Annotated in this window: 54 protein-coding genes (1 of these 54 only partly in view); 18 read left to right on the plus strand and 36 right to left on the minus strand. The window is 62.4% G+C overall.

Annotation, left to right across the window (positions count from 1 at the left end):
* Positions 1 to 175 precede the first annotated feature (175 nt).
* From pdxY to FF124_RS11120, 3 genes are read right to left on the minus strand one after another with little or no spacing between them, the layout of a single operon-like run.
* The gene (gene pdxY, locus FF124_RS11110) at positions 176 to 1,021 is read right to left on the minus strand and encodes a pyridoxal kinase (RefSeq protein WP_138748567.1); all 846 of its coding nucleotides are present in this window, start codon (positions 1,019 to 1,021) and stop codon (positions 176 to 178) included.
* Positions 1,018 to 1,698 carry an MOSC domain-containing protein gene (locus tag FF124_RS11115; RefSeq protein WP_138748568.1) on the minus strand — a complete coding sequence of 227 codons (681 nt, stop codon included), beginning with the start codon at positions 1,696 to 1,698 and terminating at the stop codon, positions 1,018 to 1,020. The genes pdxY and FF124_RS11115 overlap by 4 nt, the downstream gene beginning before the upstream one ends.
* The gene (locus FF124_RS11120) at positions 1,695 to 2,393 is read right to left on the minus strand and encodes a glutamine amidotransferase (RefSeq protein ID WP_138748569.1); all 699 of its coding nucleotides are present in this window, start codon (positions 2,391 to 2,393) and stop codon (positions 1,695 to 1,697) included. The genes FF124_RS11115 and FF124_RS11120 overlap by 4 nt, the downstream gene beginning before the upstream one ends.
* Positions 2,394 to 2,481: 88 nt before the next feature.
* On the opposite strand from FF124_RS11120, the gene pdxR reads away from it, so the two are divergent.
* Positions 2,482 to 3,897 carry a MocR-like pyridoxine biosynthesis transcription factor PdxR gene (pdxR, locus tag FF124_RS11125; RefSeq protein ID WP_138748570.1) on the plus strand — a complete coding sequence of 472 codons (1,416 nt, stop codon included), beginning with the start codon at positions 2,482 to 2,484 and terminating at the stop codon, positions 3,895 to 3,897.
* A gap of 1 nt (position 3,898) precedes the next feature.
* Here pdxR and bioB read toward each other — a convergent pair whose 3' ends face one another.
* From bioB to FF124_RS11140, 3 genes are all read right to left on the minus strand, one after another.
* The gene (gene bioB, locus FF124_RS11130; protein ID WP_138748571.1) at positions 3,899 to 4,888 is read right to left on the minus strand and encodes a biotin synthase BioB; all 990 of its coding nucleotides are present in this window, start codon (positions 4,886 to 4,888) and stop codon (positions 3,899 to 3,901) included.
* A complete protein-coding gene (locus tag FF124_RS11135) occupies positions 4,885 to 5,442 on the minus strand; it encodes a biotin transporter BioY (protein ID WP_138748572.1) in 558 nt (185 codons plus the stop codon). The genes bioB and FF124_RS11135 overlap by 4 nt, the downstream gene beginning before the upstream one ends.
* A gap of 82 nt (positions 5,443 to 5,524) precedes the next feature.
* Positions 5,525 to 6,193, minus strand: coding sequence for a GntR family transcriptional regulator (locus tag FF124_RS11140; protein WP_138748573.1), 669 nt, complete (start codon positions 6,191 to 6,193; stop codon positions 5,525 to 5,527).
* 500 nt (positions 6,194 to 6,693) lie between these two features.
* Here FF124_RS11140 and FF124_RS11145 point away from each other — a divergent pair, with 500 nt between their 5' ends.
* The gene (locus tag FF124_RS11145; RefSeq protein WP_138748574.1) at positions 6,694 to 7,926 is read left to right on the plus strand and encodes an MFS transporter; all 1,233 of its coding nucleotides are present in this window, start codon (positions 6,694 to 6,696) and stop codon (positions 7,924 to 7,926) included.
* 204 nt (positions 7,927 to 8,130) lie between these two features.
* Complete coding sequence (locus FF124_RS11150; RefSeq protein ID WP_138748575.1) at positions 8,131 to 8,406, plus strand: helix-turn-helix transcriptional regulator; 276 nt, start codon at positions 8,131 to 8,133, stop codon at positions 8,404 to 8,406.
* Here the strand turns inward: FF124_RS11150 and FF124_RS11155 are convergent.
* The 12 genes from FF124_RS11155 to ubiE all read right to left on the minus strand — a co-directional run bounded on the left by FF124_RS11155 (position 8,372) and on the right by ubiE (position 22,294).
* Positions 8,372 to 9,628 (minus strand): tyrosine-type recombinase/integrase, encoded by a 1,257-nt coding sequence (locus FF124_RS11155; RefSeq protein WP_138748576.1) that lies wholly within the window; start codon positions 9,626 to 9,628, stop codon positions 8,372 to 8,374. The genes FF124_RS11150 and FF124_RS11155 overlap by 35 nt on opposite strands.
* Before the next feature lie 294 nt (positions 9,629 to 9,922).
* The gene (guaA, locus tag FF124_RS11160) at positions 9,923 to 11,488 is read right to left on the minus strand and encodes a glutamine-hydrolyzing GMP synthase (RefSeq protein WP_138748577.1); all 1,566 of its coding nucleotides are present in this window, start codon (positions 11,486 to 11,488) and stop codon (positions 9,923 to 9,925) included.
* Between the two features lie 37 nt (positions 11,489 to 11,525).
* Positions 11,526 to 12,155, minus strand: a complete 630-nt coding sequence (locus FF124_RS11165; RefSeq protein ID WP_138748578.1) for a 5'-methylthioadenosine/S-adenosylhomocysteine nucleosidase — start codon at positions 12,153 to 12,155, stop codon at positions 11,526 to 11,528.
* Entirely contained in the window at positions 12,156 to 12,608 is a 453-nt protein-coding gene (locus FF124_RS11170) for a PaaI family thioesterase (protein ID WP_138748579.1), read from the minus strand. It lies immediately after the preceding gene.
* A 61-nt stretch (positions 12,609 to 12,669) separates the two neighbouring features.
* Complete coding sequence (locus FF124_RS11175) at positions 12,670 to 13,125, minus strand: TspO/MBR family protein (RefSeq protein ID WP_138748580.1); 456 nt, start codon at positions 13,123 to 13,125, stop codon at positions 12,670 to 12,672.
* A 43-nt stretch (positions 13,126 to 13,168) separates the two neighbouring features.
* On the minus strand, positions 13,169 to 14,257 hold the full coding sequence (locus tag FF124_RS11180) for a DUF1513 domain-containing protein (RefSeq protein ID WP_138748581.1): 1,089 nt from the start codon (positions 14,255 to 14,257) through the stop codon (positions 13,169 to 13,171).
* Between the two features lie 5 nt (positions 14,258 to 14,262).
* Positions 14,263 to 15,351: an imelysin family protein gene (locus FF124_RS11185; protein WP_246072381.1), complete on the minus strand. Its 1,089-nt coding sequence runs from the start codon at positions 15,349 to 15,351 to the stop codon at positions 14,263 to 14,265.
* A 14-nt stretch (positions 15,352 to 15,365) separates the two neighbouring features.
* On the minus strand, positions 15,366 to 16,895 hold the full coding sequence (locus tag FF124_RS11190) for a di-heme oxidoreductase family protein (RefSeq protein ID WP_138748582.1): 1,530 nt from the start codon (positions 16,893 to 16,895) through the stop codon (positions 15,366 to 15,368).
* A 61-nt stretch (positions 16,896 to 16,956) separates the two neighbouring features.
* Complete coding sequence (locus tag FF124_RS11195; RefSeq protein WP_138748583.1) at positions 16,957 to 18,243, minus strand: imelysin family protein; 1,287 nt, start codon at positions 18,241 to 18,243, stop codon at positions 16,957 to 16,959.
* Between the two features lie 151 nt (positions 18,244 to 18,394).
* On the minus strand, positions 18,395 to 19,690 hold the full coding sequence (locus tag FF124_RS11200) for an RsmB/NOP family class I SAM-dependent RNA methyltransferase (RefSeq protein ID WP_138748584.1): 1,296 nt from the start codon (positions 19,688 to 19,690) through the stop codon (positions 18,395 to 18,397).
* 225 nt (positions 19,691 to 19,915) lie between these two features.
* Positions 19,916 to 21,508 (minus strand): 2-polyprenylphenol 6-hydroxylase, encoded by a 1,593-nt coding sequence (gene ubiB / locus FF124_RS11205; RefSeq protein ID WP_138748585.1) that lies wholly within the window; start codon positions 21,506 to 21,508, stop codon positions 19,916 to 19,918.
* A 9-nt stretch (positions 21,509 to 21,517) separates the two neighbouring features.
* Positions 21,518 to 22,294 carry a bifunctional demethylmenaquinone methyltransferase/2-methoxy-6-polyprenyl-1,4-benzoquinol methylase UbiE gene (gene ubiE / locus FF124_RS11210; protein ID WP_138748586.1) on the minus strand — a complete coding sequence of 259 codons (777 nt, stop codon included), beginning with the start codon at positions 22,292 to 22,294 and terminating at the stop codon, positions 21,518 to 21,520.
* 140 nt (positions 22,295 to 22,434) lie between these two features.
* Between ubiE and mutM the strand changes: the two genes are divergently transcribed.
* Positions 22,435 to 23,325 carry a bifunctional DNA-formamidopyrimidine glycosylase/DNA-(apurinic or apyrimidinic site) lyase gene (gene mutM / locus FF124_RS11215; protein ID WP_138748587.1) on the plus strand — a complete coding sequence of 297 codons (891 nt, stop codon included), beginning with the start codon at positions 22,435 to 22,437 and terminating at the stop codon, positions 23,323 to 23,325.
* A gap of 6 nt (positions 23,326 to 23,331) precedes the next feature.
* Here mutM and FF124_RS11220 read toward each other — a convergent pair whose 3' ends face one another.
* Complete coding sequence (locus FF124_RS11220; RefSeq protein WP_138748588.1) at positions 23,332 to 24,324, minus strand: 2-hydroxyacid dehydrogenase; 993 nt, start codon at positions 24,322 to 24,324, stop codon at positions 23,332 to 23,334.
* Between the two features lie 302 nt (positions 24,325 to 24,626).
* Between FF124_RS11220 and rpsT the strand changes: the two genes are divergently transcribed.
* Together rpsT and dnaA are read left to right on the plus strand one after the other, a co-directional pair.
* Positions 24,627 to 24,893: a 30S ribosomal protein S20 gene (rpsT, locus tag FF124_RS11225; protein ID WP_138748589.1), complete on the plus strand. Its 267-nt coding sequence runs from the start codon at positions 24,627 to 24,629 to the stop codon at positions 24,891 to 24,893.
* An 858-nt stretch (positions 24,894 to 25,751) separates the two neighbouring features.
* Positions 25,752 to 27,242, plus strand: coding sequence for a chromosomal replication initiator protein DnaA (gene dnaA / locus FF124_RS11230; RefSeq protein ID WP_425462531.1), 1,491 nt, complete (start codon positions 25,752 to 25,754; stop codon positions 27,240 to 27,242).
* Positions 27,243 to 27,342: 100 nt separating this feature from the next.
* Here the strand turns inward: dnaA and FF124_RS11235 are convergent, their stop codons facing one another.
* The 3 genes from FF124_RS11235 to FF124_RS11245 are packed head-to-tail and all read right to left on the minus strand — an operon-like array spanning position 27,343 to position 29,241.
* Positions 27,343 to 27,696 carry a hypothetical protein gene (locus tag FF124_RS11235; protein WP_138748591.1) on the minus strand — a complete coding sequence of 118 codons (354 nt, stop codon included), beginning with the start codon at positions 27,694 to 27,696 and terminating at the stop codon, positions 27,343 to 27,345.
* Positions 27,689 to 28,981: a phage head spike fiber domain-containing protein gene (locus tag FF124_RS11240; protein ID WP_138748592.1), complete on the minus strand. Its 1,293-nt coding sequence runs from the start codon at positions 28,979 to 28,981 to the stop codon at positions 27,689 to 27,691. Before FF124_RS11240 ends, FF124_RS11235 begins: the two co-directional genes overlap by 8 nt.
* Positions 28,978 to 29,241 (minus strand): spike base protein, RCAP_Rcc01079 family, encoded by a 264-nt coding sequence (locus FF124_RS11245; RefSeq protein ID WP_138748593.1) that lies wholly within the window; start codon positions 29,239 to 29,241, stop codon positions 28,978 to 28,980. Before FF124_RS11245 ends, FF124_RS11240 begins: the two co-directional genes overlap by 4 nt.
* 111 nt (positions 29,242 to 29,352) lie before the next feature.
* On the opposite strand from FF124_RS11245, the gene xseA reads away from it, so the two are divergent.
* Positions 29,353 to 30,837 (plus strand): exodeoxyribonuclease VII large subunit, encoded by a 1,485-nt coding sequence (gene xseA, locus FF124_RS11250; RefSeq protein ID WP_138748594.1) that lies wholly within the window; start codon positions 29,353 to 29,355, stop codon positions 30,835 to 30,837.
* 70 nt (positions 30,838 to 30,907) lie between these two features.
* Here xseA and FF124_RS11255 read toward each other — a convergent pair whose 3' ends face one another.
* Positions 30,908 to 32,164: an aminopeptidase gene (locus FF124_RS11255; protein WP_138748595.1), complete on the minus strand. Its 1,257-nt coding sequence runs from the start codon at positions 32,162 to 32,164 to the stop codon at positions 30,908 to 30,910.
* 182 nt (positions 32,165 to 32,346) lie between these two features.
* On the opposite strand from FF124_RS11255, the gene FF124_RS11260 reads away from it, so the two are divergent.
* Both FF124_RS11260 and FF124_RS11265 read left to right on the plus strand, forming a co-directional pair.
* Positions 32,347 to 33,135 carry a hypothetical protein gene (locus FF124_RS11260; RefSeq protein WP_138748596.1) on the plus strand — a complete coding sequence of 263 codons (789 nt, stop codon included), beginning with the start codon at positions 32,347 to 32,349 and terminating at the stop codon, positions 33,133 to 33,135.
* A gap of 52 nt (positions 33,136 to 33,187) precedes the next feature.
* Complete coding sequence (locus FF124_RS11265; RefSeq protein WP_138748597.1) at positions 33,188 to 33,964, plus strand: hypothetical protein; 777 nt, start codon at positions 33,188 to 33,190, stop codon at positions 33,962 to 33,964.
* 3 nt (positions 33,965 to 33,967) lie between these two features.
* Here the strand turns inward: FF124_RS11265 and ybaK are convergent, their stop codons facing one another.
* The 3 genes from ybaK to FF124_RS11280 form a co-directional block, all read right to left on the minus strand.
* On the minus strand, positions 33,968 to 34,441 hold the full coding sequence (ybaK, locus tag FF124_RS11270; RefSeq protein WP_138748598.1) for a Cys-tRNA(Pro) deacylase: 474 nt from the start codon (positions 34,439 to 34,441) through the stop codon (positions 33,968 to 33,970).
* 4 nt (positions 34,442 to 34,445) lie between these two features.
* Complete coding sequence (locus FF124_RS11275) at positions 34,446 to 34,799, minus strand: ArsC family reductase (RefSeq protein WP_138748599.1); 354 nt, start codon at positions 34,797 to 34,799, stop codon at positions 34,446 to 34,448.
* 231 nt (positions 34,800 to 35,030) lie between these two features.
* The gene (locus FF124_RS11280; RefSeq protein WP_138748600.1) at positions 35,031 to 36,020 is read right to left on the minus strand and encodes a Gfo/Idh/MocA family protein; all 990 of its coding nucleotides are present in this window, start codon (positions 36,018 to 36,020) and stop codon (positions 35,031 to 35,033) included.
* 170 nt (positions 36,021 to 36,190) lie between these two features.
* Between FF124_RS11280 and FF124_RS11285 the strand changes: the two genes are divergently transcribed.
* On the plus strand, positions 36,191 to 37,141 hold the full coding sequence (locus tag FF124_RS11285; protein ID WP_138748601.1) for an aldo/keto reductase: 951 nt from the start codon (positions 36,191 to 36,193) through the stop codon (positions 37,139 to 37,141).
* Positions 37,138 to 37,590 (plus strand): GNAT family N-acetyltransferase, encoded by a 453-nt coding sequence (locus tag FF124_RS11290; protein ID WP_187326904.1) that lies wholly within the window; start codon positions 37,138 to 37,140, stop codon positions 37,588 to 37,590. The genes FF124_RS11285 and FF124_RS11290 overlap by 4 nt, the downstream gene beginning before the upstream one ends.
* A gap of 235 nt (positions 37,591 to 37,825) precedes the next feature.
* Here FF124_RS11290 and upp read toward each other — a convergent pair whose 3' ends face one another.
* The 3 genes from upp to FF124_RS11305 form a co-directional block, all read right to left on the minus strand.
* Positions 37,826 to 38,455 carry a uracil phosphoribosyltransferase gene (upp, locus tag FF124_RS11295; protein WP_024708973.1) on the minus strand — a complete coding sequence of 210 codons (630 nt, stop codon included), beginning with the start codon at positions 38,453 to 38,455 and terminating at the stop codon, positions 37,826 to 37,828.
* 114 nt (positions 38,456 to 38,569) lie between these two features.
* Positions 38,570 to 39,538 (minus strand): adenosine deaminase, encoded by a 969-nt coding sequence (locus FF124_RS11300; protein WP_138748602.1) that lies wholly within the window; start codon positions 39,536 to 39,538, stop codon positions 38,570 to 38,572.
* The gene (locus FF124_RS11305; protein WP_138748603.1) at positions 39,535 to 40,755 is read right to left on the minus strand and encodes a phosphopentomutase; all 1,221 of its coding nucleotides are present in this window, start codon (positions 40,753 to 40,755) and stop codon (positions 39,535 to 39,537) included. Before FF124_RS11305 ends, FF124_RS11300 begins: the two co-directional genes overlap by 4 nt.
* 151 nt (positions 40,756 to 40,906) lie before the next feature.
* Here FF124_RS11305 and FF124_RS11310 point away from each other — a divergent pair, with 151 nt between their 5' ends.
* Positions 40,907 to 41,086, plus strand: coding sequence for a hypothetical protein (locus tag FF124_RS11310; protein ID WP_138748604.1), 180 nt, complete (start codon positions 40,907 to 40,909; stop codon positions 41,084 to 41,086).
* On the opposite strand, the gene FF124_RS11315 is transcribed toward FF124_RS11310, so the two are convergent.
* The 3 genes from FF124_RS11315 to FF124_RS11325 all read right to left on the minus strand — a co-directional run bounded on the left by FF124_RS11315 (position 41,071) and on the right by FF124_RS11325 (position 43,800).
* Positions 41,071 to 41,841, minus strand: a complete 771-nt coding sequence (locus tag FF124_RS11315) for a Stf0 family sulfotransferase (RefSeq protein ID WP_138748605.1) — start codon at positions 41,839 to 41,841, stop codon at positions 41,071 to 41,073. The two genes, FF124_RS11310 and FF124_RS11315, sit on opposite strands and share 16 nt — an antisense overlap.
* A gap of 85 nt (positions 41,842 to 41,926) precedes the next feature.
* Positions 41,927 to 43,171 (minus strand): Zn-dependent hydrolase, encoded by a 1,245-nt coding sequence (locus FF124_RS11320; RefSeq protein ID WP_138748606.1) that lies wholly within the window; start codon positions 43,169 to 43,171, stop codon positions 41,927 to 41,929.
* Between the two features lie 116 nt (positions 43,172 to 43,287).
* Positions 43,288 to 43,800, minus strand: coding sequence for a DUF4142 domain-containing protein (locus tag FF124_RS11325; protein WP_138748607.1), 513 nt, complete (start codon positions 43,798 to 43,800; stop codon positions 43,288 to 43,290).
* A 273-nt stretch (positions 43,801 to 44,073) separates the two neighbouring features.
* Between FF124_RS11325 and FF124_RS11330 the strand changes: the two genes are divergently transcribed.
* The 6 genes from FF124_RS11330 (at position 44,074) to FF124_RS11355 (ending at position 51,630) form a co-directional block, all read left to right on the plus strand.
* On the plus strand, positions 44,074 to 45,633 hold the full coding sequence (locus FF124_RS11330) for an ABC transporter substrate-binding protein (protein ID WP_138748608.1): 1,560 nt from the start codon (positions 44,074 to 44,076) through the stop codon (positions 45,631 to 45,633).
* 375 nt (positions 45,634 to 46,008) lie between these two features.
* The gene (locus FF124_RS11335; RefSeq protein ID WP_138748609.1) at positions 46,009 to 46,953 is read left to right on the plus strand and encodes an ABC transporter permease; all 945 of its coding nucleotides are present in this window, start codon (positions 46,009 to 46,011) and stop codon (positions 46,951 to 46,953) included.
* The gene (locus FF124_RS11340; RefSeq protein WP_138748610.1) at positions 46,953 to 48,893 is read left to right on the plus strand and encodes a dipeptide/oligopeptide/nickel ABC transporter permease/ATP-binding protein; all 1,941 of its coding nucleotides are present in this window, start codon (positions 46,953 to 46,955) and stop codon (positions 48,891 to 48,893) included. The genes FF124_RS11335 and FF124_RS11340 overlap by 1 nt, the downstream gene beginning before the upstream one ends.
* On the plus strand, positions 48,886 to 49,875 hold the full coding sequence (locus tag FF124_RS11345; protein ID WP_138748611.1) for an ABC transporter ATP-binding protein: 990 nt from the start codon (positions 48,886 to 48,888) through the stop codon (positions 49,873 to 49,875). The genes FF124_RS11340 and FF124_RS11345 overlap by 8 nt, the downstream gene beginning before the upstream one ends.
* Positions 49,872 to 50,672, plus strand: coding sequence for a FadR/GntR family transcriptional regulator (locus FF124_RS11350; protein WP_138748612.1), 801 nt, complete (start codon positions 49,872 to 49,874; stop codon positions 50,670 to 50,672). The genes FF124_RS11345 and FF124_RS11350 overlap by 4 nt, the downstream gene beginning before the upstream one ends.
* Positions 50,673 to 50,685: 13 nt before the next feature.
* Complete coding sequence (locus tag FF124_RS11355; protein ID WP_138748613.1) at positions 50,686 to 51,630, plus strand: acetamidase/formamidase family protein; 945 nt, start codon at positions 50,686 to 50,688, stop codon at positions 51,628 to 51,630.
* A gap of 66 nt (positions 51,631 to 51,696) precedes the next feature.
* Here the strand turns inward: FF124_RS11355 and FF124_RS11360 are convergent, their stop codons facing one another.
* The 4 genes from FF124_RS11360 to FF124_RS11375 form a co-directional block, all read right to left on the minus strand.
* On the minus strand, positions 51,697 to 52,236 hold the full coding sequence (locus FF124_RS11360) for a peroxiredoxin (RefSeq protein ID WP_138748614.1): 540 nt from the start codon (positions 52,234 to 52,236) through the stop codon (positions 51,697 to 51,699).
* A gap of 244 nt (positions 52,237 to 52,480) precedes the next feature.
* The gene (locus tag FF124_RS11365; RefSeq protein WP_138748615.1) at positions 52,481 to 53,089 is read right to left on the minus strand and encodes a LysE family translocator; all 609 of its coding nucleotides are present in this window, start codon (positions 53,087 to 53,089) and stop codon (positions 52,481 to 52,483) included.
* A 61-nt stretch (positions 53,090 to 53,150) separates the two neighbouring features.
* Positions 53,151 to 54,863, minus strand: coding sequence for an urease subunit alpha (gene ureC, locus FF124_RS11370; protein ID WP_138748616.1), 1,713 nt, complete (start codon positions 54,861 to 54,863; stop codon positions 53,151 to 53,153).
* A 105-nt stretch (positions 54,864 to 54,968) separates the two neighbouring features.
* Positions 54,969 to 55,260 carry the 3' portion of an urease subunit beta gene (locus FF124_RS11375; protein ID WP_138748904.1) on the minus strand. 14 nt of this gene lie beyond the right edge of the window, so 292 of the gene's 306 nt are visible here — the last part of the coding sequence; its start codon lies beyond the right edge, outside the window; it ends in the stop codon at positions 54,969 to 54,971.

A 55,260-nucleotide genomic window follows, 5' to 3' on the forward strand; every position in this document is an offset into this window, starting at 1 on the left:
GTCGTCCTCTGTCATCTTCGTGCTCATGTCGACCTCCAATCAGTCGACATCCCATGAATCAGACAACGCTCAGCCGGGGAATCCCATTTCTTCAAACTGCGGCAATCCGTCCACACCGCCTAATTCACCTCAGTGAACACTGAATTCTTCTCAGTTCAGATGAAATAATCCTCATTCAAAAACCGAGCGTCAGAAGTTCGCGACGGAAATCCGGTTCGCTCAACACCACTTCGCCGGCGCCGAGGGCACGGGCGTGGTCCAGCGCGCGCGATGTGAGGCGCTGCGCTGCCTCGACGCTCTGCGTCAGGGGAAATCCGCGCGCGAGCCCCGCGACGATCAGCCCGGCGAACAGATCGCCGGTTCCTGGAAGCGCGACCGGCAGGTGCTCCACCGGATGACGGCTTGCGCCGGCGGCTCCGAGCACGACGCTTTCAATGTGGCCGGCGGGCGTATCTTCGAGCGTGCACCCCGTGGCGATAAGATGGGCTTCCGGCGCGATGCGGAGAAAGGCTCGCGCGGCTTTGAGGTCCGCCATGGTCGCGATCGGCTGCCCGGTCAGCCAGCTCAGTTCGAACGGGTTCGGCGTCGCGATGTCGGCCATCGGCAGCAATCGGTCGCGCATGACGTCGGCAATGGCCTCCGGCACATAGAGGCCGGGGCCTGTGTCGCCCATCACCGGATCGCAGAGATAGACAAGGCGCGGATTGACGGCCTTGGCCTCGGCCACGAAATCCGCGACCATCAGCGCCACGTCGAGCGAGCCGATATAGCCGGTCAGGATGAAATCCGCGCGCTCCGGCAGGCCGCGCTCGCGTGCGCCCTGCAACAGGTCCGAGAAGAATTCCGGCGGCAGCGCCCGGCCACGCAACGTCGGATAGTCGGGCGTGTTGGAGAAGATGACCGTCGGGATCGCCGCCACCTCGAGTCCGGCGGCCTGCATCGGAAACACGGCTGCGGAATTGCCGACATGGCCGAACACGACCTGACTCTGGATCGATATCACGAAGGGAGGAGAGGTCATGGAGCGCCGTCCAGTCTCTTGCGCCAATCTTCCACCCGGCCGCTCTCGAGCCGCCGGACCGCGTATTTCCGCCAGCCTTCGGCCAGCACGTCGAGGGCTGCGATGCCCTTCAGTTCGTTCAGGTTCAGCCGGTCGACATAAAGCGCATGCCAGAGCCGGTGGAGCGTCCAGTCCGGCGCGACGCGGTCCACCAGTTGAAGCCGATCCCCCGTCTTCACGAGTCCGTCTTCCAGCACGCGATAATACCAGCCGGTGCGGCCGCTCTGCTGCACACGTCGGGACATGTCGCGTACCTCGAAGCGATGATTGAGTTTCCAGCAGGGCTGCCGCCCCTGCGAGACCTGCAGGAGTGCCGTACCCAGCCGGAAAACATCTCCCACGGCGACGGTGTTTTCGGTGGGACCGGATGCCGAGATGTTCTCGCCAAATCCGCCGGGATCGGCAAGTACCGGCAGATCGCCGAGTTCTTCTCGCCAGAGCGGATAATGATCCAGCGGATAATGATGCACCGCCTTTTCGACGCCGCCGTGAACCCGTCGGTCCGCCTGCTCGTCGCCTTCGAACCCTTCAGGGCCGAGGCGAAGCGGCCCCGTCACCGGCGCCTTCATGATGCCGCTTTGCGCGTCGCTTCCCGCCAGCGGTCTGGCGCGCCCGGTCAGAAGGGTGATCATGGTCATGCCGGCAAGTCCTGCAGCCATGCCCGCAACATGGATTGGCCGGCATGCCTCAGCGCCGGACCATGCGCGATGGCGTCGCGACGCAGGCTGGCCGGGTCGATGCCGGCCTGAGCCAGTTCCACACTGTGGCCGATGAGCCAGCGCTCGAAGGCGGGCAGTTCGCCTGCTTCGGGGTGGAATTGCAGCCCCAGAACAGTTGGGCCCATGGCAAAGGCCTGCGTCGCGCAGGCTGCAGTTCCTGCGAGACTGTCCGCACCATCCGGGATATCGAAGGCTTCGCCGTGCCAGTGGAGAACGGGCACATCCCGCAGGTGACGAAGCGGGCTGTTGATGCCGGCCTCCGTCAGCGTCAGGGCGGTAAAGCCGATTTCCTTGCGGGGCATCGGGGCGACCTTCGCGCCCAGCGCCGCCGCCATGAGCTGCGCGCCAAGGCAGATGCCGAGCGTCGGGCGGCGGGCGGCCAGACGCGGGGCCAGCCAGTCGCGCTCTGTCTTCACGCAGGGATAGGCTTGCGTGTCATTCACCCCGATCGGGCCGCCGAGCACCACCACGAGATCGGGGCCGAGCGACACCGGCAAGGCATCGATTCCAGCTTCGGCATGGTTGAGCCGGTAGCCTTCTTCCTCAAGCACCGGGCCAAAGCTGCCAAGGTCCTCGAAAGCGAGATGGCGCAGGATCAGGGCGGATTTCGACATGAGGGCCTCTTGCATTTTTCCATGTGTCTCGCGAATATCCGGCCTAAACAAAAGAGCCAGTTTTGAAACTTTAGATAGGCCGGTTGCCATGGCATCGGAACCGCTTGCGCTGGATATCGAGAAGGAGCCCGCGGGCCCGCTGTTTCTGGCGATTGCCGACGCGATCACCCGCGACATCATGCGTGGCCGCCTGAAGCCCGGGGCCCGTCTGCCCGGGACGCGGGCCCTGGCGCGCGAGCTCGGCGTTCACCGCAATACGGTTGACGCCGCCTACCAAGAGCTCATGACGCAGGGCTGGCTCCATGCCGAGCCCGCGCGCGGCACATTCGTCGCCGAGGATCTGCCCGACAGCATGGCGGAGCCGGTTTCGGTGTCCGTGCCCCGAGAGCCCGCAACCGCCCGCCCGCATCTCGCCTTCAGCGACGGCGCTCCCGATCCCAGGCTGGTGCCGGACAAGGCGCTGGCGCGCGCCTTTCGCCGGGCATTGCTGTCTCCGGCCTTCCGCGGCGGCGCGGATTATGGCGATGCCCGGGGCACGCCGGTCCTGCGTCACGCGCTGTCGTCCTACCTCGCCTTGGACCGGGGCGTGGTTGCCGATCCGGCACGGCTGCTGATTACGCGCGGCAGCCAGATGGCGCTGTTCCTGGCGGCCAGGGCGGCAGTGAAGCCCGGTCAGGCGATTGCCGTGGAAGAACCCGGCTACCCGCTGGCCTGGGAGGCCTTCCGGGCCGCGGGCGCTGCCGTGCTTGGCATTCCCGTCGATGCGGGCGGGCTGTCGGTCGCCGCCCTTGAGGTGGCGATTGAAAACGATCCACGCATCGCGGCAGTCTATGTCACGCCCCATCACCAGTATCCGACCACGGTCACCATGGGCGCGGCGCGGCGGCTGCAGCTTCTGGACACCGTCGAGCGTCACGGCATCACGCTGATCGAGGATGACTACGATCACGAGTACCGCTTCGAGGGGCGCCCGATCCTGCCGCTTGCGGCCCGGGCCCCGGCAGGCCTGTCGCTGATCTATGTGGGCTCGCTCTCCAAACTGCTCTCGCCCGGTATTCGTCTTGGCTATGCCATGGCTCCGGAGCCGTTGCTCGGCCGCATGGCGGCCGCCCGTGCGGCCATCGACCGGCAGGGCGACGCGCCGCTTGAAGCCGCGCTGGCGGACCTGATCCGCGACGGCGATCTCGGCCGCCATGCGCGGAAGGCCCGTCGCATTTACCGTGCCCGGCGCGACGTTCTGGCGTCTGCTCTGTCGGCGCATCTGGGCGGGCGGATCTTCTTCGATCGGCCTGCGGGCGGGCTGGCGCTGTGGCTGCACTGCGAGAATGTCTCCGCCGACACCTGGGCGGAGCGGGCCGGTGCGGCCGGGCTTGCGCTGCTGCCCGGAACACGCTTCGCCCTTGATCGCGCCGCACCGCAGGCCCTTCGTCTCGGCTATGCGGCGCTTGACGAGGGGCAGATTGCCCGGGCGGTGAATATCCTTGCCCGAAGCCTGCCCGATTGAACTATTCGGCCGCCATGGCGGAGCCTTGCGGTCTGGCGGGCGCCACATGCATGCCAAGCCGTTGCAACAGGTCGCGGTCCTTCCAAGCCGCGGGGTTCCCGGTCGTCAGCAACTGATCGCCAACGAAAATGGAATTCGCGCCGGCAAGGAAGCAGAGCGCCTGCAACTCATCGCTCATCCCCGTGCGACCGGCGGAGAGCCGCACCACGGAGGCCGGCATCAGGATGCGCGCGCGCGCCACGAGACGGACGAGCGCGAACGGATCGACCGGCCTTGCGGTTTCCTGCACCGGCACGCCCTCGACTGCGTTCCACAGGTTGACCGGCACGCTGTCGGGATGGGTGGGCAGGGTCGCGAGCGTCACCAGCATGGCGATGCGATCCTCTTCCGTCTCGCCCATGCCGACGATGCCGCCGCAACAGACCCTGATGCCGCCCCTGCGGACATGCTCGACCGTCTCAAGCCGGTCCGCCATCGTCCGCGTGGTGGCGATCTCGCGGTAATAGTCCGGCGAGGTATCGATATTGTGGTTATAGAAATCGAGCCCGGCCGCCTTCAGCCGCGCCACCTGATCCGGTTTCAGCATGCCGAGCGTCATGCAGGTTTCGAGCCCGAGTTCCGAGACGCCCTGCACCATGGCGCAGAGCCTGTCCATGTCACGGTCCTTGGGACTGCGCCAGGCAGCGCCCATGCAGAAGCGCTGCGCGCCCGCGTCCCTCGCGCGCCGGGCGGCTTCCAGCACATCGTCGGTCGCCATCAGCTTCGTCGCCTTCACGCCGGTCTTGTGATGGGCCGATTGCGAGCAATAGCCGCAATCCTCGGGGCAGCCGCCGGTCTTGATGCTGAGGAGGCTCGCCGTCTCGATCGCGGTCGGGTCGAAATGGGCGCGATGCACGGTCTGCGCCCGGTGAATCAGGTTCGCAAAGGGCTGGGCGTGGATCGCCCGCGCCTCGTCCATGGTCCAGTCGGTTCTGATCTTTGCGCCGGTCATGCCGCGCGGCCTTTCAGGCGACCGAGGCCGGCGACGAGCGTAACCGCCAGCGCGATCTTGATCAGGTCGCCGAGGATGAACGGCGCAAAGCCGGCTGCGATCAGGCCGGAGGCCGGCACGAACAATGCGAGCCACGCCAGGCCGCAGGCATAGACCACGGCGAGACCGGCGAGCATCGCCAGCGCCAGCCGCATCGGGCCGTTGCCTTCGGCCAGCCTCCCGATCACGAGGGTCGAGAGCAGATAGCCGATGAGATAGCCGCCGGTCGGCCCCGCCATGTAGGCAAGTCCGATCCCGCGCTCCGGCGAGCCGGAAAATACAGGCAGTCCCATTGCTCCCGCGCCAAGATAGGCAGCCATTGCTGCAAAACCGAGCCGGGGACCGAGCGCCGCGGCCAGAAAGAACACCGCGAACGTGTGCAAAGTCATCGGCACGGGCCAGAACGGGATTTGCACCTTGGCGCCGATCGTGATCAGCACAGCGCCGAAGAGCGTGAGGGCAACACCGCGCCAGAGCGATGCCGGGCGGGTCAGGGTGGGGTTGAGCAAAGCCATGAGGCTGGTCTCCGAAGATAGGTTTCGACGCTATCTATAATTCCGGAGATATCTTCATGCGTTCAATACAGATTATAGATAATCATCCAGGAATCTCATAAGTCTCTCTGAGGTCGGCATTTTTTGATGTCGGCTTGCGCTTGCCGATCCAGCCGACATGGCGTGCCAGGGTTGAACAGGCAAACTCGGTCTGGCCCTTCCGCAGGGCATCGAGGATGGCACGGTGGTCGTGGTCTGTGCGCGCCTCCCAGTCGCTGCGCCACGCGGCAAACAGGAAGCGTGCGCTCGCCGCCTGCAGGTCATCGATCGTGCGCAGCAGGCGCGGCATGTGGCACGGCGTGAGGATCAGATGATGAAACCTGCGGTTCGCGGCCTCCCAGTCCCGGACATTGCCGGCGCGATCGCCATGCCGGGTAACCTTTTCCGCCTCATCGAGAATTGCCCGCGTCAGGTTTGGCGCGGCATGACGCAGGGCGAGCGATTCGAGGCTCGCCCGCATTTCGGCGACCTCGCGCAATTCGGCGATATCGAATTCGGTGACGCGGAACCCGCGCCAGGGCTCGCTCTCCGCAAGCCCCTGCTTTTGCAACGCACGAAAGGCCTCGCGCACCGGTACGTGGCTGGCGCTGAACTCCGCCGCGACATGATCCTGCCGCAACCGCGCGCCGGGCCGTATTGCGCCGGATATGATCCGATCCGCGAGAATACGCGCGATCCGGTCGGAAATGGTCTCGTCTGTCTCTTTGGTCATAGATTATAGATAATCGATGTCACGTATGAAGTCGACGTTTGTGGCCGAATTGGACCTGAGGTGTGGTGAGCGGCGAACTGGCTTCCAGTTGTTGACGCGCAAGCATTCGACCGTGATCGTCGGCCGCGCTATCGGGCACCTTGATATGCTATTTCTCAACACCTGCGGCTAACGTCGCCCATTCTGGCGGCAAGCAACCCAAGGAGAGGCCCGGGACCACTGTTTCGACCTCAGCGCGTTGACAGCAGCACTAAGGTCGGCTTATACGAAGACTTGTATCGGAACGCGGACCAGCGTGGGCAGCTAATTTTACCTGCTTTTCGTCGATATACTCACAAACATTTCTGAGCCGATCCAGATAGGATATCGATCTATCTGGCCTTGTCGCGAGATCCCTCTCGCGCCCCCTCCCCCTTCCGTCAATTCATCCCGCCCAAACGCGATCGCGATCGCGAAGACGTATTCATGCCTGAAACAGCTTCAAAGAGAGCAAAAGATCAATGGTAACGACATCAGAAAAGACGTCGGAAAGCTCCAACCAGCATAGACCCTTTCTCGCTATACTAGCCTTGGCGGTTTTTTTCGTCGGCGCAAGCGAGTTCATGCTTTCGGCGATGCTTGGACCGCTAGCTGAGGCATTCCGCACGTCTCCGGCTCGTGCCTCGTGGCTAATCTCCGGCTACGCCTTCACTTACGCTTTGGCGGCTCCTATTCTGGGATATCTCTCAGACCGTATCGACCGTGTTCGCTTCCTACTCCTGGCACTTCTGGCCTTTGCTATCGATGGAATAGGAATTGCATTTTCTCCGACTATCGAAATTGCAATGGTTCTCAGAGTCTTCGGTGGGCTAGCGTCTGCTGTAATCATTCCGACGGCGTTCGCCCTGGTTTCCGAAATCGTCCCCAGGGAAAGGCAGGCTGGTGCGATGGGCCTCGTCATGCTTGGAATGACGTTCGGCATTGCGCTGGGTCCAGCCCTCGCAGGCGTGCTCACCGAATGGGCTGGTTGGCGACTGCCTTTTCTCATGAGCGCAAGCGGATGCGTTTTGGCGTTCATTATCGGTTCCAGAACGGCCCCCGGTAATTATTCACCCTCATTCGCCAGAACTACAGTGCATCTTCATTGGATGAAGAAATGGAATGTAATGCGACCGCTGATAGCCAAGGGCGCCTGGAATGGGACAGGCGTGGCCGCTTTCCTACTCTCGGGGGAGATGCTCAAGCAACGCTACAACTTGAACACAGCAGAGATTGGCGTCACGGTCACCGCGTTTGGTTTCGGTTTAGGCATCGGAAATCTGTCTGCGGGCTGGATACGCCGCATGTGCGGCAGAGAAGAAATGTCACTCATCGCGATAACTGCATTACTTGCGCTGTCGATCGCAGCCTTCACCACAGTCGCTCTCCCTTTCATCGCGGCCGTAACTTGCCTAGTCCTATGGGGATTTGCACTCGGCGCCGGTGCGCCAAGCAGTACAACGATATTGGCAGAGCGATCTGGGCATAGCAAAGGCATGGTACTTGCTTTTGCTGAAACGCTAAATAACGTGACAATTTTCGCAGTGCTCCCCGCAGCAACACGTTCAATCGATCGCGGCGAAAATATTTCCCTCATATTGGTGTTGGGTATGGGGCTTTTTGTTGGAATAACTCTGACGTTGATTGATGGCTTCCTTTCGCGACCGGTCTCGGCCGAGCAATCAAAGCCCCTCGACCTTTCGGGATCGAATTAATTACACATCATACGATCGAGAAGACGGCTGGGAACGTGACAGGCGGGCTGCATAACTGCGGGGACGGTTATGGGAGGCGTTTCTTCAAAGACCAATCCGATTTGCACGACATAGCGCGATATTACCGCACAAGCGCCTGCAAGGACTTTTCACATTCAGCTTCTATCGCTTTCTATGGTTCTCATGATGATCGGAGGACATAGAATGAATACTCCAAATTTTCGTCGAACGATTCGGCGCCAGCAGCTACGTGAAATGGTCCCTCTGGCTGACAGCACCATTTATGAAATGGAGCAGCGTGGCGAGTTTCCCCGCCGGTTTGCACTCTCGCCACGTTGTATCGTTTGGGACTTGGCCGAGGTCGAGGCTTGGCTGATGGCACGGCGGGCTGCGCCAATCCGACGCGCCCAACACCCCGATGTCAACAAGCGTAAAATCCGCCCCGTCAAAGGGCAGGATCAAGCTCCATCAAGGGCATAGCTTGCGGCAAAAGCGTGGGAGCATACTTCCGGCCATCGATCCAGGCATCCACAGTATCTGCCCACTGCTGCATCATATGCCGGCGCTGCACTTCATACTCGGCCTTGTTGTAAACGCCGCGCGATGAGCGCCCGTCCTCGTGCGCCAAGCACTTTTCGATCCAATCGCTGTTAAAGCCCAATTCGTTTAGCAGCGTCGACCCGGTGCGCCGCAGATCGTGCACGGTGAACGGCTCCAGCGGCAACCCCTCCTTCTTGGCCTGTGCGACGACAGCGTAGGTGATACGGTTAAAGGTCGCGCGGGACATGGGAGCATCAGCGTCGTACCGGGACGGCAAAAGATATCGGGAGTTGCCGGAGCAGGTCTTGAGCGCAATCATGATGTCCAACGTTTGTCGGCACAGGTAGACATTGTGCGGCTTCGCCCGCTTCATGCGTTCCTTTGGTATCGTCCAGACAGCGTTGTCGAAATCGATCTCGTCCCACACCGCGTCCTGCAGCTCGCTCTTTCGGACCATGGTCAGGAGGAAGAGCTTCATACCGAGGCGGATCGTTGGCAGCGTCGCGACATGCTCGAGTTGCTTGAACATGATGCGTATCTCGGCAGGCGACAATGCGCGGTCTTTCGGCGTAAAGGTGGCGATTGAGGCCGGACCGACGTCATCGGCCGGATTGACGACCTTCTCGCCGTGCAGAATGGCATAGCTGTAGATCTGCTTCAGGATATCCCGCACATGGATGGCGGTCGCTGGCGCACCTCGTTCGACGATCTTGCCGCAGTGGGCACGCAGGTCATCAGGCGTGATCTCCGTCAGAAGACGATTGCGCCAGACGGGCATCAGTTCGCGCTCGAAGATGGAGCGACGCATCGCACGCGTGCTGTCGGCCATGGTCGCATTGGTCAGCCATTTCTCGCCGAACTGGCCGAAGCTCTTTGCTTCCTTGATCCGGCGCTTCTCCCGCTGCTTCTCGATGGCGGGAGACCGCCCTTCGGCGATCGCACGCCGCGCGTCGATGCATAACTCGCGAGCCCTGGCGAGCGATATCCCGTCACGGGCATACCTACCGAGATAGACGGTCTCTCGCCTGCCGTTCAGCCGATAGTCGAGCCTGAACGAGATGGCACCCGACGGCATGACGCGCACATACATGCCGTCACGATCGGATACCTTGTACATTTTGGCTTTTGGTTTCAAACACTTAAGTGCTGCATCGGTCAACATTTCGGGCCTCCTCGCGGAAAAGTACCGTCGCACGGTTTTTGGAGGCTGTCGGCGTCGAAAACGCTTTTAATTCAGCACCTTATATCAAAAAAAGTACCGTCACGAGCCTCATTTCTCCTGACGGTACTTTCGTTTTTCCGTTTGATCAATGGGGGCGAGGCCCGTCAGCGAGGCTGCCAAACGCGATCTATGCCCACCGATAGATGTCGATAGGCATAGAAGGAATTTATTTTTATTTTCAGTTAGTTAGATCGCATTTCATCGCAAAATCGGCGGCGTTCGGATGGGCCTGAATCATTCCCACTCGATCGTGCCCGGCGGCTTCGACGTCACGTCGTAGACGACGCGGTTGATGCCGCGGACTTCGTTGATGATGCGGGTGGCGGCCTTGCCGAGGAAGTTCATGTCGTAGTGGTAGAAATCGGCAGTCATGCCATCGACCGAGGTCACGGCGCGCAGTGCACAGACATATTCATAGGTGCGGCCATCGCCCATCACGCCGACGGTCTGCACCGGCAGAAGCACGGCGAAGGCCTGCCAGATCACGTCGTAGAGGCCGTTTTTGCGGATTTCGTCGAGATAGATCGCGTCGGCCTCGCGCAGGATGTCGAGCTTCTCCTTGGTCACGCCGCCGGGGCAGCGGATGGCAAGGCCCGGCCCCGGGAAGGGATGGCGGCCAATGAAGGAATCCGGCAGACCGAGTTCCTTGCCGAGCACGCGGACCTCGTCCTTGAACAGTTCGCGCAGCGGCTCGACAAGCTGCATGTTCATGCGCTCGGGCAGGCCGCCGACATTGTGGTGCGACTTGATGGTGACCGAGGGGCCGCCCGAGAAGGACACGCTTTCGATCACATCGGGATAGAGCGTGCCCTGGCCGAGGAAATCCGCGCCGCCGAGCTTCTTCGCCTCGTCCTCGAAGGTCTCGATGAACAGGCGACCGATGATCTTGCGCTTGGTTTCCGGATCGGCGACGCCCTCGAGCTCGCCGACGAAACGGTCGACCGCATCGACATGAATGAGGTGCAGATTGTAGTGCTCGCGGAACATCGCGACCACTTCATTGGCCTCGTTTTTGCGCATCAGCCCGTGGTCAACGAGGATGCAGGTGAGCTGGTCGCCGACCGCCTCGTGGATCAGGAGTGCGGCAACGGATGAGTCGACGCCGCCGGACAGCGCGCAGATCACGCGTTTGTCGCCGACCTGATCGCGGATCTTCTGCACCATTTCGGCGCGGTAGGCCGCCATCGACCAGTCGGATTTCAGGCCGACGATCTTGTGCACGAAATTGGAAAGCAGCCGGCCGCCATCGGGCGTGTGCACCACTTCCGGGTGGAACATGGTGGTGTAGTAGCGCTTTTCTTCGTTGACGCAGATGGCAAAGGGCGCATGCGGCGAGACGCCGATCACCTCGAACCCTTCCGGCGCGCGGGTGACGCGGTCGCCGTGGCTCATCCACACCGGATATTTCCTGCCGACCTCCCAGATGCCCTCGAACAGCGGCGAGGCCTTCAGGATCTCGACATCGGCGCGGCCGAACTCCGCTGCATGGCCGCCCTCCACTGTCCCGCCAAGCTGCAGGCACATCGTCTGCTGGCCGTAGCAGATGGCGAGGATCGGCACGCCGCTGTCGAACACGGCCTGCGGCGCGCGCGGCGAGCCGTCCCGCGTGACGGAATCCGGACCGCCGGAGAAGATCACGCCCTTGGGCTTCAGCCGCTCGAACCCTTCCTCGGCCTTCTGGAACGGCACGATCTCGCAAAACACGCCGGTCTCGCGCACGCGACGCGCGATCAACTGCGTGACCTGGCTGCCGAAATCGATGATCAGGACGGAATCGGGATGAGAGATGTCTGCGGTCATGGGAGGCCTTCCGCTCGATGAAAGCTAAAAGCTGCGTTTAGAGGGGAATCGCGCCCGTTTCAATGGCGCTTTCCAGCCGATCGACGGCATGACTGAGTTTTTCATCGATGATATGGAGATATTGCGTCCAGTCATTGACATGTTTGAGCTCTTCGCGGCCATCGGAAATGCCTCTGAGGCCGACCAGCGGCACGCCGAAGACCTGACAGGCCCGCAAAAGCGCAAAAGTCTCCATGTCGACCATCTCGGCGTCTATGAGATCATAGGCCGCGCCGGAGACGATATTGGCGCCCGTCGAAAGGCGCGCAGACGGCAGGCCGGGAATCGTGAAGGGCAGCGGAACCTCGGCCGGAATATCCAGAAACGGCGTCCGCCCTTTCTCGAAGCCGAGCGGCGAGGCATCCATGTCGCGAAAGGAAACCGAGGCGGCCTGATAGATTTCCGTCTGCTCGAGCGTGGCCGAACCGGCCGAACCGAGCGACACGACGAGCGCCGGCAGCCTGCCCGCCGCGGCAAAGACGGTGAGCGCCTTGGTCAGCGAGATCGCGGCCTCGACCGGGCCGACGCCCGCCATCAGCGGCGAGATCCGCGCCTTCAGCCTTTCGCCATATTCGGCCTCGGCCGCCATGACGAAGAGAACGTCCTTTCCGCCTACCTGATCGAGCATCTAGTCCTGAAACCCTTCCCGGTCGCGCACGACCATGCATGTGCCGGACATGGAGGCAATCAGCTTGGCCGGGCCGTCATCGCCCACGGCATAGCCGCGTCCATCGGTGACGATGATGTTTGTGCCGGGCTTCGTCACCTCGCCGCGAAACAGGAACCGTCCTGCCCGGCCGGGCGACAGGAGGTTGACCTTGAACTCGATGGTGAGCAGCGAGGCGTCGGTGTCGATCATCGTATAGGCGGCATAGGTGCAGGCGGTCTCGAGCCCGGTCGCGATCACGCCCGCATGCAGGATGCCGTGCTGCTGCGTCAGCTTCTGGTCGAATGGCAATTCGATCTCGACCACGCCGTGGCTGATGCGGGTCAGCTCCGCCCCGAGCATCTCCATCGCGCCCTGGCTCGCAAAACTGTTCATGATCCGGGCGTGAAAATCGCCGTGCTCGAAATTCGCCATGCCTCACCTCGTCTTGCGCCGAAGATTGGCACGGTCGCCTATTCCCAACAAGCGGGAAAGATCAATTGAGGTAAACGATCGAGGCGTTAAGCAAGGTCGCGAAGGCGACCCAGGCCGCATAGGGGATGAAGAGCAGAGCCGACGGACGATCCTTGCCCCATGTGCGGGCGATAAACAGAAGGATGCCGGCAAGAAGCGCGACCACGACCACGAGCGCCGCGGCCGGCATTTCCATGCCAAAGAAGAGCGGCGACCAGGCAAGGTTCAAGACCAGAAGCGCGGTCCACAGCGTCAGCGCGCCGGAGGTTTGCGGCCGGGCGATGAAAAGCCGCGCGCCGGCCCAGCCGATCAGCACATAGAGCAGGCTCCAGGCGGGCGCGAACACCCAGTTCGGCGGATTGAAGGACGGCTTGGCGAGCGACTGATACCATTCACCCGGCACATTGACGATACCGACAATGAAACCGGCGATGACGACGCCGACAATGAAGACAGCATGGATGAAGATGTTTTTCATGGCGACAATGATTTAGCGCGCAGAACCCTGTTGTCCAGCCGGTTTATTGCTCATTCAGCCGCTGGATATGCTGATCGAAAGCGACATCATGATGGCGCCCCTTGAACGCCCCGCCATAGGTGCCGACAGCAAAGCCATGGTCTGCAGCAGCAATGCCCGCCGCATCGGCTAGAACGCGCGAAGAACGCGTCTGACCGGTCGCCTCGTCAAGGCTTGCGACCAACCCCTGGCCCTTCGGCGAAGAAAGGCCGATCAGCCCGTCGCGCGGGTTGTAGGCGATGGCGCCGACATAATTGCCAAGCCCGATGGTGATATCCTCCGGCAGATCGGCAAAGGCGAGCGCCTCGCCGGGGGAAAATCGGCCGACGAGCGGCGGCAGCGCATTGCGCGGGCCTTCATACTGGCAGGCGAACCAGACGCGCCCCTCGGCACCAATTGCCAGATGCCTGGTCGAGAGCTGGCTGAGATCGGCGGGCAACGCATGTTTTTCGACAAGCGTGCCGGACGCCGCATCGATCAGGGCCAGCGACGGCTCCATATGGTCGAGATTGAGCTTGGTGCGGCCGAAATCCGGATGGGTCTCGATGCCGCCATTGGCCGCCACGAGAAAGCGTCCGTCCGGCGAGACCGCCAGATCATGCGGACCGATTCCATAGCTCGAATACTCGCCGACCCTGAGATAGCCATCGCGGCGATCATAAATGCCGATCACGCCGCGGCGGTTTTCGAAATCATTCTCGCTGGCATAGAGAAACCGGCCATCCGGCGAAAACGTCCCATGACCGTAGAAATGCCGGTCGGCAACGGAATTGATGAGGAACTGGCCGCTGCTGCCATCCGGTGAAAACACCAGGATGAAGGTGCCGGGCCGGCGGGCAAAGGCCGCGACCTCCCCCGTTGCGGGCGAAGCGGCGAGACCGTGGATGCGGTCGGGCAGTTCGATCTCGGCGATGAAATCACCCGCCTCGCTCATCAGCGCCAGCGCGAAACTGCGGTCGGGCCTGCGGATGCCGGTGGCATAGACCGCGTCGGCGCGCGACAGCGCGAAGGCCGCCTGCGGCGCGAGGCTCGCGAGAAAGGCAACGCCCGCGGCCTTCATGAAATGGCGGCGATCGACAAGCGGCGAGCGCATGCGCGTCAGTCCCCGTCGGAGAAGGAAAAGCCCGCCCCAAGCCCGATCGCGCCGCCATAGCGGTCGTTGAGCCTGAGGATCAGGTCCTTGGTGTTGATCAGCAGGTAATCAAGCTTTGCAAGCTGGTCCGGATCGGAGAGCACGACCTCGATGTCGGGGTTCATGTCGCCGACAACGCCCTCGACCGAGGCAAACAGGAAGTTGATCGAGGAGACGATGGAGCGCACGTCTTCGTCCAGAAGCGCAGCCATATCGGACGTGTTCAACAGATCCTGCAGTCCCTCCAGGTTGGCGAGAATCGACGGCCAGGTATTTTCCGAACGCCAGTAGATCGCGCGGGTGGGAATATTCGGGCCCTCCTCCCCGCGATAGAAATACTCGATCCGGTAGTCGCGCACGGTCTCCATGCCGTGCACCAGCACGCCAAGCAGCGCCGTCATTGCCTCGTCATTCGTGCGGAACAGCGGGTTGTCGGGCCCCGGATTCTTCCAGTGGGCAGCGACGCCATCGGGCGCGTCCCACTCTTCCGCCAAAGCGTCGGCAATATCATCGATATTCTCGGCAATCGCCGCGCCGTAACGGCAGCGATAGGTCTCCGGCTCATCGAACATCGTCTCGTATTGCGTGCCGAAGAGAACGAATTCCAGCGCCAGCAGGCCCTGCATGGCGACGCTCTTTTCCGGCAGGTAGTCGGGATCGGCCGCGCTTTCGTCCGCTTCGATGATCGCCGCCTGCACCTGTTTCAGGCCGATGCTCTTGCGGTCGGGATAGAAGAGAATGCGCTCGAACCGGTGGTCATCGATGACCGGGCCCGTTCTCAGGATCTCGATATGCGACCATGCGCCGACCAGTTCGTCAAAAGCCGCCTCAGCTTCCCCATAGGTCGCCTCGTCCGGCGTGGCGCAGAAGGCGCCCATTGCCGAGGCCATGGCGCCGGAGGCCTGCTCGAAGGCGTGATAGCCGGGACGGATAAAACCGTCGACGGCCTTTTCCAGTACCATCGGCACGGCGTCCTCGTTCATGGCCCGCGCACTGCCGGTTCCCAGCGGCAAGGCAAGAAGGACGGCGACAACGGTTCCGGCAAGATGTCTCACAACAACTCCATGTCTCAAAGCGATTCCAGGAATTTGATCAGTGCGTCTCGATCCTCTTTCGAGGCGTTGGCGAAATTGTCGCGCGCTTCTTCAGCCTCGCCGCCATGCCAGAGGATCGCCTCGGTGCGGTTGCGCGCCCTTCCGTCATGCAGGAAGAAGGAATGGCCGCTGACAACCTCCGTCAGCCCGGTGCCCCAGAGCGGCGCGGTGCGCCATTCATAGCCATCGGCAACGCCAACCTGCTGATGGTCGGCAAGTCCCTCGCCCATGTCATGCAGCAGGAAATCGGAATAGGGCCAGATCAGCTGGAAGCGATGGGCGGGATTTTCCGCATCGCGGCTGGTGACGTATTTCGGCGTATGGCAGGACGTGCAGCCGGCCTCATAGAACACCTGCTTGCCGCGCAGGACTTCCGGGTCGTCGACATCGCGACGGGCGGGCACGGCGAGATTTTCCGAGTAGAAAGTCACCAGCTCCATCACCGGGTCGGGCGCCTCGGTCTCGCCGAGCCGTACCTGGGCGCCGTGCGGCATTGCCAGGCAGTCGGCCTCCGTCTCGGAGCAATCGCCCCAATGGTTCGGCGCGTCCGGCGAGGAAATGCCGATATCGCCGGAAAAGGCGCCGGAGGACTGGTCGCGCACGCTGGCATTCTGCGCCTTCCAGCCGAAGCGGCCGAGCTTGATCTCGCCGGTCCTGTGATCGCTGACGATCGCCGGACGACCGGAAATGCCGTCGCCGTCCCCGTCATCGGGATCGGCCTGAGACAGGATATCGGCCGGATGGATCGCCTGAATCAACCCCATGCCGATCATCTGGTTGGCAATACGCGGCGAGAGCGTCGTGTCCTCGCCCATCGGGCCATAGGCCAGATCCGTCACGCTATAGGTCGGCTCGCGAAGCGACACGACCGTGCCGTCTCCAAGCGTCACCGGCTTTTCCGTATAATCGATCTTCATATGACCTTCGGCGGAAAGGCCGGGCACGGCGAAGTCCTGGAACTGGCCGCCATAGACCTCATCGGGGAAGTTGATCGTCTCGTAACTGTCGATGCGCGCCTGCTCCTCCGGCGTGCGGGCGGGCCGCGCCAGACGCAGGAACATCGAGGTGGCATCGCTGTCGCCCTCCGGCGGATGGCCGCGCCCGTCCTTCAAATGGCAGCTCTGGCAGGAGCGCGCGTTGAACAGCGGACCGAGCCCGTCGGAGGCCTGAGTCGACGATGGCGAGGAAACCCAGAACTTGCGGAACAGCGCATTGCCGAGCTTGAAGGTCTCTTCCTCGGCGAAGGTGATATTGGCGGAGGATTTGGAAAACACATCGCGGTTGACGGTGGCCCTGGTGGTCGCCGCCCCGCCCTGCATGGTCTCGAAGCGTTCGGCCTTGGAGAAGTCGTCCGTCGGCTCGGTGACCTTTTCCACACGGGCCTTGTCCTTGGCATCGAGATCATCGCGCGTCTTGGGCAGCGGCCAGTCCTGAGCCAACGCCGCAAAACCGAACAAGGCGGCAAGCGCCGCCAGAGGAAGAGTTCTCGAATACCGTATCGTCATGGTCTTTCACATCAAAAGAGGACGGGCCCCGCAATGCGCGCGGGCCCCGCCGTTGCTGTTCTTATTGGAAGACGGCGTCCGGATTGTCCAGGCTGTCGGAGCCTTCCAGGTCAATCTGGCCGAGTTCCAGCGCCGCGATCGCACGCTCGATCGAAGGCGTCTGCGCGATCAGGCCGTCAATGGCTGCCTGAACGGTGGCGTTGCCTTGCGTATTGCCTTCGCCGATCATCTGGTCATAGGCCTCGACATTCTCGGCGCGCGACGCCATGGCTTCCATGGCCTCGACCGTGTCAACGAGCTTCGCCTTGATCTCTTCGTCAAGCGCCGGATCCTTGGCGGCAACCAGATCGGATACCGATGCGCCGGACATTTCCGTGCCGTCAACGCGAACGTAGTCGCCGGTATAGGCCTGCAGGATGCCGATGACATCGTTCAGGTGCGAGGCGTGGGTGTTGTCGGAGAAGCAATCATGCTCTTCTTCCGGATCATGCAGCAGCAGGCCGAGCTTCATGCGCTCGCCGGCGAGCTCGCCATAGGAGAGCGAGCCCATGCCCGTCAGGATGGCGGCAACGCCGCGTGTCGGATCCTCGGTCACATAGGCATAGGCTTCACCGCCTTCTTCCCAGGCAGCCACGATGTCTTCCAGATCGGAGATCAGCAGTTCGGAGGCGGCGGCAAGATATTCCGCGCGGCGGTCGCAATTGCCGTTGGTGCAATCATCGCCCGAAAGATAATCCGTGTAGGAGCGCTCGCCCGCGCCGGCATCCGTGCCGTTCAGGTCCTGGCCCCAGAGCAGGAATTCGATGGCGTGATACCCGGTCGCGACATTGGCCTCGATACCGCCGGCCTCATGCAGCGTGTTGGCCAGAAGATCCGGCGTGATCTCGCTGGCATCGACCGGCTCGCCGTTGATCTCGATTTGCGGATTGGCGATTACATTGGCGGTGTAGAGCGTGTTCTCGTCGCTTTCCATGCCATAGGAGGCATCGACGTAATCGATCAGGCCCTCGTCCAGCGGCCAGGCATTGACCTTGCCTTCCCAGTCGTCAACGGCCGGATTGCCGAAGCGGTAGACCTCGGTCTGCTGGTAGGGAACGCGGGCGGCAATCCATGCTTCCTTGGCGGCGGCCTGCGTCTCTTCGCTCGGGGCCTCGATGAAGGCCTGGATTGCCTTGTCGAGTTCCTGCGCCGTCGTCAGGCTGTCCTGATATTTGGCATGGGCGACATCGGCATAATGCTTGACGACCTCTTCCGGCGTCACGTCCGCCGCAAAGGCCGGCATGGCCGCAAGAGCGGTCGAGGCCGCAAAAGCGGAAAGCGCAACGCGCATGGTTGTCGTGCGTTTCATGAATCCCTCTCCTTCAATGAGTTCACGCTTGGTTGATCGCGGCCTACATGAAGGAAAAACAAACTTGTGTCAAATAATCCAGTTATTGAACGGACAATAAGCAGAAAGGCCGCATACCGGCCTTGATGATCGTCAACCCGACGCGTTGAATTCAGGATTTCCGGACCAGAATTGCACAGAAGAACCCGTCCGTGCCGGTCGCAGCCGGCGTCAGCGTGGCAAAGCCGGAACCGGAGAGATGAGGCCGCGCCTCGACGCCGGGAAACACGGCGGACCAGACGGTATCTATATCGACGGTCGCAAAGCTGCTGCCGGTCTCGCCTTGCAGAAACCGCGTGATCTGATCCTGATTTTCCGCCGGCAGAAGCGAACAGGTGACATAGACCAGATGCCCGCCCGGCTTGACGAAGCGCGCGGCATCGACAAGCACCTCGGCCTGCTGGGCGGTGCGCTCCTCGAGGTTCTTCTCCGAAAGCCGCCATTTGATGTCCGGCCGGCGGCGCCAGGTGCCGGTGCCCGTGCAGGGTGCGTCGACCAGAACATGATCGAACCGCGCCTCAAGGCCGGAAAGCCCGTCCAGCGCGTCGTGGACCTGTACATTGCGCGTGCCCGCCCGCTTCAGCCGCTCGATGATCGGCGCAAGCCGGGTGCGGTCGGCGTCATAAGCGTGCACCTGCCCGGCATTCTCCATCGCGGCTGCCAGCGCCAGCGTCTTGCCGCCGCCGCCCGCGCAGAAATCAAGCGCCTGATCGCCGGCCTTCGCCCCGACCAGTTTCGCCACGATCTGCGAGCCCTGGTCCTGCACCTCGAACCAGCCCTTCTGGAAAGAAAGCTCGGCGGTGACATTGGGCAGCCGGTCCGGCCCGCTTCCGGGCGGAATGCGGATCGCCTCGGGCGCGATGCCGCCCTCGCCTGCGCCGCTGCGGGAAAGCGCCTTCAGCACCTTCTCGCGCGTTGCCTTCAGCGTGTTGACGCGCAAATCCAGCGGCGGGCGAAGGTTCAGCGCCTCGGCTTCAGCCAGCCAGTTCTCGCCGAAATTCCGCTTGAAAGCCGGCAGGATCCATTCGGGAAGGTCGCCGCGCACATCATCCGGCGCATCGGCAAGATTGCGGCTGGCAAAGGCCTTGAGAGCGGCTTCGGACAAGGGCACGGGCGCGAACTTGTCGCCATCCAGCCGCTCGGCAAGCGCTTCCGGCGCAATGCCCCACTGGCGGAAGAGGACGGCATGGGCCAGCGCCGCCGGGCTGTCGTCATCCATGAGCCAGGCGTGGGACAGCCTCAGCCGCAGCGCATCATAGACGATATTGCCGATGGCAGCACGATCGCCGGACCCGGCAAAGCGATGCGCCGTGCCCCAGTCCTTCAGCGCATTGGCAATCGGCCGCCGCCGCTCTTCGACATCCGCCAGAATTTCGATCGCGCCTTGAAGACGCCCGCCGATGCGCATCAGTTTTGCTCCGGGACTGTGTGAACGCGACCTGCCTGCCGTGTCCAGTCGATCTCCCCCCTTGAGGGGGAGATGCCCCGAAAGGGGCAGAGGGGGGTGAACCTTCTCGCTGATAGCGGCGCTTGCGGCCTATGCCCATGCCCCTCTCTGTCGCTGTCGCGACATCTCCCCCTCAAAGGGGGAGATTGAAGGGAGCCATGCGGCACGCTGATCGGAACCATCGCCCTACCCCAGCCACACGAATGACGCCACGATACCGAGATAGATCATCACCGCCGCAATCAGCCACAGCGCCACCCGACCGGACCGCGTATGCCGTGCCTCGGCCCGGCCGATCGCCTCGGCCGTGCCCTCGTCAAAGCGCAGGCCTTTCTCGCTCATGGCAATGATTTCGTTGTGGAATTTCTCCGTCTTGTCGGCTATTTCCGGGATCGCCTCGGCGATCTTGAGCACCGCGTGCATACCCTCGCGCATATCGGCGAGCACGCGTTTCGGCCCGAGATTTTCCTCGATCCACTTGCCAACCACGGGCTCGGACGCTTTCCACATATTGAAATGCGGGTCGAGCATGCGCGACACGCCCTCGACCACCACCATGGTCTTCTGCAGGTTGATGAGCTGCGTCTGCGTCGACATCTCGAAGATTTCGGTGATCTCGAACAGCAGCGTCAGAAGCTTGCCCATGGAGATCGTCTCGGCCGACTGGCCGTGGATCGGCTCGCCGATGGCGCGGATCGCCTGGGCAAAAGACGCCTTGTTGTGGTGCGAGGGAACGTAGCCCGCCTCGAAGTGGGCTTCCGCGACGCGCATGTAATCGCGGGTGATGAAGCCGTACAGGATTTCGGCGAGGACCCGTCGTTCCTTCTTTCCGAGCCTGCCGACAATGCCCATGTCGACGGCGACGATCATGCCCTCATTGTCAACGAACAAATTGCCGGGATGCATGTCGGCATGGAAAAAACCGTCGCGCAGCGTATGGCGCAGGAAAGACTGGATCAGCGTGACCGCCAGTTCCTCCAGGTTATGCCCGGCCTTCTTCAGACCTTCGAGGTCCGACATCTTGACGCCGTCGATCCATTCCATGGTGACGACATCGCGGCCTGTGCGCTCCCAGTCCACCTTCGGCAGGCGGAAGCCGGGATCCTCGGCCGTATTCTCCGTCATCTCGGAGATGGCCGCCGCCTCGAGCCGCAAGTCCATCTCGATCTTGGTGGTCTGCTCCAGCGTGCGGGTGATGTCGACCGGGCGCAGCCGCCGGCTGGACCGGATGAAGCGCTCCTGCATGCGCGAGACCAGATACATCGCGCCGAGGTCTTCCTGGAACCGCTGTCGGATACCGGGGCGGATCACCTTGACGGCAACCTTCTGCCGGCGACCGTCGCGATCGACCACCTCCGCCGGATGCACCTGCGCGATCGAGGCGGCGGCAATCGGATCGCCAAACGATGTGTAGAGTTCCTCCACCGGGCGACCGAGCGAATTGCGGATGGTCGCCTTCGACGCCCCGACCGAAAAGAACGGCATGCGATCCTGCAGCTGCGCCAGATCGTTGGCAAAACCATCGCCGACCACATCGGGGCGCGTTGCCAGAAACTGGCCCATCTTCACATAGGAGGGGCCGAGCCGCGATATCGCCTTGCTGAGTCTGTCGGAACGGTCCTTCTTGCGCGCGCTTGGCCGGGCAAACGGCACGAGCAACGCCTTCACCAGCCGCGCATAGGCCGGCAGGCCCTCCGAGGGCAGCGCGTTGATCACGCCTTCGCGGGCCAGCACCCAGCCAACGCCGAGCAGATTGAGATAGGATCGTAACGCGCCCATGAGCCGTGCCTAAAGCTTCCAGCCTGAGTGAAGGGCAGCAATGCCGCCCGAATAATTGGTGAACTTGACGCGCGAAAAGCCGGCGCGCTCTATCATCGCGGCAAAATCCGTCTGGCTCGGGAACTTGCGGATCGATTCGACCAGATACCGGTAAGGCTCGCCGTCGCCGGCGACCGCCTTGCCGACCAGCGGAATGGCATGGAAGGACCAGGCCTCGTAGACCTTGTCGAGGATCGGCGCCTCGACCTCGGAAAACTCCAGCACCAGAAGCCGCCCGCCGCGCTTCAGCACGCGGTAGGCTTCCGACAATGCCTTGTCGATATGCGGCACATTGCGGATGCCGAACGCGATCGTATAGGCATCGAAGCTCTTGTCGTCGAAGGGCAGGTCCTCGGCATTGGCCTCGACGAAGGTCAGATTATCGGAAATCCCCTTCTTCGCGGCCCGTTCCTCGCCGACGGCGAGCATCGAGCCGTTGATGTCGAGCACCGTGGCCTGCGCCAGGCCGCGCGAGGCCTTGACGATGCGAAAGGCGATGTCGCCCGTGCCGCCTGCCACGTCGAGCACGCGGTAATCAGGGTTCGGCGGCGGGTTGAGCGCGCTCACCATGCCGTCCTTCCAGGCGCGGTGCAGGCCCGCCGACATCAGGTCGTTCATCATGTCGTAGCGCTTGGCGACCTTGTGAAACACGTCGTTGACGAGCGGCTGCTTTTCGCCATCGGCCACATCCCTGAAACCAAAGGAGGTTTCCATGCCGCCGTTTGCGCCGGTCCGGCTTTCCGCCATGTTCGCACCTATCTGTTACCCGATTGATTTTTAAGGCGACCATAGCGAAAGCCGAAGCCTTGCGCTATTGCTGCCGCCCGCCGACAGTGCGGCTATAAACCGAAACGGAATAAAGCGAAACGCCAAAGGCTTAAAATAAGATGCCGGAACTGCCCGAAGTCGAAACCGTCCGTCGCGGACTGGCGCCTGCCATGGAGGGCCGCCGGATCGAAAAACTGGTGCTGAACCGGTCCGATCTTCGCTTTCCCTTCCCAGAAAACCTTGTCAAGACTGTGGAGAACAGGACCATTGTCGCACTGGGGCGGCGGGCGAAATACCTGCTGATCGACCTCGATGACGGCATGACCGTCATCGCCCATCTCGGCATGTCGGGCTCGTGGCGGGTCGAGGAGGAAGACGATGCCCACCTGCCGGGCCGGTTTCATGCGCCCCGCAGCGTCAACGCGCTGCATGACCATGTGATCATCGAACTGAGCGGCGCGCCGGCACGACGCATTGTCTACAACGATCCGCGCCGCTTCGGCTTCATCAAGCTTGCGCGCAAGGCCGAACTGGAAGCCGAACCAAGCTTTGCCGGCCTTGGACCGGAGCCGACCGGCAACAGCCTCGATGCCGAGTTCCTCGCCGCGCGCTTTGCCGGCAAGACGCAAGCCATCAAGACCGCGCTGCTCGACCAGCGCAACATCGCCGGCCTCGGCAATATCTATGTCTGCGAGGCGCTTTGGCGGGCGCGGCTTTCGCCGTTTCGTAGTGCCGGCCACCTGGTTACGCCGACAGGAAGGCCGCGAGAGGGCCTGAAAACCCTGGTGCCCGCGATCCGCGCCGTCATCGCCGAAGCCATCGAGGCCGGAGGCTCGACGCTGCGCGATCACCGCAAGACCGACGGCACACTCGGCTATTTCCAGCATTCCTTTTCCGTCTACGACAGGACCGGCGCGCCCTGCGCGCACGCGGACTGCAACGGCACGGTGGCCCGCGCCGTCCAGTCCGGCCGCTCGACCTTCTATTGTCCGGCCTGCCAGAAAGGCTAGCGCTCTCTATCGCCGCTCGATCGGATGCAGCGCCGCGCCTTTTTCCTCAAAGGCGGTGATGTTGGCGATCGTGGTATGGGCGATGTTGTAGAGCGCCTCCGCGGTAAAGAAGCCCTGATGGCCGGTGATCAGCACATTCGGAAAAGTCAGAAGCCGGGCGAAAATATCGTCACGGATGACGGTGGAAGAGAGGTCGCGGAAGAACAGGTCCTCTTCTTCCTCATAGACATCGAGTGCCAGAGCGCCGATTCGCCCCGACTTCAGCCCCTCGATGACAGCGAGCGTATCGATCACGCCGCCGCGGCTCGTATTGACCAGCATCTTGCAGCGCTGCATGGCGTCGATGGCTTTCTCGTCGATGAAGTGCCGCGTTTCCGGCGTCAGCGGGCAGTGCAGCGTGATGATCTCGGAACGCTCCAGCAATTCGTCCTTGTCGACATAGCGCGCACCGAGCGCGATGGCCTCGTCATTGGGATAGGGATCGAAGGCGAGGATCTTGCAGCCGAAGCCGGAAAAGGCCCGCATCACATTGCGGCCAATCCCGCCGGTCCCGACCACGCCGACCGTCTTGCCGTGCAGGTCGAAGCCCAGAAGCCCGTTGAGCGCGAAATTGCCCTCCCGCACCCGGTTATAGGCGCGATGGATCTTGCGGTTCAGCGTCATCACCAGCGCCAGCGTGTGTTCGGCAATGGCATAGGGCGAATAGGAGGGCACCCGGGCGGTCGCCATCTGCAGATGATCGGCGGTCGTCAGATCGAGCCGGTTGAAACCGGCGCACCGGAGCGCAACGAGCTTGACCCCGGCCTCCTTCAGTTCCGACAGGGTCGAGGCGCCGAGATCATCATTGACGAAGGCGCAGACGGCCTTCGAACCGGCGGCAAGCTTGGCCGTCGGGGCATGAAGCGGCGCCTCGGTGAACACCAGGTCATGGCGCCCCTCATTGGCGGACTTGAGGAATTCCTCATCATAGGGCTTTGCCGAAAAGACTGTGACACGCATCTTTACATCCGTTTCGCTGGGGCCCGCCGGAACGGAGCCGGATAATTTCCTCTCGCGATTGAATTCTAGAGCGAGACGGCATAATGGCAACGGTACCGGACGCCGCAGGGCAAAGACCGGTCACAGACAAACGGTTTTCGACAATTCGACGTTGACGGACAGCGCGTTTGCCTTTATATGCCCGCACCACAGTGTTGAAAGCTGAAAAGCTTCATCGATTGCTCCCGGCAGAAAAGCGACTAGAGCCATGACGGCGCGCCGCCGATGCCGGAGCTTGCGACCACATTCGAAGAGAGACTTATATGGCCAATACAACTTCGGCGAAAAAGGCGACGCGCAAAATGGCCCGCCGTACCGCCATCAACAAGTCCCGCCGCTCGCGTGTCCGCGGCTTCGTACGAAAGGTTGAAGAGGCGCTCGCAGCCGGCAACCTTGATCAGGCGCAGGAAGCGCTGAAGGCCGCCGAGCCGGAAATCGCTCGCGCCGCCAGCAAGGGCGTCCTGCACCGCAATACGGCTTCGCGGAAGGTTTCGCGCCTCGCTCAGCGGGTCAAGGCACTGAACGCCTGAGACCGAATTCGCATCCGTTTTTCGAGAAACCCGGCCACTGGCCGGGTTTTTTGTTTTTCTTCATAGGCTTGCCCTTCATGACAATGGCGTTTCAGCCAGATGTCACAAAAATGACGATTTTTATAACGCATTTTCAATAGGTTGCGGGAGGAAGGTCACATTTCCACCGTTTTCGGCCTGAATTTGCATCTCCAAAAGGCGTCAAGTCATTTTATTTTTTCGGCCTCGAATCGGCTCGGAAAATTGAGCACTTTCTGAATCTAATTGATTCAAAAGCGATTCTTTTGCGGGCGTGTCCGGCGAGTCAAAATCGCCCCCTTGAGTCAATGCGGACAGCGGCGATTCGCGTAAAATTCCTTGTTGAAATTGACGGCCGTTCTTGCCTAAATGCTTCCCACATCAGCGGACGGATTGAGCTCCCGACCTTGTCGGGAGGGGCGCGTTCTCCAGGAGCGTGTTGTCTTCCTGAAGCTGGAAGCGAGGTCGTTTTGGCTTCGTCCTTCCAACAATCATAGGTTGCGCATCGGATTTCTTCGTGAAATCCGGTTCGGTCATTGTGTGCCTTTTTCAGGCCGGAAAGCAAGTGGGGACCAAGACGGACAAGAACGACTGACCGGACACTTTGCGGCCAGCATCACCCTTTACGAGGAAGGGCGCTGGCTTGTGCAGGGATTGTCCCAAGCCCGGCTTTGACCCGGGCAGTTTCAACGAAAGGCCCCTGACCGGGGTCAAAGGGAAAAACGGGCCGCGAGCGCAAAAAGCGCTTGCGCCTGTGTGATGACTTTCGAAAGGCGGCAAGGAATGAGAACGAGGACGGTGACTTCGAGCCCTGAGCAGGGTGCAGGCGCTTCAGAGGTCTTGAAAGGGGAACATGATGAAGCACCGGACGCGGCCTTGAGTACCGACAATCAGTTTTTCGAGCGCTTCTGCACAGCGCTCAAGGCCCATGTGGGCGCCGATGTCTATGCAAGCTGGTTCGGGCGGCTGAAGCTGCACTCCTCTTCAAAGAGCGTTATCCGTTTCTCGGTCCCGACCGCATTCCTCAAGTCGTGGATCAACAACCACTATCTCGATCTTTTGTGCGAACTGGCGCGCGCCGAGCGCCCGCAGGTGCTCAAGGTCGAGGTGCTGGTGCGTTCGGCAACGCGCGCCCAGCGTCCGCAGGCGCACGAGGAAAAGCCGAAGCCGGTGCTGCCCCAGCAGACGGCCATCGCCCGCCCGGTTCCGCGCGCCGTCAACGACCAGCCGCTGATGCCCGATCCCGAAAGCGGGCCGGTCCGCGGCGCGGGCCATGGCGCCAGAACCGTTTTCGGCTCGCCGCTCGACCCCTTCTTCACCTTCGACAGCTTCGTCGAGGGGTCGTCAAATCGTGTGGCCTTCGCTGCGGCCAAGACCATTGCAGAATCCGGCATGGCGGCAGTCAGGTTCAATCCGCTCTTCATTCATTCCTCCGTCGGCCTCGGCAAAACGCACCTCCTGCAGGCCATCGCCAACGCCGCTCTGGCCTCCCCGGACAAGCAGCGCGTTGTCTATCTGACGGCCGAGTATTTCATGTGGAAGTTTGCCACCGCGATCCGTGACAATGATGCGCTGACGCTGAAGGATTCGCTGCGCAACATCGATCTCCTGGTGATCGACGACATGCAATTTCTGCAGGGCAAGATGATCCAGCACGAATTCTGCCATCTGCTGAACACGCTGCTCGACAGCGCCAAGCAGGTCGTGGTCGCCGCCGATCGCGCTCCCTGGGAACTCGAATCGCTTGACCCGCGCGTGCGCTCGCGGCTCACCGGCGGCGTCTCGCTTGAAATCGAAGCCCCGGATTATGCCATGCGGCTTGAAATGCTGAAGCGCAGGCTCGCCCTCGCCCGGCAGGAAGACCCGTCGATCGACATCGCCGAGAACGTTCTGGATCATGTCGCCCGCAAGGTGACGGCGAGCGGTCGCGAACTTGAGGGCGCATTCAACCAGTTGCTGTTCCGCCGCTCCTTCGAGCCGGATCTTTCGATCGAACGGGTCGACGAACTGCTCGTGCATCTTGTCGGCACGGGCGAGCCGAAGCGGGTGCGTATCGAAGACATCCAGCGCGTGGTCGCCCGACACTACTGCGTGACGCGCCAGGAGCTCGTCTCCAACCGCCGTACGCGGGTGATCGTCAAGCCGCGCCAGATCGCCATGTTCCTCGCCAAAACCATGACGCCGCGCTCCTTCCCGGAAATCGGACGCCGCTTCGGCGGACGTGATCACACCACGGTGCTGCACGCGGTGCGCAAGATCGAGGATCTTCTGGAAAAAGACCAGAAGCTCTCGCAGGAAGTCGAGTTGCTGAAGCGGCTGATCAACGAATAGCTTCGCCACTGCCTGCGACAGTCGCAGCGTGATCCAGTTCATGATCAGATAATTAGATCAGGAATGGCGGCCCGTCGGGCCGCCATTTCTTTTGGCTTCGTCAGGCGAAGCGCTCGGCGGGCGTTGCCGGCTCCGGCGCGACCACATGGGCCGCCAGTTCTGCCGGCAGCGTCGCGCCCTCGGCCACACGGAGATTGACGTGGTAGCCGGCGACGGCCGCCATCTCCGGATATTCAACGCCGTCGCCATCAGTCACGGTCTCGCCGGTCGGGGCATAGACGAGACCATCGCAGACAGCGCCGACAGGCTTGAGCGCCAGCATGCCCGTGGGCAGGCCGGTATCGCGGTAGCCAAGGCGGATTTCGCCGTCTTCGGCCGGAACTGTCACCCCGGCGGCCTCGATCACCGTCAAAGCATCGGCATGGTCTTCGAACTTCAAAAACACATCACGCATAGGGCACCGCCTTTGCCTGGAGGTCCGCATCCGTCATCCGGAACGGCCAGATCACCAGTTGATCGTACCAGCCGGTGGCAAAGCGCTCGGCCGTGGTCGCGTTCTCGTCGCGGCCAAGATAGATTTTGGCCGTGTCGCACAGAAGCTCCCGGCTTGCCGTCACCACGGCATTGCCATTATAGGAGCCGCCGATCGTGTCGGCGGCCCTGTCGAAACCGAAGGCGGCGCCGGCGCGCGGCGATGGCCGGGACAGGCCGGAGGCAAGCACAGCGGTCTGATCCACCTCGAGATCGGTTCCGGAATAGCCAAGCAGCGGATAGTAGCTTGCCCCGCCGACGATCCGGCCGACAAAGCCGGTCAGAGCTTCGAACCGCACCAGAATGGAAGCCTTGTCCCGCTGAAGAAGCGCGGTAACAGGACCGCTCAGCCGCGCCTTATCGGCCGGCCGGGTGACGGCGCTGCCGCCGCTTGTGATAATGGGAGAGCTTGTCACCGCGGACTGCTCGAGCTGGGGCAGGATGAAGTACACCACCGCGCCGGGTCGCGCCCGGACGCTGAAGGTCGCGCCGGTCGTTGTTGCGTATCCGTCGAGCGTCACCCGCTGATAGGCGGCATTCGTAAAACTGGGGCTGTTGACCACACCGCTGATACGCAGATAGCCCTCGCCCGCCGCCACGCGCACATAGGCCGAGATCGAGTGAAGTGCCGTGTTGCCCGCATCCCCCGCCGCAACGGCAAAGGCATCCGCCGTCCCGGCCGTGTTGTCCAGCCTGTAGACCTTTCCGGACGCGCAGATCGCGGAAAGCCCTGCGGCGGAAAGGGCGGCCGTATCGTCAACGACCGAAAGCACAGCCGGCGCGCCGGAGCCGCCCATCCCGTTCAGATCGGTCGGATTGGCGTTGTTGCACAGCACCTTGTTGGTCGCCGGCCCTTCGAGGAGCAATTGCCGCCGCCCGTTGGTGTGGTCGAAGCGCGGCATGTTTGCCGCCGCAACCCTGATCACGCCGTCAGGATCGACATAGGTGGCACTGCCGGGGCGGGTGAAAGAGACCAGACGATCGAAGGGAACGGCGGAGAGGATCGCCAGTTCGGACGGTGACGCCGGAGCGATGCCGGATAACGGGATACGCGTCAGGGCATACTGGCTGCCGGCAAAATCGAGCACCGCTGCCGGTCCGAAATTCCCGCCGCCGCCGGCTGCATCGGCTCGAAGGTCCGGCGCGACCTGAAACCCGCCGGCGCCCTGATCAGCGCCCGGCACGGATATTTCGTTCGCGATCCTCATACCAGCCCCACCAGTGCGCCTGCTGTCGTGCCGGTCACAAGCACATGGCTGATGCGAACCGGCAGAACAAAGCCGGAGGGCAGGTTCTCGAAGGTCACGGTTTCGCCGGAGATCAAGGTCGCGGTCATGTTGCCGCCGATGCCGACATAAACGGCCCGCGTGACCTCTTCCAGCGGCACGGCGTCATCGGGGGTAATCTGGAAACCATCATAGGCCGGACTGGTCGGCGTGGCATTGCGTGAGGAAAAACGATCTGTCATGGCAGTTCTCCTGTTAGACGTTGATTTCGGAGAGTCTGCCAGAGCCGCAGCGGGCGGGGATTTCAGGGGAACAACGGTGAAAGACGGGGATCAATCGGCTAGACTGAGGCCATGAGCAATCTTTTTGACGCCGAATCAGCCACAAACCTGACCGAGTTTACCGTTTCGGAGCTCTCCGGCTCGATCAAACGCACGGTTGAGGACCGGTTCGACCGCATTCGACTGCGCGGCGAGATCTCGGGCTTTCGCGGCCGGCACTCCTCTGGACATGCCTATTTTTCGCTGAAGGACGAGCGCGCGCGCATCGACGCAGTGATCTGGCGCGGCGTGTTTTCCGGCCTGAAAATCAAGCCGGAAGAAGGCATGGAGGTGATTGCGACAGGCAAGGTCACCACCTTCCCCGGCGCCTCGAAATATCAGATCGTCATCGAATCGCTGGAGCCCGCCGGCGCCGGCGCGTTGATGGCGCTCCTGGAGGAGCGGCGCAAGAAACTCGCCGCCGAGGGTCTGTTCGACGCGGAGGCCAAGAAGCCGATCCCCTTCATGCCGCGCGTCGTCGGCGTCGTCACTTCGCCCACCGGCGCGGTCATCCGCGACATTCTCCACCGCATCACCGATCGCTTTCCCGTTCATGTCGTCGTCTGGCCGGTCAAGGTCCAGGGCGAGGGTTCCGGCGATGCCGTGGCCGCCGCTATTCGCGGCTTCAACGCGCTGCAGCCGGACGGCCCGATCGAGCGGCCGGATGTCCTGATCGTCGCGCGCGGCGGCGGTTCGCTGGAAGATCTATGGGGCTTCAACGACGAGGCCGTAGTGCGCGCGGCCTATGAAAGCGACATTCCGCTGATTTCCGCCGTCGGCCACGAAACGGACTGGACGCTGATCGATCACGCAGCCGACTACCGCGCGCCAACGCCGACGGGCGCTGCCGAACGCGCGGTTCCGGTGAAAGCGGAACTCGTCGCCGACCAGGCGCGACAGGCCGCGCGGCTCTCCTCGGCCATGACGCGGCTGATGGACTTCCGTCGCCAGACGCTGACCGGCCTAGCACGTGGTCTGCCCTCGCTCGACCAGTTGCTGGCGCTTCCGCGCCGCCGTTTTGACGAGGCCGCGCTGCGGCTCACGCGGGCGCTGGAACTCAACACGATCAACAAGCGCCGGACATTCGAGCGCAGCGCCTCCGGCCTTTCCGGCATGCCGCAGCGGCTTTCGATGATGGTGGCGCGCGACCGCGAGCAGGTCTTGGTGCTTGCCGCCCGCGCCGACACGGCGATCACCGCAAACCTCAAGACTTATCGCGCCACCCTTGCGAGCCAGCACCGCGTGTTGAATTCCCTATCCTACAGGAACGTGCTGGCGCGCGGCTTTGCCGTGATCCGCGACGATGCGAACAGGCCGATTTCACGCGCCGAAGGTCTCGATCAGGGCAAGGCGGTCGAAATCGAATTCGCCGATGGCCGCGTCAGTGCGGTAACGGGCGAAAGTGTTGCCGCAACCACAGAGCCGGCTAAAGAAACGGCGACGCCCGAAGAACCGAAGCGGCCGCGGAAGAAGCCTGCCGCCAAAACAAAGCCGCCCGAACAGGGCAGCCTGTTCTGAGCGGCTCCTAATACGGCCGAAGGCCCCGGCACGGAGCCGGGGTTGCTCAAGGACAGAGCCGAACGCGCCCTCAGTCGGCCCATTCGCCGCCGCGCATCACCGGCGTGGCATTGCCGTCGGCATCGAGCCCGTCAATGTCGATCTTGTCCGAGCCGATCATCCAGTCGATATGGATCAGCGAGGAATTGCCGCCCCTGGCAGCAATCTCCTCGGCGGAAAGCTTGTCGCCGTCGATGAAGCATTTCGAATAGCACTGGCCGAGCGCGATATGGCAGGAGGCGTTCTCGTCGAACAGCGTGTTGTAGAACAGGATGCCGCTTGCCGAGATCGGCGAGGAATGCGGCACCAGCGCTACTTCGCCGAGACGGCGCGCCCCTTCATCCGTGTCAAGCACCTTGTTCAGGACGTCGCCGCCCTTGGCCGCCGCCGCATGCACGATCCGCCCGCCCTCGAACTGAACGCGGATATCGTCGATCAGCGTGCCCTGATGGGACAGCGGCTTGGTTGAGGAGACGTGACCTTCGACCCTGAGCCGGTGCGGCGTGGTGAACACTTCCTCGGTCGGGATGTTCGGATTGCAGATGATGCCGTTCTTGGCCATCGAAGCGCCGCCGCTCCATTCATGTTCGTCGGCAAGGCCGATGGTGAGATCGGTTCCCGGCCCCTGGTAGCGCAGCGCCGAGAAGCGCTTGCCATTGAGCCAGGCCGAACGGGCATGGAGATTGTCGTTATGCTCCTTCCAGGCCGCGATCGGGTCCGGCCGGTCGACACGCGAAGCCGCGAAGATCGCCTTCGCCAGCTTCGCCACCGCCATAGCGTCCGGGTCATCGGGAAACACCGTCTTGGCCCAGGCCAGCGAGGGATAGGAGACGATGTTCCAGTTGATATCGAAGCCGGCGATTTTTTCCAGCGCCGGCTTATAGGCGGCCGAATTCGCCCGGTTGGCACGCGAGACCTTTTCCGGGTCCTGGGCGGCAAGCAGCATCGGATCGTCGCCCGCGATCGCAAGCCGCGCAGCACCACGCGCGTAGGCCATGCCCATGCCCTCGTAGAGCCAGTTCGCCGCCTTGTCGAAACTCGCATCATGGGCGTTTTCAAAACGCTCCAGCATTGCCTGCGGATCGGAGAAGATCGTCGTCACCACGCCGGCGCCGGCCCGGTAGGCATGGCGCGTGATCAGCCGCGTCAGCGGCTGCGCCTCGATCGGCGCGGTCATCACCAGATCCTGCCCTTCCGCCAGATTGAGGCCGACATGCACCGCCACTTCCGCCAGTTTTTCCAGCGCTTTGAGATCGATGGGATGGGGAAGTCTGGTCTCGACGGTCATGAGGGCCTCACGCAATTGGTTTGTCTTGAGACCTATCTAGTGTGGTTTGAACGAGAATTGAAGCGCCGTCGCGATACAAACAAGGCCCCTTTCGCCCACCGTTCATCGCTTGACATGTGATTGAAAGTAGCCTCAACTCAACCCTAGGTAATATCTCCGCCAGCGAAGGGAGACGGCGAGGAATGTCCTTTCGATCAGAAGCTCTGGCTCTCAGTCTTTTCGCGGCCCTTCTCTCGGCAGCCGGCCCGTTGGCCGCCAATGAACCGTCCTGGTCCTTCGATGAACACCCACAACCCTATGGCGACCAGCTTACCCCTTCCGAAAGGGATCGTCTCCGCCAAGCGGACGATCTTGACTGGCCGCGGCGCTGCCCCGCCCGGCTTCAGGCGGCATTCGCCATCTACAAGGCGCACTATCCGAATTACGCCGCCGGCGCTCCGACCGATGTCGCCCTGAAACAGTGGATGGATTACATGGTCAGCCTTGGCAGCAATGACGCGAGCGGCTGCGTTGTCAGCCTGCTGGAAGTTGCCATTGATGACCTTCTTTTCAATGAGGGGCCCTTTCCCGACCTCTTTTGCGGAAAGCTCGCGCGGGAACCGACATCCGAGGCCGAACAACGGTTGTCAGCGCTGCTGGCAAAAATGACGGAATATGCCGGAACGCTGAACAGGGACGCCGTCGAGGCCTTCCTCCGGCTGGGGGAGGACACGGTGACGACGCGGTTCAACCCGGATATCCGCTATTTTCTCGAACGCACGCTCGCCTGGCAGACCGGCAAGCCCCTTTCACCGGAATTCAGGGAGATCGTGATCGCTGATATGGGGCAGGAAAGGTTCGATGACGTCGAAAAGGCCTATGGGCGGAACGATCTTCACGGGGTGATCGAAACCTCGCCGGAATGCACGCCGTGGTCCGACGAGATCGTGCCGAAAGGGGCGCTGGATGTTGAGACTATATGGCGGCATTGATCTGACTGGCCTTGCTGACCGAGCACCACAGGGATTTGCGGGGAGAGGTCGAATGCGTTCACTATCTGCGGCTTGTCTGCTTCTGTTCACGATCTTCGTGCCGGTCCAGGCAACCGAAAACTGGTCTTTCGCGGACCACCCTCATCCGGATTTTATGGACGAGTACAGCGCAGAAGAGGACGCCATGATTGCCGATCTGGAAGCAATGGGGGCTGGAATTAATAATTGCTCTGCCGAAATCGTGTTCGAGTATCTGATCTACAACCGACGCTATCCCGAATTCGCTTTCACGCATGAGTTCAAGGAAGGACTGGAAGTCTGGAAGCATCATGTGCTTGAGACCAACCGCGCAGCCTCTTCGTTCTGCATCGTCATCGAGGTGACCGAGGAACTGCGCGAACTTTATTCCTACGATTTTGCAACACCGACCGAAGGTCTGTTCTGCGGCAAACCTGGTCGTCCGTACATCAACGCGGAAGAAAGCCGCATCATGGGGCTTCTCGACAGGCTCGTCAGCTATGCCGCAACCGGAAACTCCTTCGCGCTTCCGGCACTTTCGGAGGTCGAGGACTGGTCCGACATTCGGCTCAATCCGGATATCCGCTATTATGTCGAAGCCCGGCAGGCACGCCGCTACGGCAACGAGCCGGCGCCGATCCTGCGCGACACTGTGATCGCGCTTCAGGGCAAGGACCGGCTCGCCTTTGTCGAGGACGCCATCGCGCGCAATGACCTCTATGCCGTGATCGAGACAAGCCCGCCCTGCTCGGCCTTCACGCCCGAAGCGCTGGCAAAGGCGCAAGAGGCAGCACGGGGCGATCCGATCTGAGGCTTATGCGATAATGCCCGCCGTTTCCGCGCCGAGCGCTTTCACCGCATCGGCCGGCGCCAGCTTCACCTGAAGGCCGCGCTGGCCGCCATTCATGATCACGTAGGGGTGGCCAAGGGCGGCGGCTTCAAAGTCCACCGGCACGCGCTTTCTCTGGCCGAAGGGCGAGATGCCGCCGACGTGATAGCCGGAAAGCCGCTCGGCGGCGGGCACATCCAGCATATGCGCATGCTTGCCCTTGAAGATCGCGGCAAGCTTCTTCATCGAGACTTCGGCATTGGACGGCAGAACGGCGCAGACCGGCTTGCCGTCGACCTCGGCCATCAGCGTTTTCAGCACCCGCTCGGCCGGCTCGCCGATGGCCTCTGCCGCCTGCAGCCCTACCTTGAAGGCGTTCGGGTCATAGTCATATTGCTGGATCGTGTAGCTGACGCGGGCCTTGTCGAGAAACCGGGTCGCCTGCGTGGTTTTCGCCATCGCCTCAGTCCTTGCCGAAAAACGCCGCGTAATCGTCTGGCTTGAAACCGACGATCAGCCGGTCGCCATCCTCCAGCACCGGACGCTTGATCATCGACGGTTTGGCGAGCATCAGCGCGATCGCCTTGTCCCGGTCGAGATCATGCTTTTCGGCGTCGTCCAGCTTGCGGAAGGTCATGCCGGCGCGGTTCAGCACCTTTTCCCATCCTGCCTCGTCGCACCAGCGCGAAAGATGATCGCGATCGATGCCGGCCTTCTTGTAGTCGTGGAACGCATAGGCGACGTCGTGCCCGTCAAGCCAGGTCCAGGCCTTCTTCATCGTGTCGCAGTTTTTAATGCCGTAAAGCGTCGTCGCCATGGCCTTGGTCCTCGCAATCGGTGGGCTGAGGCCGCGCACACATAATGGGCCCGCCACGCTGCCGTCCTTTAGTGAATGATCGGCCGCTGCCGACACGGTTTGGCACTCTATTTCTCCGTCATGCCGGCCTTGAGCCGGCATCCAGGGTCACACGGATATGCCCTGCCCCCTGGCCCTGGGCCCCGGCTCAGGGCCGGGGTGACGGAAGGAAATAGAGCGGTCAGTCAGCGATCAAACCGTTTCCCAGCCGCCGTCCAGCTTGCCGGCGCGGTAGGTCGCGTCGATCACCCGCTGGTTCTTCACCGAATCCTCGAGCGAGAATACTTCGACCTCACCGCCGGCTGCCGCCTTCGAAAACGCCTCGACCTCGCGGACATATTGCCGGCTGTCCTGGAAGCGGAACGCCTGGGTTTCGGAATGGCTCTGGTTGGAGAGCAGCACCGTCTCCTCGCCCCAGCGATTGGCGTTGAAGGGCGAGACAACCTCGATCAGCCCCTTGGTGCCGTGGAAAGCCATGGTCTGGCGGTTGGCAAGCTGGGTGGAGACGTAGAAGCTCATCTCGAAGCCGGGGAATTCCGCCTTGACGGAGGCATAGATATCCGTGCCGAATTCGCTGTCATAGCGCACCGTCGCCTGCAGCCGTTCGGGCTCCTCTCCGGTGGCAAAACGGGTCGTCACCGTCGGATAGACGCCGATATCCGGCAGGCCGCCGCCGCCAAGTTCGGGAATATTGCGCATATTGGTCGCATCGCGCAGGAAATAGGAGAATGCCCCCTGCACATGCTGCAGCTCGCCGATCGCGCCATCGGCCAGGAGCGCGCGCACCTTGGTCCAGACCGGCGCATAGGTGACCATGAAGGCTTCGCTGATCAGCACCTTGTTGCGGTCGCGCGCGGCGATCACAGGTTCAATATCTTCTGCCTTCAGCGCCAGCGGCTTTTCCACCAGAACATGTTTGCCGGCATCCGCCGCCTTGATCGCCCATTCCACATGCTGGGAGGTCGGCAGCGGGATATAGACCGCGTCGATCGTATCGCTCGCCAGCATCTCCTCGTAGGACGCGAAGGCATGCGGCGCGCCGAAACGGGTCGCCAGCGCCTTCGCCCGGTCCAGGTCACGGCTGGCGACGGCGGCAAGCACAGCATTTTCCGCGTCGACGATTGCCGGCACAACGAGTTCGCGACCGATCTTGGCGGTCGAGACAATACCAAAACGCAACATTGGGAGTTCCTCACCTGTTATTTCGAGAGCCAGCATAGGAACCGGCAGGCAAGTGCGCAAGCGGCCCGGTTGCGCGTTTCGCGCTTGCGCTTTGCCGGTCGTTCCATTGCCATGCAGCGGCCGGCAACCTACGTTAGGAACAGCGACGGCACCAGCACCGGGAGGAAACCATGCATATGCGAAGACTTGGAAGAACGAATATCGATATCTCGCCCGTTGTCTTCGGCGGCAATGTGTTCGGCTGGACGGCCGATGAACAGACCTCCTTTGCGCTGCTTGACCGTTTCGTCGGCGCCGGCTTCAACGCCATCGACACGGCCGATGTCTATTCCGCCTGGGTCGAGGGCAACAACGGGGGCGAGTCGGAAACGATCATCGGCAACTGGCTGAAGCGCGGCGGCGTGAAACGCGAGGACGTGGTGATCATCACCAAGGTCGGCTCGGAAATGGGGCCCGGCAAGAAGGGGCTGAAGGAAGGCTGGATCATGCAGGCCGTGGAAGATTCGCTCCGCCGGCTGCAGACCGACTATCTCGACGTCTACCTCGCGCACTGGCCGGATCCCGAAACCGAGTATGATGAGACGATCGGCGCCTTCACCAAGCTGCGCGAGCAGGGCAAGGTTCGCGCCATCGGCGCGTCGAACCTGGACGCGGCGCAGCTTGAGGAGGCGCTGAGAGTCGCCGAACATACCGGCCGGGCGCGATATGACGTGCTGCAGCCGGAATATAACCTCTATGCCCGTTCCAGTTTCGAAGGCGCTCTGGCGGAACTCTGCGTCGAACACGATATCGGCGTGATCACCTATTTCAGCCTCGCATCCGGCTTTCTCACCGGCAAGTACAAATCCGCCGACGACACTGCGGGCAGCGCGCGCGGCGGCGGTGTGGCGAAGTATTTCGACGATCGCGGAAAGCGGATCCTCAAGGCGCTGGAGACGGTTTCCGCCGATACCGGAGAGCATCCGGCGGCGATCGCGCTGGCCTGGCTGATGACCAGGCGCGGCGTCACCGCGCCGATCGCCAGCGCCTCGCGGCTCGAGCAGATGGACACGCTCCTGCGCGCGCCGGAGATCGAGCTTTCGCACGAAGCGCTGCAGATGCTTCAGGAAGCCGGCGAATGAGCAGCATAACCATCCGCACGGCAGTGGCCGCGGACAAGCCGGGCTGGGTTGACCTCTGGCAGGGTTACCTGACCTTCTACGGCAGCGCGATCGGTCCGGAAGTGACCGAAACCACATGGTCGCGCATTACCGACCCGATCGTTCCCGTTTTCACCCGGCTCGCAATTGTCGGTGACAAGCCGGTCGGCTTTGCCACCTGTATTCTCCATCCGCGCACCTGGGCGATCGAGCCCGCCTGCTATCTGGAAGACCTGTTCGTGGACGAAACCATGCGCGGACGCGGGATCGGCAGGCGGCTGATCGACGACCTGATCGCGATGGGTCAACGCGATGGCTGGACCAATCTCTACTGGCACACCAATTCCGGCAACGAGACCGCGCGCAGGCTCTACGACCGCTATGACAAGGCCGATGATTTCGTCCGCTACCGCCTGCCGCTGAAGGGGTGAAGGCGGCTTGTCTGATTCCGTCAGACCGCTGACGAGCCCGTGGGTGCACAGGTTGCGGCCTTCACTGATCTCCCAATAGGTGTCATGCTCGGACTTGATCCGAGCATCCAGGCGGCTTGATGACCTGAATTTCAATTGTTTTTCGCGAGAACAGCCATGTGGCCTGGATCCCCGGGTCAAGCCCGAGGATGACGCGGAGTGAAATGACAAGGGTTGTCGATAAAACAACGGTCCCTTACTTGGTGCCGTACATCCGGTCGCCGGCATCGCCCAACCCGGGAACGATATAGCCCTTCTCGTTCAGATGGCTGTCGATGGCGGCGGTGTAGACCGGCACGTCCGGATGGCTGTTGCGGAAATGCTCGATCCCCTCGGGCGCGGCCAGGAGGCAGAGGAAGCGGATATTGGAAACGCCGCGTTCCTTCAGCCGGTCGATCGCGGCAATCGACGAATTGCCGGTCGCCAGCATCGGGTCAACGACGATCACCAGCCGCTCGCCGATATCCTCCGGCGCCTTGAAGAAATATTCGATCGCCTCCAGCGTTTCATGGTCGCGGTAGACGCCGATATGGGAGACGCGGGCAGAGGGAACGAGGTCGAGCATGCCTTCCAGCAGACCGTTGCCGGCGCGCAGGATGGAGGCGAAGACCAGTTTCTTGCCTTCCAGAACCGGTGCTTCCATCGTTGTCAGCGGCGTCTCGATCGTCTCCATAGTGAGTTCGAGATCGCGCGTCACCTCATAGCAGAGCAGCGTCGAAATCTCGCGAAGCAGCCTGCGGAAGCCCGCCGTGGACGTGTCCTTCTGACGCATCTTCGTCAGCTTGTGTTGAACCAGGGGGTGGTCGATGACCGTTACGCCGTCCATGAGCTTCAATCCCGCTTTGATCTTTTCGTGCTGAACCCTTCTATGGCGCAAAAGGGACCGGCGCGGCAAGCACCGCGCCCGCCTTCGGGCCGAAACGCCGATTTTTCCACTGTTTCAGCCGCGCAGCCGGGCAAAAAGCCTTTCGCGCGTTTCCTCATCGACAAAGGCGGCGGCAATCGCCGTTTCCGTCATCCGGGCGGTCTCTTCGGGCGAAAAACCCAGTTCGCTTTCCGCAATCTCGTATTCGCGCGCCAGCGACGTGCCGAAGAAGGGCGGATCGTCGGAATTGAGCGTCACCCGAACGCCCGCGTCAACCAGCCGGCGCAGCGGATGGGCGCGAAAGTCCGGATAGACGGAAAGCGCGATATTGGAACCGGGGCAGACCTCCAGCACCACGCCCTCATCGGCCAGCCGGCGGACAAGCGCCGGTTCCTCCACGGCCCTGACGCCGTGGCCGATCCGGTCGGGCCGCACGAGGTCCAGCGCATCACGCACGGAACCCGGCCCACAGACTTCGCCGGCATGGATCGTCAGCTTCAGTCCGCCATCGCGGGCAATGTCGAAGGCGCGCGCGTAATCGGCGACGCAGCCCATGCGCTCGTCGCCCGCCATGTTGAAACCGGTGATCAGCGGAAAGCCGCAGGAAACGGCGTAGCGCGCCGCCCCCTCCACCTGTTCCGGTCCCATATGCCGCTCGCCGATCATCACCATGCGGCACTCGATCCCGGTCTTCGCCTTCGCCGCCTCGATGCCCGCCGTGATCGCGCGCATATAGGCATCGCGGGAAAGACCGGCGGCAAGTCCCTGTTCGGGCGAAACGAAAAGTTCGGAATAGATCGCGCCGTCGGCGGCAAGCTCGCCGAGATAGGTCTCGGCGAGATCCGCGAAATCCTCCTCGGCCCGAAAAACATTGGCGATTGCGGCATAACAGGCAATGAAGCTCGAAAAGTCATGCCAGACATAGCGGCCGTCCCTGAGCCAGGCGGACAGATCGATGCCGTATTTTGTCGCAAGGCGCGCGGCAAGGGCCGGCGGCGTCGCCCCTTCGATATGGCAATGGAGTTCGGCTTTCGGTGTCGTCACAGGAAGGATGCTCCGTATCTGCCGGGCCCGAGCCCGAGGTGATGGGCGATGCTCTCGCCGATGTCCGCATAGGTCTCGCGCAGGCCCAGCGATCCCGACTGGAGGCCCGGGCCGAAGACGAGAACCGGCACGCGCTCGCGGGTGTGGTCGGAGCCGCGCCAGGTCGGGTCGCAGCCGTGGTCCGCCGTCAGCACCGCGATATCGCCCGGCCTCATTCTGGCAGCAATCTCCTCGATGCGGGCATCGAACGCCTCGAGTGCGGCCGCATAGCCCGGCACATCCCGGCGGTGGCCGTAGACCATGTCGAAATCGACGAGATTGGTGAACACCAGGTCGCCCTCGCCCGCCTCGTCCATGGCTTTCATGCTGGCCGTCACCAGCGCATCATTGCCGTCTGCCTTGATCAGGCGGGTCACGCCCTTACCGGCGAAGATGTCGGAGATCTTGCCGACGGCGAGAACGTTGCGGCCCGCGGCCTTCAGCCGGTCGAGCAGCGTTTCCTCCGGCGGGGCGATCGAGAGGTCACGGCGGTTGCCGGTGCGCTTGAAGGTCTCGGCGGTCTCCCCGATGAAGGGGCGCGCGATCACCCTGCCGATATTGAGGTCATAGGTCAGCTCGCGCACGACTTCGCAGAGTTTCAGCAGTCGCTCGAGGCCGAAATGATATTCGTGGGCGGCGATCTGGAACACGCTGTCGGCAGAAGTGTAGAAGATTGGCCGCCGCGTCCAGACATGTTCCTGACCGAAGCGCTTGATGATCTCCGTGCCCGAAGCGTGGCAATTGCCGAGGCTGCCGGAAATGCCGGCCTCGCGGTAGATCGCGTCGAGAAGCTGCTGCGGAAAACAGTCCGGCTGATCGGGAAAATAGCCCCAGTCGAACATCACCGGCGTGCCGGCAATCTCCCAATGGCCCGAGGGCGTGTCCTTGCCGCGCGAAACCTCGCTCGCCGCGCCGTAGCGCCCCAGAAGCCGCTCCGGTTGCTCCATGCCGACGGGATAATGGCGGGCCGCGAGCTTCGCCGCCTCCAGAAGGCCGAGCGCGGAAAGATTGGGCAGTTTCAGCGGGCCGGAGCGCAGGCCCGCCCGATCGCCGAGGCCCGCGGCGCAGAACTCGGCAATATGGCCGAGCGTATCGGCGCCGAGATCACCATAGGCCTTCGCATCCGGCGCGCCGCCGATGCCGAAGGAATCGAGAACATAGAGAAAGGCACGGGCCATCGGACGCTCAATCCTGCGCTGACAAATCGTTTTCCTCTTCTATCGTCTGGCATTCCTGATGGCAAACGCCCTTGCGGGCCGGGGAACCAGAGCCGGTTTCCATGTGTTTAGAAGATGATAACCATGTTTCTTAACGCCGAAGGAAGGCAGGATGATCATGCTGACAGCCATCGACACGATCAAGGCGAGCACTGTCATGCCCGAAAGAAGCAGCAGCAGAAAAGGCGAGGCCGGAAGCCAGGCCGGCGAACTGGCGCTAGTCGCCGGCGTCCTCCTGGCCGCAACCGCCCTGGTGATCTTCGCCGCTCTCCGGCTTTACGCCGTCAGTTGATCCCGCTCTATCTCTGCCCGAAAACGCCGGACCCAGGCATCACTGTGCGCGTCAGCCATCTTTTGGGTAGGCGTCTGGAGCGTGTCGGCGAGCGCGGGATCGCGCCCCAGTTCCGTCAAGACGGACGCCAATGTCGCTTGCGGAGCTTGCGACAGCGCATCATAGGTCAATGTCAGCGGCTTCACGCCTTGTCTTTCGAACCAGGCAGTCCAGTCCCGATCGAACGTCAGCATGCTGGTGTACCATTCCCCTATCGCAGTAGAATCATAATCCGGCTTACGAAAGGGCGCCGTGCGCTCGATATCGCTTCCGTCCGGCGCCACATGCCACAACCCGCTCTGTCGCGCCTTAACGTAGGAGACGGCCTGCGCAACCTTGTCTTCGCGTGTCAGATGGATGAAGAGCGTTCGCCCGAATGCCTGCTCGATGCGAGCGCGATCCGAATCCATTCCCGGATAAAGGACGCCAAGCTTTTCGAGAAAAAAGGCAAAACTGGGCCGCTGCATCCGCAGGCCGAATATCCCGGTCTCGCCCCGTCCCTTGTGAATTGCGCTTGCAAACACCGCCTGCAGGCTTTCCGGCTCGTTCCTTCCCTGTGAAAGGCCAAAACTCTTCTGCCAGGCCTCCAGTGACGGCCGGTGGAAGTGGGAGTCGGGGTGGCCTGCAACACCCGTGGCCGCCAGCAGCCGGCACAGCAGGGTACTGCCACTGCGCGGACTCGTGCATATCATGTAGGACTTGTATCGGGTTGACATCGGAAATCCTGTGCAAGACAACACGCAAAAAAATAGCATGACAGGCCTCAGGACGCACCCGGCAATCGCTGTTCGGGCAGTGCGATTACCGTGCGGAAGAAAGCCGCATCAAAGCCGCCAGCATCAGTTCCGCGCCCTTTTCGATATCCGCCCATTCGGAATATTCTTCCGGCGCGTGCGAAATACCGTTGCGGCTCGGCACGAAGATCATCGCCGAGGGGCAGAGCGCCATCATCGTCTGCGCGTCATGGCCGGCGCCGGAGATCATCCGTGTGGCCGGAAAACCGAGCGCCTCCGCCTCTCCTGACAAGAGATCGACCAATCCGGCATCGAAGGCAACCGGCGCAATGACGCTCTTTTCCTCGATTTCGTAGGCAAGGCCGTGCTTCGCCGCGACCGCTGCCGTCGTCCGGTAGAACAGCCTCTGCAACCCGCGCATGACCGCCTCAGAGGCATCCCGGATGATCACGGAGAAGGTCGCCTCGCCCGGCACCGTATGCGGATGATTGGGGAAAAGCTCCACTTTTCCGATCGTGATCCGGGCGATGTCCGACGGCGAATGCGCAATCATGTCCGGGATCTGCACGGCGATCTCGGCAAGGCCGGCGAAAGCATCGGCGCGCATGTCCATGGGTGTCGTGCCGGAATGGTTGGCCGTGCCCTTCAGCGTGACCTGCAGATTGACGATCCCCGTCGCGCCCTCCGGCAGGCCGATCGCGATCCCCTCGCGCTCCAGCACCGGCCCCTGCTCGATATGAAGTTCGAGAAAGGCTTTGACGGACCCCTTGGGCCGGGCAGCGCCGAGCACGGCCTCCGGTTCCAGTCCCTGGGCGCGCATCGCATCGGCAAGCAGCACGCCATCGGCATCGGCGGCGGACGTGAGCCATTCAGCCGTCACCAGACCGGCGATTGCCTGTGAGCCCAGCATGCCGCCGAAGCGCCCTTCCTCCTCCGAGGTCGCCACAACCTCGATCGGTATGGCGGGCTGCATGCCGGCATCCTTCATCGCCCGCACGCATTCAAGCCCGACGGCAACGCCCAGCGCCCCGTCAAAGGCGCCGCCGTCAACAACCGTATCAAGATGCGAGCCGACCATGATCGAAGGGCCGTCCGCATCGCCGAAACGCCCGAAAACCGAGTTCGCGCCGTCGCGCGTCACGGCCAGGCCATCGGCCTGCATTTGCCCGGCAAACCAGTCGCGCACGGCCATATCGGCATCGGAGAAACCCGGCCTGTTGAACCCCGCGCCGGAACTGCCGGCGCCGAAGCGGTTGATGCCGTCGAGAAGCGCTTTGAGCCGCGCGGAATTGATCTTCGGTGTACTGCCCATGGCTCTCGGCCTCCCCGGTTTATCTGCCGCAAGGCGGCTTTGTCTTTGGGGAATTTATTATGATAATTTCAGCCGTCCCGCAAATCGGGGCGCCGGACCATGGTCGGCGACACTCATCAGGCGATGCTGTTTTCCACGGCCTGCAGCATGGCAAGATGGGTCTCGATGAAGGGCACGAGGAGCGTCGCCATGGTCGTGTCGATCCCGGCCTTTCCTTCCGCCACGCGCCGTTTCTGGATCTTCAGCAGGTCCTCGTGACCGTCGATCTCTGCCCGGACATAGTGGAGGTCGAAGCTGGTGCCGGGATCCATCTTCTTCAGCCTGGCCAACGTCTCGGCAAGCGCATCGGGCCTTTTAGGCGTGGCCGCGCCTGCACCCAAGAGAAGATCGCCGACCGCCTCGGCCTCGCTTGCCTCCAGCCTGGCGAATTGCTGCACCATGGGATGCAGTGCCTTGTTGACCGCCAGCCTGGAAATATCGGCAGAAAACAGGCCGATCGTAAGCGTGTCGTGGGCATAGCCCGAGGTGACGATATTGGCTTCGGCAACCACCGGCGCCAGCGCCGCATGCGCCGCCGCCACGGCGCCGCCGATGATCACCTTTCGACGACTGATGTTGGTCATGTTCATGTGCCTTTCCGTTCCGGAGCGCGGCGCGATCAGCCGCGCACCCCAAGGATACGGTAGAAAGCGAAATCCAAGACAATTTAAGGGCGTATTCACGACATCGCGGAGGCCTGCGACATCTTTTCCGGCGCCTCCGTCTTTCCGCTAAACCTCTGACTTTACTCTGCCATTTTCCCTCCGCTGAGGGAACAGGTTGCAATTTATTATGATCAATCCTTGTAAATTACAGAATTTTCATAATTAATTAACGAAATACCAACAGAGGAGAACCGATTAATGAAACGCCTTCTCGCCGCCGCGCTTGCCGCAGCATCGCTGGCTTTCGGCGCGCCCGCCATGGCGCAGACGCCGCCCAATGTTCTGGTGGTCGGCCAGATCGCCGAGCCAAAATCGCTCGACCCGGCCGTCGACACCGCCGTCAACGATTTCCGCATTCTGGTGAACATGTATGACGGCCTTGTGCGCTACAAGGACGGCACGCTAGAGGTCGAGCCGGCTCTGGCAAAGAGCTGGGAGATTTCCGAGGACGGCAAGACCTACACCTTCAAGCTGCGCGAGGGCGTGACCTTTCATGACGGTTCGCCCTTCAACGCAGAGGCGGTGAAGTTCAATTTCGACCGCATGCTGGACGAAAACAGCGAATATTACGACACCGGGCCGTTCCCGCTGTCCTTCTTCTTTTCCTCCGTCGACACCGTCGAAGTGGTGGACGACATGACGGTGAAGTTCACGCTTTCCGAACCCTACGCCCCCTTCCTGTCGAACCTCGCCTATCCGACCGGCCTGATCGTCTCGCCGGCGGCGGTGAAGGAATACGGCGCCGATTTCGGCCGTCATCCTTCCGGCACGGGCGCTTTCAAATTCGAGGAATGGGACCCGAATTCCAAGGTCGTCGTTTCCAAGAACGCCGATTACTGGGATGGCGCGCCGCCGCTTGAGGCCGTCGTCTTCCGCCCCGTCACCGACGCCAACACCCGCGTTGCCGAAATGCTGTCTGGCGGGCTCGACGTGATGGTCGAGGTTCCACCGGATTCGCTGTCGCAGTTCTCCGGCAATGACCGCTACAAGGTCTATGAGCAGGCCGGCCCGCATCTCTGGTTCCTGATCCTGAACCTCAAGGACGGCGTCTTCGCCGACAAGAAGGTCCGTCAGGCGGTCAACTACGCGATCAACAAGGAAGCGATCGTCAACGACATCCTGCAGGGCACGGCCGATGTTGCCGCCGGCCCGACGCCGCCGGCCTTCGCCTGGGCTTATGACGACAGCCTGTCGCCCTATCCTTACGATCCGGAGAAGGCCAAGTCGCTGCTCGAAGAGGCCGGCTATGACGGCTCGGAACTGACCTTCTACGTCACCGAAGGCGGGTCGGGCATGCTGGAGCCGCAGGCCATGGCCACCCAGATCCAGGCCGATCTCGAAGCCGTCGGCATGCCGGTCAAGATCGAAACCTATGAGTGGAACACCTTCCTCGGCAAAGTGAACCCCGGTCTCGAGGGTGAAGCCGACATGGCCGAAATGGCATGGATGACCAACGATCCGGACACCCTGCCCTTCCTGGCACTGCGCACGGACGCCTTCCCCGACAAGGGCGGTTTCAACTCCGGCTATTACTCCAACCCGGAGGTCGACAGTCTGCTTGAGGAAGCCCGCACCTCCACCGATCAGGCAGAGCGCGCGAAGCTCTACAAGAAGATGCAGGCGATCGTGCAGGACGACGCGCCCTGGGCCTTTATCGCCAACTGGAAGCAGAACGCGGTCACCAAGGCGAGCGTTGAAAACTTCAAGCTCCAGCCGTCCTTCTTCCTGCTCTTGCAGAAGGTGGCAAAGCCGAATTGATCGGGCGGGGGCCCAAGCGCCCGGATTGGCGACAAACCTGTCCAATGTTCGGGCGCAACCCTGTCCTCTTGACGGGCGTCATCCTCGGGCTTGTCTCGAGGATCTAATCCCCTCTTCATGCGAGCGGAGTCCATGGTCAGTCAGCAAGGCCGTTCTTTGAGGCTTTCCCTGACCTGAAGCGCCAATCGTGCTGGTACGTGCTTAGACCCTCGGGACAAGCCCGAGGGTGACGACAGAGGGCGGGACAAGCCCGAGGCAGGGCCGCGCCACTCGCTCCCAATACTCTGTCCCGCCAGCGGGAGAGAAGATTGCGGGCTATGCGGTAATGCCGCCAGCCGTCAAGTCAGGTTTCATGGCCACCACGGAGAACACGTCATGGCCCACTATATCCTCAGGCGGCTTCTGACCGTCATCCCGGTCCTGTTGGGCCTGACCGTCATCGTGTTCGCGATCATGGCGATGATCCCGGGCGATCCGGCGACGGCCATTCTCGGCTCCTACGCAACGCCGGAAAATGTTGCCCGCATCAACAAGGCGCTCGGCCTCGACAAGCCGCTGGTGCAGCAATACTTCATCTGGCTCGGCAATATTCTCCAAGGCGATTTCGGTCGATCCTATACGCAAAACAGACCCGTCATCGACATCATCACCGAGCGTTTCGGCAACACGCTGATCCTTGCCGGCACCTCGCTCGTTCTCTGTTCCATCCTCGGCCTTCTGGCCGGCATCGTCTCGGCCGTGCGCCAGTATGGCCTCACCGACAAACTGGTCACTTTCTTTGTGCTGATCGGCATTTCGATCCCCTCCTTCTGGCTCGGCCTGCTGCTGATCCTGCTGTTTGCCGTCAAGCTGCAATGGCTGCCGGCGAGCGGCATGTACGCGATCTATGGCGGTGGCGGCCCGATCGATCTGCTGAAACACCTGATCCTGCCGGCCTTTACGCTCTCCGTGGTGGCAACCGGCGTTGTCGCCCGGCTGACGCGGACGTCCATGCTGGAGGTTCTGCGTCAGGACTATATCCGCACCGCACGCGCCAAGGGGCTGAAGGAGCGCCGTGTGATCATGCGCCACGCCTTCAAGGCGGCGCTCGTCTCCGTCATTCCCGTGCTCGGCATACAGGCCGGTTTCGTGCTCGGCGGCGCGGTCTATATCGAGACCGTGTTCCAGTGGCCGGGCATCGGCTCGATGCTGGTGACGGCGATTTCCACCCGCGACCTGCTGACAGTCCAGGGCGGGGTGCTGATCGTCGCAGCCGCCTATGTGCTGTTCAATCTGGTCGCCGATGTCGTCCAGACCATGCTTGATCCGAGGTTGCGCTGATGACTGACGCCACTGCAGACAGCGCGCCGCGCAACAAGGCGAAGAAGAGCGACCGCCCGAGCGCGCTGAAGCTTCTGTTCAACAATACGCTGGCGACCGCGGGCCTGATTGTCTTCGCCATCATCGTTGTCATCGCGCTGGCAGCCCCCATCCTGCCGCTGCAGCCGCCGAATGTGACGGACCCCGCCGTCCGCCTGTCGCCGCCGCTGACGGAAGGCCATTTGCTTGGCACCGATGCGCTCGGCCGCGATCTGCTGTCGCGTCTCATCTGGGGCACCCGCGTCAGCCTCGCCGTCGGCGTTTCGGCAACGCTGATCGCCGCGTTTTTCGGGTCCCTGATCGGGCTTGTCGCGGGCTATGCCGGCGGGCGCACCGACAATATCCTGATGCGCGGCATCGATATGGTCATGGCGTTCCCCTATATCCTGCTGGCGCTCGCCATCGTCGCCGTTCTCGGCCCCGGCCTCTTGAACGCGCTCTACGCCATTGCCGTGGTCAACATCCCCTTTTTCGCCCGTAACATCCGCGGCATGACGCTAGGGCTGTCGCGGCGGGAATTCGTCGATGCGGCGCGGCTTTCGGGCAAATCGCATTTTTCCATCCTCTTCGGGGAGGTGCTGCCCAACGTGCTGCCGGTGATCATCATCACCATGTCGACCACGATCGGCTGGATGATCCTGGAAACGGCCGGCCTTTCCTTCCTCGGGCTCGGCGCCCAGCCGCCGCAGGCCGATCTCGGCTCCATGCTTGGCGACGGCCGCAAGGTGCTGTTTACGGATGCCTATGTCTCCATGGTGCCGGGCCTGATGATCTTCGCGCTGGTCATGAGCATCAACCTTCTTGGCGACGGCATTCGCGACGTGCTCGACCCGCGCCTGAAATCCGGTGCGCTGGCGCGTCCCGGCGCGCGCACGGCGGTGAAGCGCGAAAGCGTGCCCGACCGGGGGCAGACGCCGCAAACCGTGCTCGACGTGCAGGAAATGCGCACCGAATTCCACATCGGCGGCAGCATCTACAAGGCCGTCGGCGGCGTCGACCTCTACATGCGCCAGGGCGAGTGTGTCGGCCTTGTCGGCGAATCCGGCTCCGGCAAATCGGTCACCGCCATGTCGCTGATGGGCCTCGTGCCGACGCCCCCCGGACGCATCGCCGGCGGCGCGGCCTGGCTCGACAGCGAGGACCTGTTTGCCGCAAGCGACGAGCGCATTCGTCAGCTGCGCGGCGGCGACGTCTCCCACGTGTTTCAGGATCCGCTGTCCACGCTGCATCCGCTATTTACCGTCGGCGACCAGCTGATCGAGGCCATCCAGGCGCACCAGCCACTTTCAAGACAACAGGCCCGCGACAAGGCAACCGCGCTTCTGGAATCGGTGCGCATCCCCAATGCGGGCGAACGGCTGAAGGCCTTTCCGCATGAACTGTCGGGCGGCATGCGCCAGCGCATCTCCATTGCCATGGCGCTTGCCAATGACGCCAAGGTGATCATCGCCGACGAACCGACGACCGCGCTCGACGTCACCGTACAGGCGCAGATCCTCGAACTGATGAACGGGCTGCGCAAGGAGCGCAATACCGCGATCCTGTTCATTACCCATGACTTCGGCGTGGTCTCGGCCATCTGCGATCGTGTCGCCGTGATGTATGCCGGCCGGATCGTCGAAACCGGCACGACCGAGGAAATCCTCGATCGTCCGGCCCATCCGTATACGGCCAAGCTGATCGAATGCGTGCCGGTTCTCGGCGAGCCGGACCGCCGGCTCGACGCGATCGAAGGGCGTCCGCCGGTGGTCAACAACCTGCCGGATGGCTGTGCCTTTGCCGACCGCTGTCCTTTCGTTCAGGACGACTGTCGCAGCGGCGATATCGCCATGACCGAGCTTGGCGAGGAGCGCGGCGTGCGCTGCCTCCACCCGCTCAACAGGGAGACCGCCGATGGCTGAGGATGTGTTGATCGCAATCGACCGGGCGGAACGCACTTTCGGCGGCGGCAAGACGCTGTTCGGAAAGAAGCTTCCCGCCGTACACGCCGTTCAGGATGTCACCATCGACGTGAGGAAGGGCGAGACCCTCGGCATTGTCGGCGAATCGGGCTGCGGCAAGTCCACGCTTGCCCGCCTGCTTTCCGGCCTCGACGTGCCGACGGGCGGAAAGATCACCTTCGAGGGCAAGGATCTGGCCGAGGAAGCACGCAAGAACCCGCGCGCGCTGGCGCGGCAGGTGCAGTATGTGTTTCAGGACCCGGTCTCCTCGCTCAACCCGCGCAAGAAGATCCGCACCATACTGGAAGCGCCGTTGATCCAGCTGTTGAAGCTCAACAAGGCCGAACGCGCAAAACGGCTCGAAGAGCTGATGAACGCGGTCAATCTCGCCCCGGAATTCCTCGATCGCTACCCGCACGAATTCTCCGGCGGACAGGCCCAGCGCATCGGCATCGCCCGCGCGCTCGCCGCCAATCCGGAAGTGATCGTGCTCGATGAGCCGGTCTCCGCGCTCGATGTCTCGGTGCAGGCGCAGGTGCTCAACATTCTGGATGACCTGAAGGCGCGCTTCGGGCTGACCTATCTGTTCATCAGCCATGACCTGTCCGTGGTCGAGTCGATCTCCGACCGGGTCGCGGTGATGTATTTCGGCAGGATCGTCGAGCTCGGCATGCGCGATCAGGTCTTTTCCGGCGCGCTCCATCCCTACACGCATTTGCTGTTGAATTCCGCCCCGGCGCCCGGCAGAAAGGCGGTTTCCGGCGGCGACCGGGAAGCCGAACTGCCCGACCCCTACAACCCGCCGCCGGGCTGCGCCTTCTTCGCCCGATGTCAGAGCGGAACGGAGCAGTGCCAGCGCTCTGTTCCACCAATCGACGAGGCGATGGGCGAGAGGGGCCACAAGGCCGCCTGTTTCCATCCGATGACGAAACGGACGGCATGAGCGACACCAGTCTTGAAAGCCGGCAGGCCTTCGGGCCGCCCTTTGCGGAGAAGAAGCGCAAGCGCCCCGATGTGATTGCCGACATGCTGCGCGACCGGATGATCGACGCGGAATTGAAACCCGGCGACCGCATGCCGGCCGAATGGCTTGAGGAGGATGCCCTGCGCGCCTCGCGCGGCACAGTTCGAGAAGCGTTGAAAATCCTGGAATTCCAAGGGCTGATAGCCTCGAAAACGGGTCCGGGCGGCGGTATTTTCATTCGCGCCGTGCAGCCGGCGGAAGCGATCCAGACCGTGACCAGCCTGTTTCTCCAGGCGCCGCCGTCGATCGCCGATATCTACGCGCTTCGCAAGACGCTGGAGCCCGAGCTTGCCGCCGATGCCGCCCTGCATCTGCCGGCCTCCGCCATCAAGACGCTGCAGGACAAGATCCGGCTCTACGAGGGCGAGGCCGAAACGGCTGAGGAGGAGTATGTTCAACGCCTCGCCGAGCTTGATTTTCACGCCGAGCTTGCCCGCCATGCGCAAAATCCGGTTCTGGGTTTTGCCTGCGGGCTGCTCTTGAACCTGCTGCGCGACCTTCCGGTCTGCCGGGCCATCTATGAAGAACGCAATCCGGGCCTGCGCGAAACCGGGATTTTCTACCAGATCGCGCTGATCAAGGCGATCCGCGCCAGGGACGCGTCGAAGGCGCGCGCCATCATGACGGAACATATGGCCGAGGCCGAGGCTTACATGCTTGAACGTGAACGCCTGACGGTCTCACGCAAGCCGGGTCGCGACAGCGACCAAGAATGACGAGCCGGGAGAAATGCCGATGAAATGCGCGCACACGATCCACGACCATCAGGGCCATCTCGGCTGGGACCGGTCGATCGAGCCGGTTCTTGTCGCCCGGTCCGGCGAGACGATCGCTTTCTCCTGCCGCGACGCCGGCAACGGACATTACGGCCCGCAGAGCACCGCCTCCGACATCCTGACGGCAGAGCCCGGTAAGGCCAATCCGCTGACGGGCCCGCTCTATATCGAGGGCGCGAAGCCCGGCGACGCACTCAGGGTCACCATCAATGAATTCGCGCCTTCGGGTTTTGGCTGGACCGCGATCATACCCGGATTCGGCCTTCTGGCGGACCAGTTTGCCGAACCAAGACTGAAGCTCTGGGATTATGAGACCGATATCTCGAAGCCCGGCGTTTTCAGCCCGCTGGCGCGCATTCCGCTGCGTCCCTTCATCGGCACGATCGGCGTTGCCATGGCAGAACCCGGCACCCACTCGGTGATCCCGCCGCGCCGGGTTGGCGGAAATATGGACATCCGCGACATTGCCGCCGGCACGACGCTTTATCTTCCGGTCGAAGTCGAGGGCGCCTTGCTCTCCATCGGCGACACCCACGCCGCCCAGGGCGACGGCGAGGTCTGCGGCACGGCGATCGAAAGCGCCATGGATGTTTCCGTCACGGTGGAGGTGGTGAAGGGCGCCGCGCCGAAAACGCCGCATTTTTCAACGCCCGGACCCATTGCGCGCCATCTCGACGCAGCAGGCTACGAGGTTACCACCGGGATCGGGCCCGATCTGATGGAGGCGGCGCGCGCGGCGGTCTCCAACATGATCGAACGCCTGACAAAAACCCGCAATCTTGACCCGGCAGACGCCTACATGCTGTGCTCGGTCGCGGGCGACCTGAAGATCAGCGAAATCGTCGACGCGCCCAACTGGGTGGTGTCGTTCTATTTCCCGCAGATCGTGTTTGAGTAGGGCCATCGAAAAAGGCGACCGGAAGACCGGCCGCCTCGTAATCACGTCACGTGGATATTGCAGGCCTCACGCGGCCTTGGCTTCGCCCTTGAGGCTTTCCAGGATGTTCTGCGGTGCGGAAACGCCGTAGGGGTCGGTCTCGCACAGGTCGGAGAAACCTTCTTCCTCGAACCACTTCTCGACGACGCCGTCATTGATGATGGCAGCATAGCGCCAGGAGCGCATGCCGAAGCCGAGATTGTCCTTGTTGACCAGCATGCCCATCTTGCGGGTGAACTCGCCGGAACCGTCCGGGATGACCTTGACGTGCTCGAGGTTCTGGCCCTTGGCCCAGGCGTTCATGACGAAGGCATCGTTGACCGACATGCAGTAGATATCGTCGATGCCTTCTGCCTGGAATTCGGGGAAAAGCTTTTCGAAGTCCGGCAGCTGGTAGGTCGAGCAGGTCGGGGTGAAGGCGCCGGGCAGCGAGAACAGAATGACGCGCTTGCCCTTGAAATAATCGTCCGAGGACATGTCCTGCCAGCGGAAAGGGTTCGGGCCTTCGATGCTTTCATCGCGAACACGCGTGCGGAAGGTTACGTTCGGAACTTTACGACCGATCATCTCAATCTCCTGTTGTCTTAAACCCTCGAGAAGGAATTCCGTTTTGGAAAGGTTGAGGGATTTTATCAATTTTCAAATCGGAATAAAGGTGAAACTTTAGAATTATTCCAATCTAATAGCTGCCATGCGCCTCACGCATGGCAAACACCCCAAACCTCCCAAGCAGTTTCAATGTGATAGCGGTCAGTTTTGGTTCAACCCAACCGTGCTGCGTCATTCCGACGCACCCGGTTCTATGCCTCGCTCAGTGGCGCGAGAGCGCCATCGAACCGCCGGCAAAAACCAGCGCTGCGCCGACGAGACGATTGAGCTGAACGAAAACCCGGTTGGAGGCGATGAACCGCCCGAGCAAGGCGCCGCCGGCGACATAGAGGCAGACAGCGACGACCTCCATCACGAGAAAGGCAAGGCCCATGACGGCCAGCTGCGGCCAGATCGGCGCGCCCTCGACGATGAACTGCGGAAAAAAGGCGGTGAAGATGGCGATCGCCTTGGGATTGGTGATGGCAATCGAGAAATCGCGCCGCATCAGCGCGGCGATGCTGGCGTCGAGCGCCTGCATCTCGGCCAAGGCCCTGGCCTTCATGAGGATCTGGATACCGACATAGACGAGATAAATCGCGCCGACGATCTTGATCACCAGAAAGGCGGTGGCCGAAGCGGCCAGGATTGCCCCAAGCCCTGCGACCGTGATCGCGATCAGAAAGGCAAAGGCCGGCATCCGCCCCATGCCGCCGGCAAGCGCCCGGTAAGCGCCCAGCCGCGCCCCGTTGGAAAAGGCCAGCATATTGTTCGGCCCCGGCGCGCAATTGAGCGCGAAACAGGCGGGTATGAACAACTCCCAAGCGGTCATGTTTCGCCCCTTCGTCAGCAAGGGAGAAGGCCCTTTAAGCAGGCCTCCGTCCGCGCTTTCTCTAAAACAGGAAATACCGCTGCGCCATCGGCAGCACATCCGCCGGCTCGCAGGTCAGCACCTCGCCGTCGGCGCGCACCTCGTAGGTTTCCGGATCGACGGAGATCTCCGGGGTTGCCGAATTATGCACCATGGAGGCCTTGGAAATGCCGCCGCGCGTGTTCTTGACCGGCAGAAGCTGCTTGGCAACGCCCAGCTTGTGGGCAAGACCAGCATCGAGCGAGGCTTCCGAGACGAAGGTGACGGAGGAATTGGTGCGCGACTTGCCGTAGGCGCCGAACATGTATCGGTAATGCATCGGCTGCGGCGTCGGGATCGAGGCGTTTGGATCGCCCATCTGGGCGGCTGCGATCGTGCCGCCGATGATGATCATCTCCGGCTTCACGCCGAACAGCGCCGGATCCCACATCACGAGATCGGCGCGTTTTCCCACTTCCACCGAACCGATCTCGTGGGAAAGGCCGTGGGCGATCGCGGGGTTGATCGTGTATTTGGCGATATAGCGCTTCACCCGGTAATTGTCGTTCTGACCGGTCTCCTGCGCCAGACGTCCGCGCTGACGCTTCATCTTGTCGGCCGTCTGCCAGGTGCGGATGATCACCTCGCCGACGCGGCCCATGGCCTGGCTGTCGGACGAGATGATCGAGAACGCGCCGATATCATGCAGAATGTCTTCCGCGGCGATGGTTTCCTTGCGGATGCGGCTTTCGGCGAAGGCGATGTCTTCGGGAATAGACGGCGACAGGTGATGGCAGACCATCAGCATGTCGAGATGTTCGGCGATCGTGTTCTGCGTATAGGGCCGCGTCGGATTGGTCGAGGACGGGATGACGTTGGAAAGGCCGCAGATCTTGATGATGTCCGGCGCATGGCCGCCACCCGCCCCTTCCGTGTGGAAGGCATGGATGGTGCGGCCCTTGAAGGCCTCGACCGTGTCTTCGACAAAGCCCGATTCATTCAGCGTATCCGTGTGGATCATCACCTGAACGTCGTATTTGTCGGCAACCGAAAGGCAGTTGTCGATCGCCGCCGGCGTCGTGCCCCAGTCCTCGTGCAGTTTCAGCGCGGCAGCACCGCCCAGCACCTGTTCCTCCAGCGCGCCCGGCAGCGAGGCATTGCCCTTGCCGGAGAAGGCGAGGTTCATCGGGAAGGCGTCGGCTGCCTGGATCATCCGCTCGATATGCCAGGGACCGGGCGTGCAGGTGGTGGCGAAGGTGCCATAGGCCGGCCCCGTGCCGCCGCCGAGCATGCAGGTCAGCCCGCTCATCAGCGCTTCCTCGATCTGCTGCGGGCAGATGAAGTGGATATGGGCATCCATGCCGCCGGCGGTGACGAACTTGCCTTCCGCCGAAATGATCTCGGTGCCCGGCCCGACGATGATGTCGACGCCGGCCTGCGTATCCGGATTTCCCGCCTTGCCGATGCCGGCGACGCGCCCGTCCTTGATGCCGATATCGGCCTTGACGATGCCCCAGTGGTCGATGATGAGCGCATTGGTCATCACCGTGTCGACCGCGCCTTCCGCGCGGCTTGCCTGGCTCTGGCCCATGCCGTCGCGGATCACCTTGCCGCCGCCGAACTTCACCTCGTCGCCGTAACGGGTAAAGTCCTTCTCCACCTCGACGAAGAGTTCCGTATCGGCAAGGCGCACCTTGTCGCCGGTGGTCGGCCCGAACATCGAGGCATAGGACTGGCGGGACATCTTGAAGGGCATGAATTCCTCCTGGCGGGTTCGGCGGCGCGGGCGGCGCCTCAAAAGGGCTTGGTCAAACGCCCGCGCCGCTCAAACCATTGCGGCGGCAGGCCTGCGTAAAAAAGCTCAGAGCTTGCCCATGATTTCCTGGCGGAAGCCATAGACATTGCGGTTGCCGGCAAAGGGCACCAGCGTCACGTCGCGGGTCTGGCCGGGCTCGAAGCGCACCGCCGTTCCGGCCGCGATATCAAGCCGCATGCCGCGCGCCTCGTCGCGCTCGAAAGCAAGCGCCGGATTGGCCTCGAAAAAGTGATAGTGACTGCCCACCTGCACCGGCCGGTCGCCGGTGTTGGAGACAGTTATGGTAACGGTCGGCAGACCGGCATTGATTTCGATTTCGCCCTCTGCGGGGATCACT

The sequence above is a fragment of the Martelella lutilitoris genome, assembly GCF_005924265.1.
In the GTDB taxonomy this organism is placed as follows: Bacteria; Pseudomonadota; Alphaproteobacteria; order Rhizobiales; family Rhizobiaceae; genus Martelella; species Martelella lutilitoris.

What these genes read in the sequence shown, in the direction of transcription:
- pdxY (WP_138748567.1), bottom strand. Translation starts at nt 1,021, where the DNA reads ATGACCTCTCCTCCCTTCGTGATATCGATCCAGAGTCAGGTCGTGTTC.
- FF124_RS11115 (WP_138748568.1), bottom strand. Translation starts at nt 1,698, where the DNA reads ATGACCATGATCACCCTTCTGACCGGGCGCGCCAGACCGCTGGCGGGA.
- FF124_RS11120 (WP_138748569.1), bottom strand. Translation starts at nt 2,393, where the DNA reads ATGTCGAAATCCGCCCTGATCCTGCGCCATCTCGCTTTCGAGGACCTT.
- pdxR (WP_138748570.1), top strand. Translation starts at nt 2,482, where the DNA reads ATGGCATCGGAACCGCTTGCGCTGGATATCGAGAAGGAGCCCGCGGGC.
- bioB (WP_138748571.1), bottom strand. Translation starts at nt 4,888, where the DNA reads ATGACCGGCGCAAAGATCAGAACCGACTGGACCATGGACGAGGCGCGG.
- FF124_RS11135 (WP_138748572.1), bottom strand. Translation starts at nt 5,442, where the DNA reads ATGGCTTTGCTCAACCCCACCCTGACCCGCCCGGCATCGCTCTGGCGC.
- FF124_RS11140 (WP_138748573.1), bottom strand. Translation starts at nt 6,193, where the DNA reads ATGACCAAAGAGACAGACGAGACCATTTCCGACCGGATCGCGCGTATT.
- FF124_RS11145 (WP_138748574.1), top strand. Translation starts at nt 6,694, where the DNA reads ATGGTAACGACATCAGAAAAGACGTCGGAAAGCTCCAACCAGCATAGA.
- FF124_RS11150 (WP_138748575.1), top strand. Translation starts at nt 8,131, where the DNA reads ATGAATACTCCAAATTTTCGTCGAACGATTCGGCGCCAGCAGCTACGT.
- FF124_RS11155 (WP_138748576.1), bottom strand. Translation starts at nt 9,628, where the DNA reads ATGTTGACCGATGCAGCACTTAAGTGTTTGAAACCAAAAGCCAAAATG.
- guaA (WP_138748577.1), bottom strand. Translation starts at nt 11,488, where the DNA reads ATGACCGCAGACATCTCTCATCCCGATTCCGTCCTGATCATCGATTTC.
- FF124_RS11165 (WP_138748578.1), bottom strand. Translation starts at nt 12,155, where the DNA reads ATGCTCGATCAGGTAGGCGGAAAGGACGTTCTCTTCGTCATGGCGGCC.
- FF124_RS11170 (WP_138748579.1), bottom strand. Translation starts at nt 12,608, where the DNA reads ATGGCGAATTTCGAGCACGGCGATTTTCACGCCCGGATCATGAACAGT.
- FF124_RS11175 (WP_138748580.1), bottom strand. Translation starts at nt 13,125, where the DNA reads ATGAAAAACATCTTCATCCATGCTGTCTTCATTGTCGGCGTCGTCATC.
- FF124_RS11180 (WP_138748581.1), bottom strand. Translation starts at nt 14,257, where the DNA reads ATGCGCTCGCCGCTTGTCGATCGCCGCCATTTCATGAAGGCCGCGGGC.
- FF124_RS11190 (WP_138748582.1), bottom strand. Translation starts at nt 16,895, where the DNA reads ATGACGATACGGTATTCGAGAACTCTTCCTCTGGCGGCGCTTGCCGCC.
- FF124_RS11195 (WP_138748583.1), bottom strand. Translation starts at nt 18,243, where the DNA reads ATGAAACGCACGACAACCATGCGCGTTGCGCTTTCCGCTTTTGCGGCC.
- FF124_RS11200 (WP_138748584.1), bottom strand. Translation starts at nt 19,690, where the DNA reads ATGCGCATCGGCGGGCGTCTTCAAGGCGCGATCGAAATTCTGGCGGAT.
- ubiB (WP_138748585.1), bottom strand. Translation starts at nt 21,508, where the DNA reads ATGGGCGCGTTACGATCCTATCTCAATCTGCTCGGCGTTGGCTGGGTG.
- ubiE (WP_138748586.1), bottom strand. Translation starts at nt 22,294, where the DNA reads ATGGCGGAAAGCCGGACCGGCGCAAACGGCGGCATGGAAACCTCCTTT.
- mutM (WP_138748587.1), top strand. Translation starts at nt 22,435, where the DNA reads ATGCCGGAACTGCCCGAAGTCGAAACCGTCCGTCGCGGACTGGCGCCT.
- FF124_RS11220 (WP_138748588.1), bottom strand. Translation starts at nt 24,324, where the DNA reads ATGCGTGTCACAGTCTTTTCGGCAAAGCCCTATGATGAGGAATTCCTC.
- rpsT (WP_138748589.1), top strand. Translation starts at nt 24,627, where the DNA reads ATGGCCAATACAACTTCGGCGAAAAAGGCGACGCGCAAAATGGCCCGC.
- FF124_RS11235 (WP_138748591.1), bottom strand. Translation starts at nt 27,696, where the DNA reads ATGCGTGATGTGTTTTTGAAGTTCGAAGACCATGCCGATGCTTTGACG.
- FF124_RS11240 (WP_138748592.1), bottom strand. Translation starts at nt 28,981, where the DNA reads ATGAGGATCGCGAACGAAATATCCGTGCCGGGCGCTGATCAGGGCGCC.
- FF124_RS11245 (WP_138748593.1), bottom strand. Translation starts at nt 29,241, where the DNA reads ATGACAGATCGTTTTTCCTCACGCAATGCCACGCCGACCAGTCCGGCC.
- xseA (WP_138748594.1), top strand. Translation starts at nt 29,353, where the DNA reads ATGAGCAATCTTTTTGACGCCGAATCAGCCACAAACCTGACCGAGTTT.
- FF124_RS11255 (WP_138748595.1), bottom strand. Translation starts at nt 32,164, where the DNA reads ATGACCGTCGAGACCAGACTTCCCCATCCCATCGATCTCAAAGCGCTG.
- FF124_RS11260 (WP_138748596.1), top strand. Translation starts at nt 32,347, where the DNA reads ATGTCCTTTCGATCAGAAGCTCTGGCTCTCAGTCTTTTCGCGGCCCTT.
- FF124_RS11265 (WP_138748597.1), top strand. Translation starts at nt 33,188, where the DNA reads ATGCGTTCACTATCTGCGGCTTGTCTGCTTCTGTTCACGATCTTCGTG.
- ybaK (WP_138748598.1), bottom strand. Translation starts at nt 34,441, where the DNA reads ATGGCGAAAACCACGCAGGCGACCCGGTTTCTCGACAAGGCCCGCGTC.
- FF124_RS11275 (WP_138748599.1), bottom strand. Translation starts at nt 34,799, where the DNA reads ATGGCGACGACGCTTTACGGCATTAAAAACTGCGACACGATGAAGAAG.
- FF124_RS11280 (WP_138748600.1), bottom strand. Translation starts at nt 36,020, where the DNA reads ATGTTGCGTTTTGGTATTGTCTCGACCGCCAAGATCGGTCGCGAACTC.
- FF124_RS11285 (WP_138748601.1), top strand. Translation starts at nt 36,191, where the DNA reads ATGCATATGCGAAGACTTGGAAGAACGAATATCGATATCTCGCCCGTT.
- FF124_RS11290 (WP_187326904.1), top strand. Translation starts at nt 37,138, where the DNA reads ATGAGCAGCATAACCATCCGCACGGCAGTGGCCGCGGACAAGCCGGGC.
- upp (WP_024708973.1), bottom strand. Translation starts at nt 38,455, where the DNA reads ATGGACGGCGTAACGGTCATCGACCACCCCCTGGTTCAACACAAGCTG.
- FF124_RS11305 (WP_138748603.1), bottom strand. Translation starts at nt 40,755, where the DNA reads ATGGCCCGTGCCTTTCTCTATGTTCTCGATTCCTTCGGCATCGGCGGC.
- FF124_RS11310 (WP_138748604.1), top strand. Translation starts at nt 40,907, where the DNA reads ATGATCATGCTGACAGCCATCGACACGATCAAGGCGAGCACTGTCATG.
- FF124_RS11315 (WP_138748605.1), bottom strand. Translation starts at nt 41,841, where the DNA reads ATGTCAACCCGATACAAGTCCTACATGATATGCACGAGTCCGCGCAGT.
- FF124_RS11320 (WP_138748606.1), bottom strand. Translation starts at nt 43,171, where the DNA reads ATGGGCAGTACACCGAAGATCAATTCCGCGCGGCTCAAAGCGCTTCTC.
- FF124_RS11325 (WP_138748607.1), bottom strand. Translation starts at nt 43,800, where the DNA reads ATGAACATGACCAACATCAGTCGTCGAAAGGTGATCATCGGCGGCGCC.
- FF124_RS11330 (WP_138748608.1), top strand. Translation starts at nt 44,074, where the DNA reads ATGAAACGCCTTCTCGCCGCCGCGCTTGCCGCAGCATCGCTGGCTTTC.
- FF124_RS11335 (WP_138748609.1), top strand. Translation starts at nt 46,009, where the DNA reads ATGGCCCACTATATCCTCAGGCGGCTTCTGACCGTCATCCCGGTCCTG.
- FF124_RS11340 (WP_138748610.1), top strand. Translation starts at nt 46,953, where the DNA reads ATGACTGACGCCACTGCAGACAGCGCGCCGCGCAACAAGGCGAAGAAG.
- FF124_RS11345 (WP_138748611.1), top strand. Translation starts at nt 48,886, where the DNA reads ATGGCTGAGGATGTGTTGATCGCAATCGACCGGGCGGAACGCACTTTC.
- FF124_RS11350 (WP_138748612.1), top strand. Translation starts at nt 49,872, where the DNA reads ATGAGCGACACCAGTCTTGAAAGCCGGCAGGCCTTCGGGCCGCCCTTT.
- FF124_RS11355 (WP_138748613.1), top strand. Translation starts at nt 50,686, where the DNA reads ATGCCGATGAAATGCGCGCACACGATCCACGACCATCAGGGCCATCTC.
- FF124_RS11360 (WP_138748614.1), bottom strand. Translation starts at nt 52,236, where the DNA reads ATGATCGGTCGTAAAGTTCCGAACGTAACCTTCCGCACGCGTGTTCGC.
- FF124_RS11365 (WP_138748615.1), bottom strand. Translation starts at nt 53,089, where the DNA reads ATGACCGCTTGGGAGTTGTTCATACCCGCCTGTTTCGCGCTCAATTGC.
- ureC (WP_138748616.1), bottom strand. Translation starts at nt 54,863, where the DNA reads ATGCCCTTCAAGATGTCCCGCCAGTCCTATGCCTCGATGTTCGGGCCG.